Source organism: Pseudomonas sp. Irchel s3h17 (assembly GCF_900187505.1).
GTDB lineage: Bacteria > Pseudomonadota > Gammaproteobacteria > Pseudomonadales > Pseudomonadaceae > Aquipseudomonas.
This window is the reverse complement of the sequence record NZ_FYDL01000021.1, coordinates 1-57150: the sequence shown is the minus strand read 5'-3', so window position 1 is coordinate 57150 and position 57150 is coordinate 1. Positions and strand designations below refer to the sequence as shown.

Below are 57150 nucleotides of genomic sequence, written 5' to 3'. Positions count from 1 at the left end.
GCTCATCGAGCGTATCCGGCACCCACAACGCCAGCAGCCCGGGCATGGGCCTGTCGAAGTCTTCGCGCAGCACCCGGTACTGGCCTTTTTCGCTGCGCCGCCGCGCCTCGGTGATCAGCCGGCACAGGGCCTGATAGCCCTCGAGGTTTTCCACCAGCAGCACCAGTTTCGGGCCATTTTCGACACGTATTTCACTGCCGATGATCAGTGGCAACGACTGCGCCCTGGCCGCTTGCCAGGCGCGAACAATGCCGGCCAGGGTGCACTCGTCGGTAATCGCCAGGGCCTGGTAACCCTGCTGCCTGGCCCGCTCGAACAACTCGCGGGCGCTCGAGGCGCCGCGCTGGAAACTGAAATTCGACAGGCAGTGCAACTCGGCATAGTCGAACATCATGCAAACCAGCCTTGCAGCCACAGCGGCCCGGCTTCGCCCACCGTACGATACGCCCAGGCCTGCTGGCCGGAACGGGTTTCGATCAGGTAGTAATCGCGGCGCACGTCGGCGCCATCCCACCAGCCGGACTCGATGCGCTCCGGTCCCATGAGGATGCGCGCCGCGCCTTCCTGCACCGGCAATGGCTCGGCCAGCAACCAACCGGGACGCTGCACATCAGGCAGCACCGGGGTGGCCTGAGGCTGCGCCATCGGCTGCCAGGCGCACTCCGGGCGGTGATCGGCCGCAAACCCCAGGCCCTGCACCGCCTCGTCCCCCAACCTGGCACGCAGGCGTTCGCGCAGTTGCTCCCAGGGCAAGGATTGCTGCAGGCGCTCATCGAACAGCTCGCGGCGCTGGGGGACGAAGCCTGGCAGGTCCTGCGCCGACAAACGAAAAGCGCGCACCGGGGCCTCGACCTGCACCTGCTCCAGGCGCCCGCGGGCCAGTTCAAACAGCATCGCCGGATCTCGTTCGGCGCTCAGCAGCCCGACCTTGACCAGGGTGTCCGGCAGGCCGGCGTGCTCCAGATGCAGGTCAAAGCGCTGCACACCGCTGTCCCGGCCACACAGGAACGCCGCAAGGTCGCCGGTCAGGCGGCGCAGCGGGAACAGCAGGGCCTGATGGGAGTGCACATCGAAATTCAGCTCGATGCGCACATCGAAACGGTCCGGCGGCAAGTAAAACGCCAGGGCCAGCGGCCGCTCGCCCAGCAAGGTGTCCAGGTGCTTGAGTACCTGGGCCTCGAAGCGCCGGGCCAGGGTCTGGCGTGGCAGCGCCTGGACCTGGCTCAAGGTGCGCAGGCCCATGCGCGACAGTGCGGTGGCGACCGTTGGCGCAAGGCCGATGCGCTCGACCGGCATCTGCCCGAGCAGGGGCCGCAGGGTTGCCAGGTCCGGCACCGCCAGGCCGTCGTAGGCATTGGCCAGGATCCGTGCGGCCAGCGGATTGGGGGCCGCCACCAGGCGATGACGAAACCCCAGCGCCGTGAGCTCCGCACGCAACCGCGCCTCGAACTGCGGCCAGGGTCCGAACAGGCCCAGGCTCGACTCGATTTCGAACAGCACGGCGCGCGGGAAATGCACGCTGACCTGGGAACTGAAGCGGTAGGCCCAGGCCGCGAGAAACTGCTGCCAGTGTTCGACCTCGGCCAGGTCATAGTCCACGCTGGCAAAGGCCTTGCTCAGCGCCTGGGCGGCGGTCATCGACTGGCCCGGGCGCAACCCCAGCGCCCGCGCCGACTCATTGACCGCCTGCAACACGCGGCGCTGGGCCGGACCGCTCAGCAGCGCCAGCGGTGCGTCAGGGTCGCTGCGCTGACGCAATACCGCGTCCAGCGCCAGTTGCGGGAACAGGATACAGACCCAGCGCATGCCAACCTCACTGCCCCGTGGCAAAGGCAATCGGCGCGGTACGGGCCAGCCCGCCCCGGCACTTGAGCACCCTTAACTGCGCAGGGCGCGAATCGATGGCAATGCGCAGGGCGGCCGGCGAAGGATTGAGCGCGTCCTTGAGCGAGCGGTAGGCGAATGCCAGACTCTGCCCGGTTTCGGCGGCCACCTGCAAACGGCGCAAGGCGCGGTCATCGGCCTGTTTCGGCCAGCACAGCACCGCGGCGCAACTGCCCGAGCGCAAGCATTGCTCCGCCGCCCACAGCGCCTCGCGGTCACTGGCCCGGATGATCGACAACTGCCGCAGGTCCACCCCGGCACTCAGCCACGCCTGGGGATACGGCACATACGGCGGCGCCACCAGCACCACCCGCTCACCGGCAGTGGTCAGCCGCGCCAGGGCCGGCCAGACCAGTTGCAACTCACCGACGCCCTGCCCGGCAATGAGGATTTCGCTCAGCGCCGCTTCCGGCCAGCCCCCCGTGGGCAATGCCGCATCCAGGGCCGCATGCCCGGTAGGTTGCGGACTGCCACTGGGGGCCGCCGGCCGGCCTTTCCAGACCTGGCCGCGATTGAACAGCGTGTCCAGCGCAACCACGGCGCCCATCACCCTTGCCTCACCAAGCCGCAGAACACCCCTTCAATCGCCAGGTCCTGGTCGGCGTTGACCACGATGGGGCTGTAGGCCGGATTGCGCGGCAGCAAGCGCACATGGTCCCCGGCCCGCTCAAAACGCTTGATGGTGACCTCGCCTTCCAGGCGTGCGACGACGATCTGGCCGTTCTGTACGTCGACACTGCGGCGCACGCCCACCAGGTCACCGTCGAGGATGCCATCGCCGATCATCGAGTCACCCTGAACCCGCAAGAGGTAGTCGGGTGTGCGCGAGAACATCGACGGATCCAGCCAGAGGCGGCTGTGCACCTCGGCGTCGACGCCCATCGGCGCGCCAGCGGCCACCCGTCCGAGGACCGGGATGTCCAGCAACTCGGGACGGCGGGGTTGATTGAGCAGGCGAATACCCCGGGCCTGATGCGGGTTGACCTCGATAAAGCCGGCCTCGGTCAGCGCCAGCACATGTTTGCGCGCCACGCTGCGCGAGGCAAAGCCAAAGGCCTCGCTGATTTCAGCGAGACTCGGAGGCTGGCCCTGTTGCGCGATACGGTCGCTAATGAAGGTCAGGATGGCGGCACGGCGGGGAGTTAAAGTGGTCATGGAGTACATTTGTACTCCTGTCGGATTTTTCTGACAAGGCCTTGCTCGCGATGAACGCAAGAGCGGCGCGTTTATCCGACAAAATGGAGGGGCGCACTCACCCCGGTGGTAGACCCACAAGGGATGGATGCTGCGTGAGTCTGTGTGTGCCGCCTGGACAGGCGGCGCCGGGTCAGAGGCTGTCGCGCTTGAGGATGCAGTCCATCACCCAGTCGGTTTTCAACGCCTGGTCCGCGGTCGCTGGGTGCTGCGATTGGCCGCGAATGTGTGCATTCATGCCGAGCACGTGATGCCACTGGATGTGTTCGTGGTGGGCAATGTGCAGGCTCTGGGGGTGTTCACCGTGCAATTGCACCGGGTGCTCATCAAACACCGAGAAGCTGATGCGACCCAGGCTGCCGATCAGCTCGACACGGTCTTCACGACGATCGGCGACGAAGTTCCAGCAACCCATGCCGGTGGCGCCCGAAGCAAAGCGCCAGCTGGCGGTCACGGCATCCTCGGCGGCGTACAACCCGGCCTGCCGCGCAGTAAACCCGGCGACCTCGACAATGTCGCCCAGCAGGTACTGGAACAGGTCGAGGCCGTGGCTGGCCAGGTCGACAAAATAACCGCCACCGGCAATCCGCGGGTCGGTGCGCCAGTTGGCGCTGCCGTCCCGATCCGCTGGCGAAGGCACCTTGGTCAGGGTCCAGGTCAGGTGCCGGACCTCGCCAATGCGTCCGTCCTGCAACCATTGACGCACCTGCTGAAAACGCGGCAACGAACGCCGGTAGTAGGACACGAACAGGTGCAGGCCCGCGTCGGCAAAGGCCTGTTGCATCGCCTGGCTTTGCCGGAGGTGCAACGCCATGGGCTTTTCGACACAGCAATGCTTGCCGGCCGCCGCCACCATGAGGCTGTAGGCGTGGTGGCTGTCAGGGGGCGTGGCGATATACACCGCGTCCACCTCGGGGTCGGCAATCAGTGCCCGGGCGTCGGTGTACACCCGCTCGATGCCATGGCGCGCGGCATAATCGCGGACCGCGTCATGCCGGCGCCCCATCACCGCCACCAGTGCCGACCCCGGCGCCTTGTAGAACGCCGGGCCACTCTTGCGCTCGGCGACGCTGCCGCAGCCGATCATTGCCCAGCGCACCACGCTCATCCGCCTCTCCCTGCCCCGGTGCCCGGCGCTTAACCGATGTTCAGGGTGCGCAGGTCCAGATGCCCGTCCTTGAGCGGCGGGCACCAGTAGTAGCCACCGGTGATCGGCCGGCTGATGCGGTACAGGGCGTCCGTGATGCCGTCTTCCAGGCCGCTCATGCGGCGCAGCTGGGCTTCGAAAGCATTGAAGGAGTGACCGAAGGCCAGGAACATCAGGCCCGCGCGATCACCTTCGATCCACGGCATCGAACGGCGCACGATGAAGGCCTCGGGACTGAAGCTTTCCTGCGCGGTGCGTTTGACGTGGGCACAAACCGGCGCGTCGTCGAGCTCTTCGTTGTCGCTCTTGCGACGGCCCATGATGTTGTCCTGCTCATGGGACGCCAGCCCATGGAAACCGCTCAGGTCATGCTGCCACTGCTGGATCGCGGCAAAGCTGCCACCGACCATGCCGTCGTCGCCCTCGGCCACCAGCGCGGCGGCAACGGCCGCTTCGTCATGGGGGTTTTCAGTGCCGTCTTCGTATCCGGTCAGGTCGTGGCCGTCCATGTGGCGGAAGGTTTCGTTCATCTGCACCAGGCGCAGCGCCGGAGCCAGCGCCGCTTCGAACGCGTGGCTGCGATTGAGCAGCTCGCCACGGTCTTCACCGTGCAACCAGAGCCACAGCGCGTGCTGGGTCGAAGGGTTATCAACGCCCACACCGATCATCGCCGGAAATGGCCGTAGCCCTGCCACTTTCGCCCCCAGGGCATTGACCAGCGACTTGCCAAAACCGACCACCGCCGACTTGCCGTCCACCTGTTGCATCAGTTTCTCGAGTACCGCCGGCAGAGCCTCGGCGGATTCGAGTGCAAAAAACAGATGACGTGCCTGAGACGGAACAGGGGTGGCAAGAATGCCCGGCTGGTAGTAAGTCATGAGAACTCCTCTGGAAAGCTGCGCAGTTTACCCGGCACACCCGGGTTTGTGTCGGTTGAACGGTATAACAGCGGTGCACGGGCGAACTGTGCTGTTGCCGGACTCTGCCCCTGGAAAACCGCCGTGCAGGGTTTTACCAGCGCGGCGCCCACGTGCGCACCGAGTCGATGAGCGGTGGTGCTCTTCGAAAAAATAAATTTCATCGGTCCCGGTGAAATGAATCACTTATGGCTCAACAAGATAGCTGCCGGTTGTTAGCCATTGGCCGCTACCGATGGGCGACCGGGGTCGTTTTCCGCCGCTGGCGCGGGTCGCCGGATCAATTCCTTTGCTAACATCCTGTGACAACACACAAGGAGGTGGCAGTTGGTTATCACCGCCTTCCCTTTATCGACATCCGCATCCTCTCGGGAGGGCATGGGCATGGTCGTGCAGGAACTGCTCCAGAAAAGCCAGACGAAAATTCGCCAGAACGGCTTGTTCAACACCCTGCTCCAGGTGCTGTTGAAACTGATCAACACCTTCACCCTGTTCAAGATCCTGCGTGGCTTGACCCTGCAAAAAGTCGACCCCAGGTTCCTCGACTACCCGCCACACTTCACGCCGATGTTTCTCAGCGAACAGCTGCTCCGCCACTACGCCCTCGATCCCGTGAACGAGCTGCCCGGCCCCTTCATCGATCAAGCCATGGCCAGGGGCGACCAGTGCTTTGGCATCTTCGATGGGGAGAAACTGGCCTCCTACGGCTGGTACTCGCGACAACCTACGCCTATCGACCCACCGGAACTGCTCCTGCATTTCAGCTCGTCCTTCGTCTACATGTACAAGGGCTTTACCCATCACGATTATCGAGGCCAGCGCCTGCACGCGATCGGCATGAACCTTGCCCTCAAGCACTACCTGGAGCAAGGGTATCAAGGGCTGGTCTCGTACGTTGAGTCAGGCAACTTCGACTCGTTGAAGTCCTGCTACCGCCTGGGCTACCTGAACATTGGCTCGATCTATCTGTTCCGGTTGTTCGGCCGCTACCGAAGCGTCGCCAGCCGGGACTGTGAACCCTACCAACTGGGTTTGAAGCCCCTCGCCTGAACCCTTGGTTCGTCAACCCCGGCGCCCTTCGAGGTGCCGGGGATCACTCGTTGCAATGGCTCTCGCCCCGATACGCACTCGGGCTCTGCCCGGTCCAGCGCCGGAAGGCTCGGCGAAAGCTGCGCACGTCGCTGTAACCGACTTCCTCGGTAATACGCTCGATGGACATCTCGGGGTTGGCCAGCAGGCTCATGGTCCGCGCCTGGCGCACTTGCTCGAGCAGGACTTCAAAGGTCAGGGCGTGCTCGGTCAGACGACGGCGCAAGGTACGGCCGCTCATGTTCAGGTCGCCGGCAATTTTCTCGAGATGGCTGCCCTGGGCCAGGTCGCGTGCAATGGCCCGCTCCACGGCCTGGATCAGGTCGATTTTCTGATGAACCTGGGCGCCTTCCAGCTCCAGCAGCGTGACCGCCTGGCGCAACGCCAGCGAGTGGTGATTGGGCAACCGCACATCGAGCCAGCGGGCCTCCAGCACCAGGCGGTTGTGCAGGCAGCCAAAGCGTACGTCAGGTCCCACCAGGCGGTGATACTCGGCCACGTACTCGGGGGCCGCGTGCATGAACTCCACCCGTACACAGTCGAAATCGCCGCCGACCAATGCACGGCCGTACACCAGCAGGCTGGCAAAAAATTCTTCGACGGCAAACCGCTGCACATCGGCAAACGGCAGGCGACATTCCGCGTCGACAAACACCTGGCCGGCCACCTCCCGGACACTGGACACCACAATCCCGCCCGAGGTGTGCTGATGACGCATGCCCAGTTCGAACGCATCGCGCAGGGTCTTGCACAACGACAGCACATGCCCCAGCAACCCCAGGGTACCCAACACATTCTGGCTGCCCACCCAGAGCCCAAGGCCCTGATTGGGAATCACCCTGAGCGCGCGCTGGATCATCGCCACGGCCTGACGATAGGAAATGCGCTGCGCGGGATCCTGCAGGTCATCGAGGCTGAAACCCAGGCCACGGCACAGGCTCTGGGGGTCGATCCCTTTTTCCCCCGCCACCTCGGCCAGGGTCTGCAGCAGAAAAGGTGAAACCAGCGCCAGTTCGTAGTGGGGATCGATGACTTTGATTGGCATGGACGACAGGTTCCGGATCAGGTTCAGTTCTTATTTTTGTAACCGATTATGTCGCAGAACGTTAACACGCCTGGGCGCGTCACTGCCAACCCGGCGCGCATGGCATCGATCGCGGCATCCCGCGCCTTGCCTCGCCCACGTTGGCCCAGCAACGCGGCTCGCCACCAAACGTCAACAGACCCTAGGACACAGGCTGGCCGCAGAAGTCCGCTCTGTGTCCGCCAATACCCTGCCCTGCCGGGGGCTGACAGCTTATTTCTAGGGTCCGGCCCGCGTGATGGCCGGCGGCGCGTCCGCTAACAATAATAACGAGCAGAAAAATGAATCCGACCCGTGCGTTCTCTCCCCTGCGACTGGCTGCAAGCGTTGCCCTGCTGTCGAGTGTGTGCGTATCGGTACACGCCACAGAATCGGGGGTCGACAACATCGGCCCTGGCACCGATGGCTTCTTCATGTTGCCGCTGGACGTCAACAACCTTCCGGACCACATGGTCGCGTTCAACCTCTACTACAACTTCTACAAGGCCACCGAGCTGAACATCAGCTCGCTGGGCGGCAAGGTCCCGGACGTCGAAATCAAGTCCGAGGCGGTCGTTCCACGCCTGGACTACCTCAGCCCGCTGCGCATTGCCGGCGGTCGCCTGGGCTTCTACGCGGCGCGACCCTGGATCAAGCAGCAGGTGTCGGCCTTTGGCCTGGAAGATGACCGCGAAAGCATGGGCGACACCACCGTGGCACCGATCATTCTGTGGGACATGGGGAAAAACCTGACACTGGGCGCCGCGCTGGAGATCACCATTCCCACCGGCGAGTACGACGCCACTCGCCTGGCCAACACCAGCAACAATTTCTACACCTACAAGCCGCTGTTTTCCTTCACCTGGCTACCGACGGAAAAAACCGAGCTGTCAGTCAAGACCACCTACAGCTTCAACCAGGAAAACCACGACACTGACTACCGTTCCGGGCAGATTTTCCACTTCGACTACTCCGCCAGCTACGAGGTGACCGACAACCTGAACCTCGGTTTGAACGGCTACTACCTCAAGCAAACCACCGACGACAAACAGTACGGCCACACCGTGCAGTTCAATGGCCAGGACGTGGACGACGGCGTGCGTGGCGAGGTGTTCGCCATCGGTCCTGCGATGTTCGTAACCTTCCTCAAGTACGCCAGCGCCGAGTTGCGCTGGGCCAAGGAATTCGACGTGGAGAACCGCCCCGAAGGCCAGATGCTCTGGGCCAAGGTCACGATCCCGTACGCCTTCTGAGCACCCGCCAGGGCCGCGTCAGGCGCGCCGCGCCACGGCCAGGGGGGCCCGTGGTTCGCCCAACGCCTGAAGCAGGCAATGCATCGCCTCTTCACGGCTGCGCTCGAAGCGATAGCGCGACTCGATGTACAGCGCCAGTTGCAACTGGACCGGCTCGTCCAGCGGCAGCGGCGCCTGCTGCATGCCCAGCGCGCAGGCGACCCGGCTCGGCAGGCTCAGGCCAAACGGCTGGCGGTCGGCGATCATCTTCGCGGCCAGGGTACTTTGGGTGCTCACGGCAATCGTGCGGCGCAGGCTCTTCAACCCCAGGTGCAGGTCCACCGGGCTCAACCCATCGCGGCGGCTTGAAACCTGGATCTGCGGTTGCGCCAGATAGGCTTGCAGGGTGCGCGGCGGCTCCTTGAGCGCATCGCCATACGCGAACACATAGTGATCGGCCGGCAAGACCTGCTTGTGCAAGCCGGCCAACCCCGCCAGCGGTTGATCCAGGTCGATCAGGATGTCCAGCTTTCCCGAGGCCAGCTCCTGCAAGGCATCGCGCCGCCGAGGCTGGAAGTAACGCACTTGCCAATCGGCATGGGGCGCCAGGAGCAAGGCATCGAGCAGCACCGGTTGCAGGCAGTCCAGGCAACTGATGCGCAGCAACGGCGTGCTCTGGCGCGCGGCGGGAATCATTTTCAAACCGTCACGCAGGCTCTCCAGGGCATTACGCACGTAGTCGGCCAGGCGGTGCGCCACCAGGGTCGGGGTAACGCCCAGGCGACTCTTGATGAACAACGGATCGCCACACAGGTCACGCAGCCGACGCAGCGCGTTGCTCATCGCCGGTTGCGACAGGCACATGACTTCGGCGGCGCGGGTGACACTGCGTTGCTGGTAGATGGCATCGAAGGCGAGCAGCAGGTTGAGGTCGAGCTGGCGTAAATCAAGCATGGTCTTGCTCCGGCAAATCGCTTAACGTCGGGCAGCCTAACCAGTGAACCGGAACATGCTGTGAGCCCTAAATGACAAAAAGCGATCAGCCGACACCCAACGCGTTCTACGCCCCCAGCCTGCTGCCGGCCATTGAAGAACTGCTGGCCCGCGGGATTGCGCGCGAACAGATCGAGGCGTTGTTTCACCGCAGCCTGTTTGAATTGCGCACCCCGTTCATGCGCGTTCCGCTGTTTCTCTCTCGACGTTTCTGGGCCTTTGCCCAGGCCAGTACCGATGATCCGCTGGTGGGTCTGGCGGCGGGCCGGCGCTTCGTGTCCACCTCGACCAATGGCTTGACCTACCTGTTTGATGTCGCCGCGTCGCTGGAAAGTGCCTGTGCCTATTTCGTCAGGTTCTTCCCGTTCTTCAACGGGCATTTCCAGGCGCGGATCGTGCGCGGCGAAGGCTCGGTGCAGTTGCACCTGCGCGACTGCGGCAGCCTGCGCGCCACCGCACCGTTGACCGACTACATCCTGGTCAGCGTGTGCAGCATGTTGCGGCGCAAGCTGCTCGCCAGCGGCCTGGGGGCAGACCCGATTCTCGCTGTCGACCTGCCCCACCCTGCCCCGGCCACTACGCAACCCCATGAACAGGCCTTTCGCGTCCCCGTGCGTTGGTGCCAGGCCAACCCGGTGATTCACCTTGAGCCTGGGTTGTTCGCGCAGCCGCTGACACCGGGCAACCATCAGTTGGAGGACACCCTGGTCGAGTTGCTGGAACATACCCGGCGCAACAGCGAGTCGACGTTGCTGGAGTTGGTCAGCGACCACTTGATCGGCGATCTGCCAGGCGCCCACTGGCAGGATTTCTGTACGTCCCAGCACCTGCTCGAACGCACCGCCGCCCGCCGCCTGAAGGCCCTGGGCTGGAGTTTTTCCGAGTTGCTCGACGAATACCGGCGTTACCGCGCCGAAGACCTGCTGCTGCAACCCGCCGTTGAACTGGTGCAGATTTCCGACCAGCTCGGTTACAGCGATGTGCAGAGTTTCAATCGCGCCTGCCTGCGCTGGTTCGACTGTGCGCCAGGGCATTACCGTTCACGGCACACCCCCCGTAGCATTATGTGATGGCAGTCATTCAATACCGGTCGTTTTTTGACAACGTTACAGCGCATGAAAAACGTAATAAATGTCATTTGATCGACAAAACGTCAAAAAAAAGTTGGTTCATTTCTGACACACATCCTTCTCCCCACCCCTTGTAATACAAGGCATGCGACCGTTTATCGCATTCTTGATTCGCCGTCTGAATGCTCAAAAACTGACCAAAGCCAGTGCTTTGAGGCACTTGATAGCAGATCGCCCGAATACTGACCGTTTTTCAACATGAACAGCGTGTCAGTTTGCTGGCACGGTTTCCCCGCACTCGTCTATACCCCTTCTAACAGTCTCATTTGAGTTACATCCACCGTTTCATGAGGCACGCCAGTATGGACGTGAGCGTATTTGGTACGGGTTACGTCGGCCTGATTCAAGCGGCTGCACTGGCGGATGTCGGTCATCGGGTGTTATGCGTCGACATAGACCCGGGCAAGATCCGTCAACTGCAACAAGCTGTCCCACCCATCAGCGAACCGGGCCTGGGCTCGGCGCTGGAGGAAAACATCAAGGCCGGACGCCTGCTGTTCAGCACCCAGGCCAGCGATGCCGTCGAGCATGGCGAACTGATCTTTATTGCGGTGGGCACCCCTGCCGATGAAGACGGATCCGCTGACATCAGCCATGTACTGAGCGTCGCCCGGCAGATTGCCAACGCCATGGAAGCCAATCGCACCCTGATCATCAAGTCCACCGTTCCGGTCGGCACTGCCGACAAGGTCATGGCCTGTGCCGAGGAAGAACTGGCGCGGCGCGGCAAGCCATACTTGAGCGTGCGAGTGGTCTCGAACCCGGAATTTCTCAAGGAAGGCAGCGCCCTGGCCGATTGCATGCGCCCGGACCGGATCATCATCGGCACGGCTGACGAAGAAGCCCGCGCCCAGTTGACCGAACTCTATGCGCCGTTCTGCCGCAACCGGGAAAAACTGATGTTCATGGACAGCCGCAGCGCCGAGCTGACCAAATACGCGGCCAATGCCATGCTCGCCACGCGCATCAGTTTCATGAACGAACTGGCCAACCTCACCGAACAGTTGGGCGCCGACATCGAGGCCGTGCGCCGGGGCATCGGCTCGGATCCACGTATCGGCTATCACTTCATTTACCCTGGCTGCGGTTTTGGCGGCTCATGCCTGCCCAAGGACCTGCGCGCCCTGCTGCACACCGCCGAGCACAACGGCATGCCGCTGCGCCTGTTGCGCAGCGTTACCGAGGTCAACGACGACCAGCGCCACATCCTCTTGCGCAAGCTCAAGCCTTACTTTCCGGCAGGGCTGGCCGGAAAAAAGATCGCCCTCTGGGGCCTGGCCTTCAAACCCAACACCGACGACATGCGCGAAGCGCCCAGCCGCTACCTGATGGAGTCACTGTGGCAAGAAGGCGCCACGGTGCATGCGTTTGACCCGGAGTCGATGTCCGAATGCCGGCGCCTCTATGGGTATCGCGATGACCTGCACCTGTGTGCCACCCGCGACGACACCCTGGAAGACGCCGACGCCCTGGTGATTTGCACCGAGTGGAAGAATTTCCGCGTGGTCGACTTCGAAATGCTCGCCAGCAAACTGCGCGCAAAAGTCGTGATCGACGGGCGCAACCTCTACAACCCGCAGCAAGCCGCGGATGCAGGCCTGCACTATCGCGGCATCGGCCTGCGGCATGTCATGCCCGAAGGCCCGGCCGTATGAAAATCCTGGTCACCGGTGCAGCCGGCTTCATTGGCGCTCATTGTGTGTTGCGGCTGTTGCGCGACGGCCATGAAGTCATCGGCCTGGACAACTTCAACGACTACTACGACCCGGCGCTCAAGCACGCCCGGGTACGCTGGGTTCATCAACAGGTGGGGGACTTCGCCTTGCTGCGGGCCGACCTGACGGACAGCGATGCCCTGGCCGCACTGTTCACCCGCGAGCAACCCAGGGTCGTGATTCACCTGGCCGCCCAGGCCGGGGTGCGTTACTCCCTGGATAATCCAAAAGCCTACCTGGACAGCAACCTCAGCGGCTTCCTGAACATTCTCGAGAACTGCCGGCACCATCCGGTGAAGCACCTGATCTACGCCTCCTCCAGTTCGGTCTACGGGGCCAACCAGCACACGCCCTATTCCACCCATGACAGCGTCAACCACCCGCTGTCCCTGTATGCGGCCACGAAAAAAGCCAACGAGCTGATGGCCCACAGTTACAGCCACCTGTTTGGCATTCCCTGCACCGGGTTGCGCTTCTTTACCGTGTACGGCCCCTGGGGACGTCCGGACATGTCGCCCATCCGCTTTGCCCAGGCGATCGTCCAGGGGCGGCCGCTGAAGCTATTCAACCATGGCCGGCACCAGCGCGATTTCACCTACATCGACGACATTGTCGAGAGCATTGCGCGCCTGCTGGAGCGTGCCCCCCGGGTGGCCATCGACTGGGACCGTGAGCACCCGGACCCTTCGAGCAGCATGGCGCCCTGGAAAATCTATAACGTCGGCGGCGAGCGCCCGGTCGAGCTCAAGGACTATCTGGCGCTGCTGGAAAAACACCTGGGATGCCAGGCCAACGTCGACCTGCTGCCCCTGCAACCCGGTGATGTCCTGAACACCTTTGCCGATGTCGGTGAACTGGAACACGACATCGACTTTCACCCGCAGATCACACTCGATGAAGGGCTCAGGCGTTTCGTGGCCTGGTTCCGTGAGTATTACGTGCTGCCCGTCATCCCAACGTCGCTCGCTGGCAATGCTTCATGCCCGGACGAGCCCTCGCCAATACGGAGGCGTTTATGACGGGGCATGAACAAGACGTGCCGGTACAAACGATGCGTCGTGACAAGCGCCTCGATCCCGCGCAGCGCATGCGCCTGGATTCAGCGATCCACATGCAGGGTCGTGGCTGGATGACCGGCCGTGACGGCGGGCGCCCCTGGACCCTGTCGCGAACCAACCGGGTCGTCGCCGCACTGGGCGCGCTGGTCCTGCTGGTGCTGCTGTCGCCGCTGTTGCTGGCCCTGGCCCTGGCCATCCGGTTGAGCAGCCCGGGGCCGGTGCTGTTTGTCCAGAAACGCACCGGCTACCGCGGGCGCCTGTTCGGCATGTACAAGTTCCGCACCATGGTCGCCAACGCCGAGGACCTCAAGGAGTCGCTGCGCCACCTGAACAAGCACGGTGCCGATGCCATCGACTTCAAGATCGACAAGGACCCGAGGATCACCGCAATTGGCAGGTTTCTCAGACGCAGCAGCCTCGACGAGTTGCCCAACCTGATCAATGTACTCAAGGGCGACATGCGCCTGGTCGGCCCCAGGCCTACCTCGTTCAACGCCTATCGCTACAAGGACAGTCACCTCGCGCGCCTGAGCATTTACCCTGGCATGACCGGCCTGTGGCAGATCTCCGGACGCAGCAACATCGATTTCGATCAACGGGTCGAACTCGACCTGAGCTACATCGCCAACCAGAGTCTGCTGCTGGATCTGAAGATCCTGCTCAAGACACCCTTCAAAGTTTTCAGTGGCCACGGAGCAAGTTGAGATGGACGGTTCAACCAAAAGCTTGACCATCGCCAATCCGAGCGAATCCAACCTGACCTCGACCGTACTCGACCAGGACCTGCGCGTCCTGTTCCTGACGGCCGCCAACAGCGGCGACGGAACCAGCAGCAGTGCCCTAGTGCTGGCCCGGCAACTGGCGGAAATGAGCAGCGGCCAAGTGCTGCTGGTCGATGCCAGCCAGTCCGCCAACAACCTGAGCCAGCAGTTGGGGCTGCACAAGGAGCGAGGTTTTCGCGACCTGGTGTTCAACCACGACAGCGCGCCACCGCTGCACGATTGCGTCACGCAGTTGACGGGTCTGCCGTTCCTGGTGCTGCCCAACGGCCACCATCGACGCGGTGCCGAGCACCTCACACCCGAGCAGCTACGCCCCCTGCTCAAGCAACTGGCCGAGCAGTACCGGTTTGTGGTGATCGACGGCGACCCGGTGTATTCGGCCACCGACACCCTGGTCATCAGCACCCTGGTGGACGGCGTGGTGCTGGTGGTGCGTGCCGAGGACACCCGCTGGGAAGTCGCACAAGCGGCCGGCCAGCGCCTGACCCAGGCCGGGGCAAAGCTGGTCGGCAGCATCTTCAACGGCCGCAAGTACTACATGCCCAAATGGCTCTACAACAACCTGTAAAGACAGCAGCCAAAGGATGACCTCATGAACGCGAAATGGCTTGCCCTGCTGTTGCTGCCTCTAGCAGGTTGCTCCAGCCACACCGAAACCCAGAGCATGCCGGTGCAGATCCTCACCGCCGCACCGGCCAACGCCCAGGCCACCGATATGCCCAAGGTCGAACAGACCCTGCGCCCGGGCGACAAACTGGACGTGATCTTCCACGTCAGCACCTCAGGCTCATCGGCCTACCGTATTCAATCCGGTGACCAGATCGGCCTGAATTTCACCGCCGCCAGCCAGCTCAACGGCAGCCAACTGGTATTGCCGGACGGCACCATTGCGCTGCCGGGCGCCAACACCTCGGTGAAAATCGAGGGGCTGACCAGCGAGCAGGCACGCGATGAAATCCAGCGTGCCTATCAACGCAAGATGCTGTTCCAGCCCAACCGCAACCAGTTGACCGTGCAGGTGATCAGCCCGCTGAGCAACGAGAACAACCTCAAAAGCACGCTGAACCACCCGGTCACCGGTATGAGCCGGGAAATCATCGTGGGCAACGACGGTTACGCGAGCTTTCCGGAAGTCGGTGCCGTGCCCCTGCAAGGGATGAGCGTCAGCCAGCTGGAAACCTTCCTGAACACGCGCTATGCGCAGTTGCCGGGACGGATGACCGTCGACGTGATGCTCAAGTCCACCCAGGGCAACGAAGTGTTCGTGCTCGGTGAAGTCGGCCAACCGGGTGCCTACCCGGTCCGGCGGCCGATCTCGGTGCTCGAGGCCCTGACCCTGGCGCGTGGCGCCAACGCCAAGGCCCGTCTGGATTCGGTGGTGATCATGCGGCGCAACGGCAATCAGGTCGAAGCCCGCCACTATGACGTCGACGCGGCCCTGTCCGGCGACGCCACGCAGATCGCCTACCTGCAACCGGACGACATGCTCTTCGTGCCCAAGACCAAACTGGCCAGCGCCGGTGAACTGGCGCGGCAACTGGCGGATGTCGTGCTCTTCCAGGGCGTGGGCATGAGCTTCAGTTATCGCTTGGACGACAAAGACAGTGACAGTGACTAACGCTCAGGTGACCGGCCATGAATCCAAAAGAAAACTACCTGCATGAGTTCTTCAGGATCTTTTTCGCCAACAAACAGTTGGTCAAACGAGTCTTCCTGATCTTTGCAGTGATCGCCCTGCTACTGCCGCTGGTGCTCAAACAGAGCTTCGATATCACCGCGCAAGTGATCGTGCAGTCCAAGAAACTGTCCCAGGGGGATGCCACCACCTCCCTGACCCAGGAAAATGCGACCTTCGTCCCGCCGACCCTGTCGGACATGGAAACCGAGGCCAACATCCTGCGTTCACCCGCGCTGATTCGCCAGACCATCAGCCAGCTGCGCGACAAGGGTGAGTACAACCCGACCCCGGGCCTGCTCGCCAGAGTGGTGACCGACCCGCTGCGCAACCTGCTGATCAACCCGCTGCGCGAGTACGTGATCAACCCGGCGCGCCAGCTGTTCGGGCTGGAAGTCGACCCGGTGCGCGATACGACCCTGGACGGGCTGACGCAAGAGGCCATCGACAAGCTGAAGGTCGAAACCCTGCCTGGCTCCAATGTGATCTCGATCATCTACAGTTTTGGCGACCCCAAGCAGGGCACCGACTTCGTGGCGCAACTGCTGCAGAACTACCTGCAAAACCGTCAGGAACTGCAATCGATCGACTTGCCACAAACGTTCTATGAAACCAAGAAACTGCAATACCAGACCCGCCTCGACGGCCTGGAAGGTACGCGGCTGGGGCTGCTGGAGCGCGTCGGTTCGTCCGATCCCAAGGAGGAAATCACCTTCCGCCTGAATGCCATCAACACGGAAGAACAGGCACTGAACCTGTACCGCGACCGCCTGCTGGAAAACCAACGCTGGCTCGACTACCTGAAGGCCAACCTGGGTAACGCCGGCAACGCCAGGTTCAGCGATTACACCTTCCCCTACACCTTCACCACCACCGTGGACAAGGTGGCGTTCGAGGACCGGGAAATCAAACAGCTCGGCGAACAGCTGACGATTCTGGTCACGCGCTACAACAACGACCTGGCAGTGTTCCAGCCTGGCAGTGAACCGATGCTGCTGACCCGCGAACAAATTACCCGCGGCCGCCAGCAGTTCCTGAAAGTGGTCGGCAACCGGATTCAGGAGCGGACCAACGACCTGGCGGTCATCAGTTCGGTGATCGACCAGAAAATCGCGCGCATTGCCGAGTACAAGGAGCGTATCCACCAGTTGCAGGAAACCCAGAGCAAGCTGCGGCAGATGGACACCGAAATCAACGCCCTGCATACCGCGTTCTCCACCTACGCCCAGCGCTTTGCCGAAAGCAGTACCGCGCGCCTGCTCGACAACGACCTGTCGAACGCACGGGTCCTGAGCCCACCGTTCGAACCCACCGAGGCGGCATTTCCAAAACCGTTGCTGATTATTCCGTTCGGCCTGTTCACCGGGCTGCTGCTGGCGATCGCCCTGGTCTATGTCCGTGAGTTCTTCGACCATCGCTTCAAACACCCGGCGCAAATCAGCCGCGAACTGGGCTTGCCGGTTCTGCTGGTGATCAACGACCAGAAAGCGTTGCCGAACAATCCGCACCCGAACTGGACCGTCCCCAGCTTCCTGCACTGGATGCGCAATTGAACGGGCAGACCGCTCCTGCGCTGCCGATCATTCATCTGCTCGGCAGCGGCGGGTTCTACGGTGCCGAGCGGATGTTGCTGGACCATTGCCTGGCAACGCCCGGCCAGCACCAGGTGCTGTTCCTCGATGCGCCGCCCGAACTCATCGCCCGGTTTCGCGCCGCCGGGGTCGATTGCCGTGCCTGCGCGGGACTGGGTGAATTGATCCGGCACCTGCGCCAACGGCGCGACGAACGTCCGCTGATCAACACCCACAACTTCAAGGGCCTGGTGTTGGGCTGGGTCGCCGCGACCTTGCTGCGCCTGCCGCTGGTGACTACCCAGCACGGCTTCACCCCGCGCAGCCGCAAACAGAAGTTCTACACCTGGCTCAGCCTGCAACTGTGCCGCACGGCGTCGGTGGACCGGGTGGTCTGCGTGGCCGAGAGCATTGCGGTGCTGTGCCGGCATGCCAGTGTCCGGGCGGACAAGCTCCAGGTGATTCCCAACGGTTTGCCGGCGGCCAATGCCCTGCCCCAACGCAGCGCCGATCAACAGCGCTGGCTGGCCGGCTACGTCGGACGCTTGAGCTACGAGAAAGGCCCGGACCTGTTCCTCGATGCCTTGATCCCGCTGTGCCAGCAGTATCCGCAGTTGCATGCGGTGATGCTCGGTGACGGCCCGGAACGACCCGCCCTGGTGGCACGCATCGACGCTGCCGGCTTGCGGGAACGCATTACGCTGCCGGGCTACCAGACCGAGATGGGCCCCTGGTGGACGCAGTTCGATGCACTGGTCATCAGCTCGCGCACCGAAGGCACACCCATGATTCTGCTGGAGGCCATGCAGGCCGGAGTACCGGTGGTAGCGTTCGGGGTCGGTGGCATTCCCGATGTGCTCGAAGACCGGCACAACGGGTTGCTCGCCGCACCTGCCGACAGCCCGGCGCTGGCGCGACAATTGGAAACCCTGCTCAACGAACCGCTATTGGCTCGCGCGCTGACGGAAAACGCCCGCCGCACCCAACTCGACCGCTACGACCTGCGGGCCCTCGCCGAGCGCTGGTCGCAGTTGTATATCCGCACTGCACAGGAGGCTCGCGCATGATCATCCCTCTGTCGCTGGTCAGCCTTTTGGGGCTGGCCTCTCTGGTGCTGCTGGCCAGTCCCTGGCCGTACCTGGCCCCCGGCGCCGTGCTGGGTATCGTTGGCGTGGCGGTGTTGTATCGCCGGCCGGCCTGGGGCTTGCTGGGGATCGTGGCAATGGTTCCGCTTGAAGGTCTGTTCAAGGACAGCACCCCGACCGGGGCAAAACTCCTGGGCGCATCCCTGGCGCTGGTCCTGTGCCTGCAACTGGCGGTGCACCAGATTCCGTCCGAGCGCTTGCGCAGCAACCTGTGGCGCTTTCTGATCGGGTTCATGGTGCTGTACTTCCTGAGCATGCTGCTGACCGATAACCTGGACCTGTCCCTGATGAACCTGCGTGAAATCAGCGTCGGCCTGGTGCTGTTCGTGATCACCCTGCTGATCGGCCGCGAGATGAACATGATGATGTTTTGTCGACTGGCGACCCTCAGCGTGTCGCTGACGTGCGCCCTGGCGATGTTCTCCATCAAGTATCAGGCACAGGGGCGCGCCGCTGGCCTGCTGGTCGACCCGAACACCTTTGCCCTGCTGATCGCTTTCGCCGTCCCCTTGGCGTCGTTGTTGCTGCTCAAGAGTCCCGGCCTGTGGCAACGCTTGCTCTGGGGCGGTTGCTGCCTGTTGTTGTTGGGCGGCATGACCAAGACCGAGTCCCGTTCCGGGTTTGTGGTGTTGCTCATCACCCTGCTCATCGGCCTGTACCACTACCGTGCCCAGTTACCACGCATTCGTCCGCGTCACCTGGGGTTTGCCATGCTCGGCGCGGCGATCGTGATTCCGCTGGCCATCTACGCCATGCCGGCCGGATACCTGGCGCGCATCCAGTCGCTGAGCATTCTGAGCTCCGGTGCCAGTACCCACCGTGACGAGTCGTTGGGGCGTCGCGCTTCGTACATTGTGGTCGGCAGCAAGATGATCCAGGAAAACCCGTTGCTGGGCTCGGGCCCGGGTACCTTCCCGCTGCACTACTCGGTCACCGGCTACGCCAAGGCATTCTCGATCAAGGGCAGCGCCGACGAGTTGTACCGTCGTGCCCACAACACCTACCTGGAAACGTTCAGTGAGCTGGGTATTCCGGCCGGGTTGCTGTTTGTCGGTCTGCTCGGCACGGGCCTGTTCAACCTGCAGCGCGCCCGCGCAGCCTGGCTCAAGCGCCATGAGTGGGAACAGGCCGACCTGGTCACGCACCTGGCCATGAGCCTGTTGTCGCTGATGCTGTTTTTGCTGTTCCTCAGCGCCGCGAACCAGAAATACCTGTGGATCATGCTGGCGATGTCCTGGGTGCTGCGCCTGAAGGCCGAACAAAGCCCCTTGCCGGAGCGCCAGGCATGAGCCGCATCAGCATTGTCATTCCGATGTTCAACGAGGCGCGACACATTGCGCGGACCTTGCAGTCGGCCCGTTTGGCGGCGAAATCGGCGGGGCTTGAGTGCGAGCTGATTGTGGTCGACAACGGCTCCCATGATCAGGGACCGCAGATCGCCCGTAACCTGGGTGCTCACGTGTCGAGCCATCCCGGCCTGCACATCGGCGCCTTGCGCAATCGCGGCGCAGCGCTGGCCAGCGGCGAATGGCTGGCGTTTATCGATGCCGACATCGAAATGCCGACCAACTGGCTGACCTTGCTGACGGGGCTGGAACTGGCCGGGCAGGCCGACGTGCTGGCACTGGATCTGCACACCCCACTCCAGGCGCCGTGGTTTGCCCACGCCTGGCAACGCCGCACCCTGCGCCCGACCACCCAGGCGATGCACCCGGTGCAATGGCTGCCCTCGGCCAACCTGCTGATGCGCCGCGAACGCTTTGTGGCCATCGGCGGCTTCAACGAAAGCCTGCGTACCGGAGAGGACAAGGACCTGACCTTGCGCCTGAGCGGAACGGGGGCGCGACTGTTGTCGGTCAATGAAAGTGTCGCCCTGCATTGGGGCTACGAAGGCAGTTGGCGCGAATGGATGGGCAAGGAACTGTGGCGCCAGGGCAGTCACCTGCAACTGCTGCGCAGCCAGGGCGTGAGCTTGCGCCTGCTGCGTTTCCCACTGCTGTCGCTCGTCGCCTGGGCGCTGGACTTCATGGCCCTTTCGGCCTTGTTCAAGGGCCTGCCCCACCTGGCGTTGCTGCTGCTGTTTGTCACCAGCCTGCCCGCGCTGCTACTGAGCCTGCGGCAAAGCCTGAAACACCGCGACCCGAGGTTGACCCTGCAACTGTGGGGGCTGCACTGGGTACGCTTGCACCTGGCCGGCGCGGCCTGTGTGCTCAGCCTGTGTCATTGGAGCGCCAGGAGGCCGGCCCGTGGCTGAATTCCTGTTCTGGTTGTGCCTGTTGCTGCCGGTCTACGCCTACCTCGGCTACCCGCTGCTGTTGACCGTGCTCTCGCCGCTGTTCGCCCCTCGGCACCATGGCAACGCCGAGCCGCTGAATGTCAGTGTGATCATTGCCGCCCACAACGAAGCCCGGCACATCGAAGCGAAACTGCGCAGCGTGCTGGCCCAGGATTATCAGGCGCTGACGCTGCAGGTCATTCTCGCCAGCGACGGCTCGACCGACGACACCGTGGCTTGTGCGCAACGGGTGAACGACCCGCGCCTGCGCGTGCTCGACCTGCCCCGCCAGGGCAAGGCCGCGACCCTGAACAGCGCCGTCGCCCACAGTGCAGGGGACATCCTGGTCTTCACCGATGCCGACAACCAATGGTCCCATGACACCCTCGGGCATCTGCTGGCGGCGCTGAGCGACCCGGATGTCGGGGCCTGTGCCGGGCACATGATCATCCCTAACCCCGGCAAGGGCCTGAGCCTGGGCGACAGCCTGTATCGGCATTACGAAGGCTGGTTGCGGCGGGTGGAAAACCGCACCGGCTGCATGGTCTCCGCCGATGGTGCGTTGCTGGCGCTGCGCCGCGCACTGTTCCAGCCCATACCGGCCGAGGTCAATGACGACTTCTTTGTCAGCACCTGCGCCCCCGTGGCCTTCAAACGGATTATCTACGTGCCCGAAGCGGTGGTGCTCGACCAGGGCGTGGACGAGGCCGACAAGCAGTTTCGCCGCCGGCAACGGGTAACGGTCGGCGGCCTGCAAAGCCTGGCCCAGCGCCGCGAGTTGCTCAATCCCCTGACCCACGGCCTGTATGCCCTGGCGTTGATCAGCCACAAACTGATTCGCCGGCTGGCACCGATCCTGCTGCTGCCGCTGCTGCTGAGTAACTTCTGGCTGTGGGACGAACACCCCTTCTATCGCCTGACACTGATCACCCAACTCCTCGGCTACAGCGTGGCGGTCGCCGGCTTGCTGGATGTGCACCACCGTTTGCCCAGGCCCTTTCGCCTCGCAGCCTTCGTGCTGGTGACCCTGGCCGGGATGAGCCTCGGTGTGTGGCAGTTCCTGCGTGGCCAGCGGTATCGCCAATGGAACCCCGGGCAAAATCGCTGAGAGAGTACCCCCATGCCCATCAAGCAACTGATCAAGCGTACCGGTGGCTGGCTGTACCTCAACTCGCCCCTGGGCCGTCGGCAACTGCGCGGTGCCGGCGTCATCCTGATGCTGCACCGGGTACTGGCCGACGACGCGGCGGCGACACTGCCGCACCGCAATGAGTTGTGTGTCGGCCCCCAGGCCTTCGATCACCTGCTCGGTTGGCTCAAGCGGCACTTCGACTGCGTGCCGCTGATGTCGCTGCTGCAGCCCGACGCCGGCCTGCGCCGGTCAGCCCGGCCACGGGTGGCGCTGACCTTTGACGACGGCTGGCGTGACAACGCGCTCAATGCCTTCCCAGTGCTGCAACAGCATCAGGTACCGGCGAGCATTTTCCTGTCCACGGACTTTATCGGCAGTCGCCAGCGCTTCTGGTGGGAAAGCCTGGGGGAAACCCTGTGGGGCAGTCACGGTGACGTTGCGCGCCAGGACTTGATCGATCACCTGCAACTGTCGGGTCATACGGTGCCCGAAAACCTGCTCGGCGAGGCCGACGAACAGCGCCGTAGCCTGGCCCTGGCGCATTACCTGCAAACGCTCAAGCGCTTGTCGCCGGACACCCTCAGCCAGCTTGCCGGGACCTGCCCCGAGGATGCATTGCCCCAGGCGCTGGATTGGCATCAGGTGCGCACCCTGGAGAACTCCGGACTGATCAGCTTTGGTCCCCACGGTGCCAGCCATGCCATCCTCACCGGGCTGGACGACCAGCGCCTGGAACTGGAACTGCGGCGCAGCCGCGACGCCCTGGACAACGGCTGCCTGCAGCCGCTGCCGGTGTACTGCTACCCCAACGGCGACCACGACCAGCGGGTGCGCCAGCAGTTGGCGGCGCACCGTTACCCCTTTGCACTGGGCACCGGTGCCGGCCTTTACCGGGGCACTGGCGACCCCCTGGCCCTGCCGCGATTCGGCGTCAGCCAGCGCAACGCCAGCCGTCCGGAACTGCTGGCCTGGCGTATCAGCCAAGGGGCCCGCGCATGACCCTGAACCAGTACCTCAAGCACCTGGCGCTGAGCACGGGCACCACGCTGTTGATGATCGCCCTGCGCTTGCTGCGCAACGTGCTGCTGGCGCGCATCCTCGGTCCCAGCGAACGGGGCCTGTTCGCCTTGCTCAGTACCCTGCCCGACCTGATCAGCGCCGCCACCAGCGGCGGCCTGAATTCGGCCGTCGGGTTTCAGGCGGCAAAACAACGCCCCATGGGGTTGCTGCTCAGCCAGGTGCTGGTGTTCGGCTGCCTGCTGGCAACGATGCTGACCCTGCTGGTGGTGGCGCTGACACGCGAATTCGGCACTGAACTGGACATCACCCGCCAACTGGGCCTGCTGGCCTGGTTGTTGCTGATGGTCGTGCCGTTGTCCGTGCTCAAGAGCGGCTTGCTGACCCTGCACAATGCCTCCGGCGGCGTGGTCGCCTTCAACGTCTTGCGGCTGATCGAGTCCCTGACCCCGTTGCTGCTGTTTCTTGCCTTGTTCTGGATGTGGAAGAGCGCGGCGCTGGAGGCGGCACTGATCAGTTGGCTCGCGGGCATCTGCCTGGTGGTCGCCGTGGGCTGGTACTGGCTCAAGCGCGATCACCCGCTGCGCCTGCAATGGGATCGCGCGGGGCAGAATGAACTGCTGCGCTACAGCGCCAGAAGCCATCCCGACCTGCTGTTTCAGCAGGTGATCCTGCGCTCCGATTACCTGCTGATCGGCGCTTTGCTGGGTAGCACCGCGCTGGGTGAATACGCCATGGCCACCGCCGCTGGCGAACTGCTGTTTATCGTACCGGAAGCGGTGACCACACCGTTGATGAAGCGCCTGTTGCAGCAGGAAGAAGGTATCGAGCGCCTGACCCCCCTGGCCTTGCGCCTGACCGCCACGGTGATGATCGCCGCCTGCGTGAGCATGGCACTGGTCGGCGAATGGCTGATCGTCACTCTGTTCGGAGAGGCCTACCAGCCGGCGTACCCGGCGCTGCTGGCCTTGCTGCCAGGCCTGCTTGGACTGTGTTACGTGAGCATCCTGCGCCTGGATCTGCTGGGCAAGAACCGGCCCGGCAGCATTTCGCTGGTGATGGGCCTCTGCGCCCTGTTCAACCTGGCGCTGAACCTGCTGCTGATTCCCGTCTATGGCATCGTCGGCGCCGCCGCGGCGTCCTCCGTTGCTTACCTGTCAGTGACCGTCGCCCTGCTGTGTCTGTACTGTCGCCTCAGCGGCGTGCCGGTGTGGCAAACCCTGATCATCCTGCCCAGCGATCTGGGACCGATGCGTCAACTGCTGATGCGTAAACCGGCATGAAGCACCTACTGCTAGTGTTCAGCCTCGGCCTGGGCCTGAGCGCGCAGGCCGCGCCCATGCGCTGGGGCGACATTCGTGACGCCAGCCTGTACCTGCAGGCCGGGCAGCCTGACACCCTGATCGTGAGTTGGGTCCCGGCCTGGCAAGCGGACGCCAACGAAGAGCAGCTGTACCTGCTTGACGGCCAGGGCAACCTCGCGGGCGAACGGCACATCAAGGCCAGTGAAACCCGGGGCAGCCAGCGCTGGGCCCTGGCGCCGAGTGCCTCCAGCTATCGACTGGAGATTCCCGGCTACAGCTTTCGCAACTACCGGATCGAGCATGATGAACACACCGTCGCGCTGCTGGCCCCGGCCAAGGTTCACTTCAGCGCCGAAACCCGGGATGGCGACGAGCTGTATTTCAAGGTCGCGCCCGGCGAACGGGCGATCCTGGCCGGCAAATTCCATGGCGGTGTCAGGGCACTGCAAGCAGAGCGACTGGGCGATGGCAAAACGCTGAGCCTGGCGCTCAAGCCCTATCGCGACTATTGGCAATTCGATCAGGTGGCGCTGCCAGTCGCCAGTGCCGAACAGGTCTGGCGGTTGCGCCTGCAAGGCAGTGGCAAAGCCGCATTCTGGCTCGACGGCACCACCAATCTGTTCGCGCAAGACCCGCAGCAACTCCAGCCCGTGCGTGAAGACGCCGGCCAGACCCGGCTCACCCTGCATGCCGGGACCGTCGGTCGAACCCCGGACCTGGGCCTCGCCCTGCCCTACGCTCTGCCGCCACCGGACAGCCACCCGTTGTTCGATGCGCTCAGGCCGCGCGCTGGCAGCTACTACAGCCTTGTCGACCTGACCGCAAAAAGGCCGCAGTACGAGGATCCATTCCGCCGCTTTTACCAGGAGCGCCTGGGCATTACCCACGACATCACCCTGCTTGCCGGCACACAACGGGTCGCCGACCTGCGCGCCGATGCGGTCAGCAACGCCGGCCTTGACGCCTGGCTCGCCGGGACACGCGCCTTGGGGGGCAAAGGCCTGCACTACATCGCCTTTGCCGATGAGCCGAACCTTAACTACCCGGACTTTGCCCACTATCAAGCGGTCTTCGACAGCATGGCGCGTCAGGTGCAAAGCAACCCCGCCAACTTCCAGGCCGGCGTGCGCATCGCCATGCCGGCCAGTTCGCGGCTGATCAACGGCCCCTTTGCCGACAATGCCGCCGAACGCCGTGGCATTGACTGGGCGCGGCGCCTGCTGCAGGCCTCAGGCGAGCGGATCGACGCCCTGGCCTGGCACGAATGGATGATCCGCGACCTGCTGGCCACCCGTGTCTACCGCGACGGCGTGCGACGCGCCGCCGAACTCGTGGGCCTCGATCAACAAGGCCGGCCCCGCAAGGCGCTGCTGCTGGACCAGACCAACATGTCCAGCGGTTCGAGCTTGAGCCCCTACGACCAGGAGACCCATTTCGCTTCGCTGTGGTGGGCCTCGGTGGCCATCAATTCGGCCCAGGACGGCCTGCTCGACATGCTCAACTGGTTCCAGATCGATGACGAAGGCGACCACCGCAAGGGCATGTTGCGCGTGCTGGAGGGCAATCGCTTCGAGCTCAAGCCGGTGGGCTACGCCCAGCAATTCATCGCGCGCTACTGGCTCAAGGACGTGGTGCGCCTGGACAATGACGCGTTCGAGGTTGACGTGCTGGCCATGGCCAGCGATCGACAACGCAGCGTGCTGGGCGTCAACAAGACCACACGCCTGCAGCACGTCACCTTGCAGGGCATCGCCGCCTCATGCCCGTTGCAGCCTGGCGCACTGGTGTATTTTGGCGCCGACAGCCAGAGCCGGCCCGCCACGTTCAGCTGCGAGGACGGCCAGGTGAGGTTCGAGCTGCCCGGCGAAACGCTGTTTGCCTTGAGCTGGAACGCCTCATGAGCCCCTCCATCGAACCGGTTGCCGCCGCGCAACCTCGCCATCGCAGCACAGGGAGTTCAACCGTTATGGCGGTGCGATTGCAATGGTGCATGTCACTGTGCGCCCCTGACTTTCCGGAAGCCGCGTACGAAGCGCTACGCCAGCGCGTGCCGGACGCGACCCCCTTCAATACCCTGGCCTGGTTGCGCGCGGCCGAACACGCCCTGCAAGGCGGTACGACGTTGCAGGTCCTGCTGGGCTGGCAGGACGACCAACTGTGCCTGTGCCTGCCGCTGATCGCCTGCCGTGAACGTTTTGCCGGGTTGCCGTTTCGCGTCGTTCGCCACCTGGGTTACCCGCTGGCCGACCGGATCGCCCTGCTCGCCTGCCTGGACAGCGACAGCCTGCAACAGGGGCTAAGGGCGATCCGCCAGCATCTGCCCCACGCCGTGTTGCAACTCAATGAGTTGCCGCAGGCCCCGGATCAGCCTGGCACACTGACACCCTGGATGCCGCTAAGCTCTACCGGCGAATGGCGCCTCAGTTGTCGAGTGCCGGTGCACCTGATCAGCGACAGTGACCGTCAGGAAGTCTCGGGCGATCAGCGCTACAAACTGCGTCGGGCGCGCAAACGCATCGCGGCCTGCGGTGCGCAGATCAAACGCCTGGCCCCGGACGCGCTGACCATCGGCCCCTTGCTGCAAGCGATCAGCGAGGTCGAGGCGGTCAGCTGGAAAGGTGACGAAGGCGTCGGAATATTTTCCGGTGCGCACCATCGACAATGGATGAACGAAGCGTTCACCCGCCTCGCCGCCCTTGGCCTGGTCCGGGTCGTGGTACTGGAACTCGACGGGCGTTGCATCAGCTACCGTCTCGGGCTGCTGGAACAAGGCCGGCTGTATGACTACAACCTGGCGTTCCTGCCACAACATGCGGACCTGGGCAGTGGCCGAGTACTGCTTGAGGAATGGATTCGCTGGGGTCTGGACGAAGGCTGGCAGTGGATCGATGCCTCGCGCGTGAGCCTGACCAACTCCGGGCATCAACTGCATGAACGCATGACCGGGCAACTCGAACACTGGCGCTGGAGTTTCTATTCGTGGCGCCCCAGTGGTCTATTCCTGGGCCTGGGCCTGCGGCTTTGGCAACACCTCAAACCGCGCCTGCACGCCTGGCGCGCCTGGCGGGCGGCTACCGGCAAGCCGGGCGGCGCGAAAAACCCTGTGGTCGGTACACACCCCAAGGAGGGCGAACATGCCTCGTCAAGTCATCGTCAACGCTGACGATTTCGGCCTCAGCCCGAACGAGAATGCGATCATCCTGCAGGCCTTCCAGGCCGGGGTGATCAGCTCCGCCACCGCCATGGCCAACATGCCCGCGTTCCACGCCGCTTGCCAGCTGGCGCAACAACCGCTGCTCAAGGGCCGCGTCGGCCTGCACTTCAACCTCACCTATGGCCGTCCCTTGAGCGAGGCGATCGCCCGCCAGCCAACCTTCTGCAGCGCCGCTGGCGAGTTCGACCTGAACCTTGCACGCCACCGCTTGTGGCTCGGCCGCAAACAGCGTGAAGCGGTGTTGCAGGAGCTTGAGGCCCAGTGGCAACACTGCCTGGACAACGACCTGCAACCCAGCCATCTGGATTCCCATCAACACGTTCACAACATCTGGCCGATCGGCGAGATCGTCGCGCGATTTGCCGCCCGCCAAGGGGTCCCGGTTCGGCTGGCGCGCAATCTGGGGCATAACCTCAGCCTGCCCAAACGGGTGTTCAAACATCTGCTCAACCAACGCTTGCGCCGCCTCGCCAACGCGACGGCGGACTATGTGTGTACCCCGGTGGACCTACGCAACGCAGCGCCCCCCACGGACGGACTGCTGGAGATCATCGCCCACCCCACCCAGCTCGACAGCGACTTTGGCGACGCCTACCTGCGTGCGGACGAGTCGTTGAGCCGGCTACTGGACCTTCGACTGCCAGGTATCCCGCGCGTGGCCTACAGCGTACTGCTACACCGCCCATCCTCTGCGGCGACCGCCCTGGAATGACCCAGACAGCACACTGCCCCTGGCGGTTGACCAAGGGCAGTGGGCAAAACGCAATGGATTCAGGGCTTCAGTGGCCGTTCCTCGTCGAGGTCCGACAGGCTTTTTCCATCATCCGGGTGTTTCCAGGTTTGCGGTGGCGGATTCTCTTGCGGGGCGGCCTCATCCGGCCGCTCCTCGTCGCCATCGTCGTCATGTTCATGCTGCTTTTCAGTGGCCATGGACCCTCCTCCTGAGTGGAATGTGTTCCTTTGAGAATAGAACAAGGTCCGTGCATCGCCGGGGACTTGCCGACTGATGACCATGGCAGCATGCAGGAAATGGGTCGCCCCCGATATTTGTTGGTCTTCATGAGCAAAATGACGGTACGTGCCGATGCAAGGGCCTGTCACCCTCGGGAATATCTGGGAACGCTATGTGTTCTTCCACTGGGAACTGCTGTGGATGGAGCATGACCTGGCCACCGACAACCACATCGGGCATATGTACCTGGATTCAGATCGGGAGAGGATCATGCGCCGACGAGTCCGGGCACAGGAAAAGTGAAATGCCAGAAACAAAAAACCCCGATCTTTCGACCAGGGTCTTTGCTATCGACTCGAAGTAGACACTGGCGTTACCAGCGGCTTTCTTCGTAGCTCCAAGGCGTTCAGTGGGCCTTGAGGCAGATATGGCGCAGCGGACGGGACTCGAACCCGCGACCCCCGGCGTGACAGGCCGGTATTCTAACCGACTGAACTACCGCTGCGTATCGCTTTGGACTTGCGTCCAGTTAAACCGTCTGATTGCAAAGCCTTGAGGCTTTTCAATCTCGAACCAGGAAAACCTGATCCGGAAAATATGGCGCAGCGGACGGGACTCGAACCCGCGACCCCCGGCGTGACAGGCCGGTATTCTAACCGACTGAACTACCGCTGCGCGTCGGTGGAGGCTTTTCAGCTTCCCTCCTGCTTTCGCAGGAGTCTCAAGAAGTGGTGGGTGATGACGGGATCGAACCGCCGACATTCTGCTTGTAAGGCAGACGCTCTCCCAGCTGAGCTAATCACCCGTTTGCTTCTCCGAGGCCGCGAAATTTACGCAGATACCGAAGCTAAGTCAATAGCAGGATTGAAGTTTTTTTAAAAACAACTGAAAGAGGCAGGTAACAAGCCGCCAGTGAAAAGCCGTGACGCGCCAGCGGATACTGCACTGACCTGCTTTTACTGGCAGCTTGTCGCTATATGCAGCCTCTCACTGCTCGTAAATCATCTTCTTGGTCATGCCACCGTCGACCACAAACTCCTGGCCCGTGACGAACCCGGCATTCCTGGACAGCAACCAGGCCACCATCGCCGCAACGTCTTCGACCGTCCCTACCCTGCCCGCCGGATGCTGGGCGTGATCGGCGTCACTCAGCGGCTCGGCACGCCGGGCAGCAGGGTCACGGGCATCGATCCAGCCCGGACTGACCGCATTGACCCGAATCTCCGGCCCCAGGCTGATGGCCAGCGCGTGAGTCAGGGCCAGCAAGCCACCCTTGCTCGCCGCGTAGGCTTCGGTGTCCGGCTCCGACTGCCCCGCGCGGGTCGAGGCCAGGTTGACGATGGAACCGCCGTGAGCCCGCAGATAGGGCGCACAGTGCTTGGCCAGCAGCATCGGCCCACTGAGGTTGACCGCCAGCACCCGGTTCCAGTACCCCAGGTCAAGGCTTTCCAGGGTGATGTTGCGAGGGTCGGCGACCGCCGCGTTGCACACCAGTGCATCGAGACGACCGAATTGCCCAAGCACCTCGGCAACGCCCAGGGTCACTTGCTGCTCATCGGACACATCCATGGCGATGAACCACGCGTGTTCACCCAGCACCTTGGCCACCCTGGAGCCCCGCTCACGATCGAGATCGCTCAGCACCACCTGCCAGCCTTCGCTGATCAACCAGGCGGCAATCCCCAGGCCGATACCCCGTGCCGCACCCGTGACCAGGGCGACCCGGCCGTTGGTAGCACCGCCAGACGTGGACAACTCGATCACAAGGCAGCCAGCCCGCGCGCCAGATCCGCTTGCAGGTCGGCCACGTCTTCCAGGCCGACCGCGATCCGGATCAAGCTGTCGCGAATACCGGCAGCCTCACGCTCCTGCGGCGCCAGGCGCCCATGGGAGGTGGTGCTCGGGTGGGTGATGGTGGTCTTGCTGTCACCCAGGTTGGCAGTGATGGAAATCAGCCGGGTCGCATCGATAAAGCGCCAGGCGCCCTCTTTGCCACCCTTGACTTCAAAACTCACCACCGCCCCAAAGCCTTTTTGCTGGCGCAGCGCCAGTTCGTGCTGTGGATGACTCTTGAGGCCGGCGTAGTGAACCTTCTCGATGCCGTCCTGCTGCTCCAGCCACTCAGCCAGTTGCTGGGCATTGGCACAATGCGCCTTCATGCGCAGGCTCAGGGTTTCCAGGCCCTTGAGGAAGATCCAGGCGTTGAACGGGCTCAGGGTCGGGCCCGCGGTACGCAGGAAGCCGACGATTTCTTTCATCTGCTCGCTCCGACCCGCCACCACGCCACCCATGCAACGGCCCTGACCGTCGATGAACTTGGTGGCCGAATGCACCACCACGTCCGCGCCGAGCTTCAGGGGTTGCTGCAAGGCAGGCGTACAGAAGCAGTTGTCGACCACCAGCATCGCGCCCTTGCCATGGGCCACTTCAGACAGCGCGGCGATATCCACCAACTCGGCCAACGGGTTGGACGGCGACTCGACGAACAGCAATTTGGTGTTGGCCTTGATCGCGGCATCCCAGCCGGACAGGTCCGCCAGCGGCACGTAATCGACTTCGATGCCAAAACGCTTGAAGTACTTTTCGAACAGGCTGATGGTCGAGCCAAATACGCTGCGCGACACCAGTACATGGTCGCCGGCACTGCACAGGCTCATCACCACGGCGAGGATCGCCGCCATGCCGGTGGCCGTCGCCACGGCCTGCTCCGCGCCTTCCAGAGCAGCAATGCGCTCTTCGAACGCGCGCACGGTCGGGTTGGTGTAGCGCGAGTAAACGTTGCCTGGCACTTCGCCCGCGAAACGCGCCGCCGCATCGGCCGCGGTACGGAACACATAGCTTGAAGTGAAGAACATCGGATCACCGTGTTCGCCTTCGGGCGTGCGGTGCTGGCCGGCGCGTACGGCCAGGGTATCGAACGCTACGCCATCGAGGTCGCTGTCCAGCCGACCGGCATCCCAATCCTGACTCATGCTGTCACTCCTTGCCCCGTTCTTGATAGATAAACAGTCTTTGATAGATACAAAACCGGCCCCTCAGGGCCGGTGGAAACTCAATTGTTGTACAGATCGATGATCGCACTGACAGCCTGCGTCTTGACCTTGGAGGCATCGTTACGTGCCTGCTCGATCTTGTTCAGGTAAGCCTCGTCAACGTCGCCGGTGACGTACTTGCCGTCGAACACGGCGCAATCGAAGTGCTCGATCTTGATCTTGCCACCACCGACCGCTTCGATCAGGTCAGGCAGGTCCTGATAGATCAGCCAGTCGGCGCCGATCAGGTCAGCCACGTCCTGGGTCGAACGATTGTGGGCGATCAGCTCATGGGCGCTCGGCATGTCGATGCCGTAAACGTTCGGGTAACGCACGGCAGGGGCTGCGGAGCAGAAGTAGACGTTCTTGGCGCCGGCTTCGCGCGCCATCTGGATGATCTGCTTGCAGGTCGTACCGCGCACGATCGAGTCGTCCACCAGCATGACGTTCTTGCCGCGGAATTCCAGCTCGATGGCATTGAGTTTCTGGCGTACGGATTTTTTCCGTGCGGCCTGGCCCGGCATGATGAAGGTCCGGCCGATGTAGCGGTTCTTGACGAAACCTTCGCGGAACTTCACGCCCAGGTGGTTGGCCAGTTCCAGTGCCGCGGTACGGCTGGTATCGGGAATCGGGATAACCACGTCGATGTCGTGATCCGGACGCTCGCGCAGGATCTTCTCGGCCAGTTTCTCACCCATGCGCAGGCGAGCCTTGTAGACCGATACGCCGTCGATGATCGAGTCCGGACGCGCCAGGTAAACGTGCTCGAAGATGCACGGGGTCAGGGACGGATTGGTCGCACACTGACGGGTGTGCAGCTTGCCGTCTTCAGTGATGTAGACCGCTTCGCCCGGGGCCAGGTCGCGAATCAGGGTGAAGCCCAGCACGTCCAGGGACACGCTTTCGGAGGCGATCATGTACTCCACGCCTTCGTCGGTGTGACGCTGGCCGAAGACAATCGGGCGGATGCCGTGCGGGTCGCGGAAACCGACGATGCCGTAGCCGGTGACCATCGCCACGACGGCATAACCACCGACGCAACGGTTGTGCACGTCGGTAACGGCGGCGAATACGTCTTCTTCGGTCGGCTGCAACTTGCCACGCTGGGCCAGTTCGTGAGCGAACACGTTAAGCAGCACTTCCGAGTCGGAGTTGGTGTTGACGTGGCGCAGGTCAGATTCGTAAATCTCCTTGGCCAGCTGTTCAACGTTGGTCAGGTTACCGTTGTGCGCCAGGGTGATGCCGTAAGGCGAGTTGACGTAAAACGGTTGAGCTTCGGCCGAAGTCGAGCTGCCAGCGGTCGGATAGCGCACATGGCCAATGCCCATGTGGCCGACGAGGCGCTGCATATGACGCTGATGAAACACGTCACGTACCAGGCCATTGTCCTTGCGCAGGAATAACCGGCCATCATGGCTGGTCACGATACCGGCAGCGTCCTGGCCGCGGTGCTGGAGGACGGTTAGCGCGTCATACAGCGCCTGATTGACGTTCGACTTACCGACGATACCGACGATGCCACACATGCGACGCAACCCCTACTTAATGAAACTGAACTGAACACGACTCACTGCGGCGTTTTGGCCGTCGGCAAGAGGTGCTCCTTGAACGGTATGTCAGCGGGTACGCTGATACCGCTGGCCAGCCACTGACTGCTCCACCCTAATATGAGGTTTTTGGACCAGTCTGCAACCAATAGAAATTGTGGCACGAGCCTCGACTCCTGCCACCATGAATCCTGCTGTACCGGCCCCAGGCTCAACAGCCCGACGGCGGTGACCACCAGCAATGCGCCACGCGCCGCGCCGAAGGCCATGCCCAGGAAGCGATCGGTCCCGGAGAGGCCGGTGACGCGAATCAGTTCGCCGATAAGATAATTGACCATGGCGCCAACCACCAGGGTGGCGACAAACAGAATGGCGCAGCCCGCGATCACGCGGGCCGACGGTGTTTCGATATAACCGACGAGGTACTCGGACAGTGAGCCACCAAACATCCAGGCTACGGCTCCTGCGATGATCCAGGTCACCAGCGACAGTGCTTCTTTTACGAAGCCGCGGCTCAGACTGATCAAAGCGGAGATGGCGATTGTTGCAACGATCGCCCAGTCAACCCAGGTAAATGGCACAGTGCAGCCTACAGACGGATAAGGCGGCGCATTTTAGCAGAGCCCATGGCTGCCGGTAAGCTGCGATTTTCAGTGGATTTCAAATTGAGGCGATCGCCTTAGCCGCGCTCAGGCTGGAAACGCACCACAAACCCCTTGAGATTATGCTGGCGACCCAGCAGGTCACGCAGGCGATCGGCTTCAGCGCGCTCGACCAACGGCCCGACAAACACCCGATTCTTGCCGTCAGCCGTACGGATGTACGCGTTGTAGCCCTGGCTACGCAGGGTTTTCTGCAAGCTTTCGGCGCTCTCACGACTCGACAGGCTGGCCAGTTGTACCGACCAGCTGACCGACAGGCCATTGGCATCGACCCGAGGCTGGGTCGCGGCAGGCTTGCTTGCCGTCGCGGTGACAGGCGCAGGAGCCGACTTGGGCGCAGGCGCTACCGGCTTGGCGGCAACGGGGGGTGGCGCAATCGGCGCACTGGGCACCGGCGCCGTCGTCGGCGTGGCAGGTGCTTGCTCCATGGCTATTTCAGCATCGCTCGGCACCGGCTCCTGGGGCAGCGCCTGCGGCTCCGGAACCACCACCGGCTCGACCTGGACCTGTGGCAGGGTAGGTGCCTGTGGCGCAGCCGGGGCCTCTACCACCACCTGACGCTGCTCGTCCTCCCGGGAAAACAGCATCGGCAGGAAAATCACTGCCAGGGCCACCAGCACCAGGGCCCCGACCATCCGCTGCTTGTACGCGTTATCCAGCAAAGCCATCTGCAGCCTCCTCCGTGGAGCGCCGGGCCAGCCACTCGAGGGCCTCGGCAACACAATAAAATGATCCGAACAGCAGGATTTCGTCTTCTGCCGTCGCTTGCGCGCTTTGCCCCTCCAGGGCATCCGCCACGCTGGCATAGGATGTTACCGCAGCCCCGAGGTTCTGCAACGCAACCTGCAAATCCGCAACCGGACGCGCGCGAGGCGAATCTAGAGGGGCCACCGCCCAATGCTGGACACTAGCACTCAATTGGCCAACCACACCATCGAGATCCTTGTCGGCCAGCAACCCGAAGACGGCCAGGCGTCGACCCGCCACCGGACGAGCGGCCAGGCGCTGCGCCAGGTACTCGGCCGCATGGGGGTTATGCCCTACGTCCAGCATCAGGTTCAGACGCTTGCCATGCCAGCTGAACTGGCGACGATCCAGGCGCCCGACGACTGTCGTGGCCTGCAACGCCGCGACTATTTGCCCGGGAACCCAAGGCAAGCCCGACAGCGCACAAGCCTGCAACGCCAGCGCGGCGTTTTCCATGGGCAGGTCGAGCAAGGGCAGGTCGTGCAACTCGATCTCCCGACCTTGCCCGTCGACACCCCGCCACTGCCAGCCGTGATCGGTCACGCCCAGGTCGAATTCACGACCACGCAGCAAGAACCGGCAATTAAGCTCGCGCGCCTTGTCCAGCAAGGGTTGGGGAGGATTGAGATCGCCACACAGCGCCGGTGCGCCCTGACGGAAGATCCCGGCCTTTTCGAAGGCCACGGATTCGCGGGTATTGCCCAGGTAATCCGCATGGTCGACGCCGATACTGGTGACCAGCGCGATGTCGGCATCCACCAGGTTGACCGTATCCAGGCGCCCGCCAAGACCGACCTCAAGCACCACCGCATCCAGGCCCGACTGCTGGAACAGCCAGAACGCCGCCAGGGTACCCATTTCGAAATAGGTCAGGGATATCTCGCCGCGACCGGCCTCGACCGCCACGAAGGCTTCGCACAGCTGTTCGTCAGTGGCCTGGACGCCATTGATCTGCACCCGCTCGTTGTAATGCAGCAGGTGCGGGGAGTTGTAGACACCAACGCTCAAGCCCTGCGCGCGCAGCAATGACGCGACGAACGCACAGGTAGAACCCTTGCCGTTGGTGCCGGTGACCGTGATCACCCGAGGCGCTGGCTTGCCCAATCCCATCCGGGACGCTACCTCTTGCGAGCGCGCAAGCCCCATGTCGATGGCTGACGGATGCAACTGCTCAAGGTAGGCGAGCCACTCGCCAAGGGTACGCTCGGTCATAGGTTGGCAGGCACCGGCGGAACCACCACGGTCTCGACAGGCGCCGCCACGAACTCAGGCGTCGGCAGTCCCATCAGTTGTGCCAGCAGGTTACCCAGGCGCGGACGCAGTTCGTGGCGCGCGATGATCATGTCGATCGCACCATGCTCCAGCAGGAATTCGCTGCGCTGGAAGCCTTCCGGCAGTTTTTCACGCACGGTCTGCTCGATAACACGCGGACCGGCGAAGCCGATCAGGGCCTTTGGCTCACCGACAATCACGTCGCCGAGCATCGCCAGGCTGGCGGAAACACCGCCGTAGACCGGGTCGGTCAGCACCGAGATGAACGGAATGCCTTCTTCGCGCAAACGCGCCAGCACCGCGGAGGTCTTGGCCATCTGCATCAGGGAGATCAGCGCTTCCTGCATCCGCGCACCGCCGGAAGCGGCGAAGCAGATCATCGGGCAACGGTTTTCCAGGGCGTAGTTGGCCGCACGTACGAAACGCTCGCCAACGATGGCGCCCATCGAACCACCCATGAAGGAAAACTCGAACGCCGACACCACCACCGGCATGCCCAGCAGGGTGCCGCTCATGGAAATCAGGGCGTCCTTTTCACCGGTCTGCTTCTGGGCAGCGGTCAGGCGGTCCTTGTACTTCTTGCCGTCACGGAATTTCAGACGGTCAACCGGCTCCAGGTCGGCACCCAGTTCGGCACGGCCTTCGGCGTCGAGGAAGATGTCGATCCGCGCACGTGCGCCGATGCGCATGTGGTGGTTGCACTTGGGGCAAACGTCCAGGGTCTTTTCCAGCTCCGGACGATACAGCACCGCCTCGCAGGACGGGCACTTGTGCCACAGACCTTCAGGCACCGAGCTCTTCTTGACCTCGGAACGCATGATCGAAGGGATCAGTTTGTCTACCAACCAGTTGCTCATGCTTTCTTTCTCCAGTACCGGCGGCCCGAACGCTTTGGTTCGCGGCCCCGCGTATGCCCTTGAGCTAAATTCATGTGTGCGGCGATGATCGGTTCGCTGCCGCGGTCGGCACAGGGCCAGGACCTGCCTGCAACGCTTCCATCCTCAGCCATCCCGACAACCTGCGCGGGGCGGTTGTCACTTCGGTTCTGGTCCACCCGGAGGTGGTACCTGCCTGCTTTCGTGCAGCGCATGTTTTGTACCATGCAGTGGACGGCGGCAGACTGCCAGCCGTCACATCGACGACGCGCTACTGCGCACTGCCTGCACAAAGGCGCGAATCCTTGCGTGATCCTTGATGCCCTTGCCCTTTTCTACCCCGCCGCTGACGTCCACCGCATAGGGACGGACCCGGGCAATGGCCCCGGCAACGTTATCCGGCGTCAGCCCACCGGCCAGGATAATCGGCTTGCTCAAGCCCTGCGGTATCAAGGACCAGTCGAAGGCTTCGCCGGTTCCGCCGGGAACCCCTTCGACATAGGTGTCCAGCAGAATCCCGCTGGCACTCGGATACGCGTGGCAGGCAGCGGCGATATCGTCCCCGGCCTTGACCCGCACGGCCTTGATGTACGGCCGGTGCCAGCCTTCGCAATCGGCCAGGGTTTCATCACCGTGGAACTGCAACAGGTCCAGCGGCACTGCATCGAGTATTTCACCGAGCTCGCAACGACTGGCATTGACGAACAGGCCCACGGTGGTCACGAACGGTGGCAACGCCGCGATGATCGCCCGCGCCTGCTGGACCGTCACCGCCCGCGGGCTTTTGGCATAGAACACAAAGCCAAGCGCATCGGCCCCGGCCTCGACGGCCGCCAACGCATCTTCAATGCGGGTAATCCCACAGATTTTGCTGCGAACGGCTGGCATGTCGTTGGAACCTCAGGGCAGATCCGGGAAAGTCCCGGATGGTAGCAAATGCGTTCGAGGGCGTCAGCCGTCAAGTTCCGAGAAACCGGTCAGGAAGTGCGGCCCGACGTAACGCTCCGGCAGCTGGAACTCATCGCGATACTCGACCTGCACCAGGTACAGCCCGAACGGGTGGGCCGTGACACCGCCGGCACGCCGGGCCCGGCTTTCCAGCACCTCCCTGGCCCACTCCGCCGGACGCTCACCGGCACCGATGGTCATCAGCACGCCGGCAATATTGCGCACCATGTGGTGCAGGAATGCGCTGGCACGGATATCCAGCACGATCATCTTGCCGTGCTGGGTGACCCGCAGGTGATGGATTTCCTTGATCGGCGACTTGGCCTGGCACTGCCCCGCGCGAAAGGCGCTGAAGTCGTGAGTGCCGAGCAGATGCTGCGCCGCCTCGGCCATGCGCTGCACATCCAGCGGACGGTGGTTCCAGGTCACCTCTTCGTTGAGGTGCGCCGGACGAATCTGGTCGTTGTAGATCACGTACCGGTAACGCCGGGCGATGGCCTTGAAGCGCGCATGAAAGTGCGCTGGCATGACCTTGGCCCAACTGACGCTGATATCGTGGGGCAAGTTGATGTTGGCGCCCATGACCCAGGCCTTCAACGACCGGTCGACCTGGGTGTCGAAATGCACCACCTGGCCGCAGGCATGCACGCCCGCATCGGTGCGCCCCGCGCAATGCACGGAAACGGGCGAATCCGCAACCTTGGACAGGGCCGCTTCAAGGGTTTGCTGCACGGTGGCCACGCCGGAGGCCTGACGCTGCCAGCCGCGGTACCGCGAACCCTTGTATTCAACGCCCAACGCGATCCGGAAAAAGCCCTCGGCCGCCATTTCGGCGGCCGGATTATCTATATTTGCCAAGGAGTGACAGCCTGCTGATATACGCAAAGGCGGGCATTATAAGGCCCCGCGCCCGGGACGCCATGTTCGCGGTATTTTTTGTTCAACCCGGTGCCGCTTGCTGGAGTATCCGCTGGCGTGGCGAGGGAGCTTGTTCCCGTTCGACTGCCGCGCAGTCGCGAAGCCCTACGACGCGCAATGCCTGGAAGCATCCAATCGCAGGTTTTGGGGGGGGGCTTCGCAACCCAGCGCGAGCATGCTCCCTCGCCACGGGTTATGCGACCAGGGCATTGCCTAGCCCTGAAACAGGTGTAAACCTTATTCAGGACGGGACACATGAAACAAAAACGGCAGCCATCATGGGCTGCCGTTTTTGTCATGCGTGGTCAATCAAGCCAGGCGAGCGAGCATTTCCCTGGCTTCGCTCTTCTGGCCGTCGTTGCCCTCGCTGATTACCTCGCCGAGGATATCCCGCGCACCATCGGTATCTCCCATGTCGATATACGCCTGGGCCAGATCGAGCTTGGTGGCAACTTCATCGGTGCCCGAGAGAAAATCGAGCTCCGACTCATCGCTATCCGCCGCCAGCGCCGCATCTTCGGCGGTGAAGGTGGGCTCAACGATGGGTGGATGCTCCAGCTCTTGGGAAAAGCGATCCAGCTCGGCGTGCACATCGTCCAGGTCAGCGATGAAGTCATCCGGTTTGGCGGACGAATCCATTTCCTCGGCCAGGGACAGGTCGAAATCGGCCGGCAACTCCAGGTCATCCAGCGTCACGTCGACCACCTCAGGCGCCTGCTGTGCCGGCGGCTCATCGTCGAGGCTGAGCAGGAACTCATCCTCGGACAAGGTCGACTCCGGCAGATCCGCACCCAGGTCGAGATCGAAGTCCGCCAGATCGTCCAGCCCCTCCGGCTCTTGAGCCTGCTGCATTACCGGCTCAAAACTCAGGTCATCGTCCAGCGGGAATGCTTCCAGCTCGGCGACAGGCTCGGCGGCGACCTGTTCAGGCGATACCGCCTCCAGCTCATCCAGACTGAGGTCGAATGCGCTATCGAAATCTTCTTCTGACGCAGCAACCTCGGGTGCTGGAGCTGGAACCTCAGGCTCATCCAGCAGCAACTCCTTGACGTACTGGGCATCCAGCTCGGCCGCCGCTGCAGCGGCGGCAATGCCACCCACTGCCGCGATGGCCAGCATGGCCGGGAAGCGACTCTTGAGCTGTTCGACCTCTGCGTAGTTCTTGCCATTGGCAACCAACTGGCGCTCTTGCGCGACAAACGCATCGCGATCGCCCTGCTGAGCGTAGACTTCCATCAACTTGAGGCGCAGCTCGCTGCGTTGCGGCTCTTGCTTGATGCCTTCTTCCAGCAGGTTGACCGCCTGGTTCAGACGCCCGGCATCGATGTGCGACTGCGCGTGCATCAGCACATCGTCCGAGCGTTCGGCGGCAGGCGACACCAGCGGCGCAGCAATTGGCGTGGTCATCACGACCGGCGCCACCACCACCGGCTCAGCCGCTGGAGCTGGAGCTGGAGCTGGAGCTGGAGCCAGCTTGACGGCGGGCGACGCAACTTCAAGGCCTTCGAAGCTGCTTTCCGGCAGATCGAGGTCCTCGGAGAAATCCGACTCTTCAGCCAACGCCTTCGCCATCCGCCGGTGCTTTTCGGATTCCTGCTGAGCCTTGCGACGACGCGCCAGCAGCAACAGCAGCAAGGCCAGCACGACCGCCCCGCCACCGACCAATCCCATCAGCGCCGGACTGGCCAGTAGCTCGTCGTACTTCTGTTCATCGTTGACCGCAGGCGCGGCGGCCGGGTCTGCCGGTGGCGTCGCAGCAGCCGTCTCTGGAGATTCTGTAGCCGAGGTCGCGGCAGGCTCAACCAGCTCGGCCGGCATCGTCTCTGAAGACAGGGTCGCGCCAGCATGCCCCGCTTCTGCCTGCAGCTTGGCCAACTGATTGTTTTTCAGCTCGATCAGGCGCTGAAGCTTGTCCAGCTGGCTTTGCAAATCGGTCATGCGGCTGTTCAGCTCGGCGTTGTCACGACGGGCCGTGTCGAGGCTTTCCTGTGCTACTGCCAGCTTGTTGCCGATGGCCTGGCTATCGCCGGCCGGGCCCTTGCCACGGTTTTTACCGGACTCGGCCGAGACCAGGCTCAGGTTATCCTTGGCAGCACCCTGGGCCAGCGCGGTATTACGCCCGCGACCGCTGGCGTCCAGTTGCTGTGCCTGGGTCCGCGGCACGTAGCGTCGCCCCTGGCGCCAGGCGGCGTTCTGCGCGGCCACTTCAGCGATGGCTTGCGCTTGCGGCAGGCTAGTGCTTTGCCCAGCGTCCGGCAGGCGCAAGACCTGACCGGTTTTCAAGCGGTTGATGTTGCCATCGATAAAGGCATCGGGGTTCAACGCCTGGATCGCCAGCATGGTTTGCTGGATCGAAGCACCATTGCGCGCCTTCGCGGCGATCTCCCACAGGGTGTCGCGCGGCGCCGTGGTGTGTTGCGCCGTCGCCCCGGTAACCGGCGCGTTGACCGCTGGCGCCGTTTGCGCCGCGGCATCAGCCGTTTGCGGCGAGAACTTGGAAGGGTCGAGCAGTACGCTGTAGTCACGCAGCAAGCGGCCATTCGGCCACATCACCTGAACCAGGAATTTCACCATGGGTTCGGACAGCGGCTGGCTGGACGTTACCCGCAGGATGCTTTTACCGCCAGGGTTGAGCACAGTGGTGAATGTCAGGTCATTGAGGAGCGCCTGACGGTCCACGCCGGCCTTGGCGAAGTCGTCGGCCGAGGCCAGGCTTGGTACCACTTCGGCCACCGTGAGGTCCTTGACATCGAGCAACTCGATCTCGGCCACCAACGGCTGGTTCAGGGTCGACTTCAGGGTCAGTTCCCCAAGCCCAAGGGCATGCGCCATACCGGAGGACAGCGCCGAGGCGGCCGCTATTGCTAACACCAGTTTGCGAACTTGAACCATAGCCTCATCCTTTGTTTGAACATTCCTCGGCCAGCGAGAAGGTGTTTAATGCTGCTGCCGTAAGGCATGGCGCACAGGCCTCGGAGGAGTCTGCGCGCGATTATTTCACTCACGCCCTTGCAGGCCCCGCATGGCGGCCCGCCTCATAGCATAGCGTTCAGCTAGAATCATTCTGCAAATTGTTGCCAAGTATCTTTTACACAAGGTCTTTTATCAACAACTCGGCCACCTGCACTGCGTTGAGTGCGGTACCTTTGCGTACGTTATCTGACGTCAGCCACAGATTAAGTTCCGCCGGATCGTCGACGCCGCCGCGAACCCGACCAACGTAAACCACGTCCTGGCCGACCGCATCACCGACCGGCGTCGGGTAGTCACCCGCCTCCACCAGCTCGATACCCGGCGCCGACTCCAGTGCAGCGTTCACTGCAACCAGGTCGACCGCCTTGGCCGAAACCAGGGTCACGGTATAGCTATCGCCAAAAAACACCGGAGCTTGAACGCAGGTCGCGGAAATCTTCAAGGCAGGCTGCGCCATGACTTCACGCAACTCTCGAACCAGGCGTTTTTCCAGCAGCGTATGGCCTTGGGCATCCGGCGTGCCGACCTGTGCCAGCAGGTTGAACGCCATCTGCCGATCGAAGAAGCGCGGCTCCAGCGGGCGGGCGTTCAGCAGCTCGGCGGTCTGCCGGGCCAGTTCGGTCACCGCCTCGCGGCCCTGGGCTGAAACAGCCAGGCTGGCGGTCACGGCGATGCGCTGCACATCGAGTTGATCGCGCAACGCTGCCAGGACCACGGCCAGGGTGGTCGCCGAGGCGCTTGGGCTGCTGACCTGAAACGGCTTTTTCAGCCCGACCAGCACCTGGGCATTGGCTTCCGGCACCACCTGTGGTGCCTGGTCGGCCGGCAAGGCACCGGACAAGTCGATCAGCGCGCACCCCGCGGCCGTCGCTCGCGGGGCAAAGCTCAGGGTGACCGCCGGCCCGGCGGCAAAGAACACCAGTTGCACCTTGCTGAAATCGAACTCGTCGACCTCCCGCACCCGCACGTTCTTGCTGCGGAACATCACCGAATGCCCGGCCGACTCGCTGCTCGCCAGCAGGTGCAGGTTGGCAACCGGAAAATCGCGCTCCTCGAGAACCTGAACGAGGGTTTCGCCAACAGTACCGGTGGCGCCGACAACGGCGATATCAAAGGACTGGCTCATGGTTCTACCTCAGGCGAAACGGGGGGGAGCGGCACTTTACCGGGTGGTTGGCGCACAGGCAATTATGCGGTGTCTGTACCCCCCATCGCGGGCGAGCCCGCTCCCACAGGGTTCAGCGCAATCCTTGTGGGAGCGGGCTTGCCCGCGATGACGGAATATCAGGCAACCAAGCCTCCTCAGAATGCCTGGAATAAAAAACCCGCGCCTCTTTCAAGGCACGGGTTCTTTCACGGCATCAACCGATCAACGTTCCAGCAGGATCCGCAGCATGCGACGCAGTGGCTCGGCCGCGCCCCACAGCAGTTGGTCGCCGACGGTGAAGGCACCGAGGTACTGGGTCCCCATGTTCAGCTTGCGCAGACGGCCAACCGGTACATTCAGGGTGCCGGTGACCTTGGTCGGGCTCAGCTCCTGCATGCTGATGTCGCGGCTGTTCGGCACCAGCTTGACCCAAGGGTTGTGCTGGCTGATCAGGCCTTCGATATCGGCGATCGGCACGTCTTTGTTCAGCTTGATGGTCAGCGCCTGGCTGTGGCAGCGCATGGCGCCGATACGCACACAGATGCCATCCACCGGGATCGGGCTCTTGAAGCGCCCGAGAATCTTGTTGGTCTCGGCCTGGGCCTTCCACTCTTCGCGGCTCTGGCCGTTCGGCAGTTCCTTGTCGATCCAGGGGATCAGGCTGCCCGCCAGCGGTACGCCGAAGTTTTCGGTCGGGTAGGCGTCGCTGCGCATGGCTTCGGCAACACGACGGTCGATGTCGAGGATGGCGCTGGCCGGGTCGGCCAGTTGATCGGCGACAGCGGCATGGGTCGCGCCCATCTGCTTGATCAGCTCACGCATGTTCTGCGCACCGGCACCCGAGGCTGCCTGATAGGTCATGGCGCTCATCCACTCCACCAGACCGGCTTCGAACAGGCCGCCCAGGCCCATCAGCATCAGGCTGACGGTGCAGTTGCCGCCGATGTAGTTCTTGGTGCCCGCGTCCAGCTGCTGGTCGATGACCTTGCGGTTGACCGGGTCCAGCACGATGACCGCGTCATCCAGCATGCGCAGGCTGGACGCGGCATCGATCCAGTAACCCTGCCAGCCGGCTTCGCGCAGCTTGGGGAACACTTCACTGGTGTAGTCGCCGCCCTGGCAGGTCAGAATCACGTCGAGGGTCTTGAGCTCGTCAATGCTGTAAGCGTCTTTGAGCGGAGCAATGTCCTTGCCCACGGACGGACCTTGGCCACCGACATTGGAAGTGGTGAAAAACACCGGCTCAATGAGATCGAAATCCTGCTCTTCCAGCATCCGCTGCATGAGCACGGAACCGACCATACCGCGCCAACCGATCAGACCTACACGTTTCATCGCAACTACACCTTTTACAAAAAGTGGGCTCGCTTGCCGGCATCAGCAACAAGCGGGGCCCGAGAGATTACAGATTCCGCAGCGCGGCGACTACTGCGTCGCCCATTTCCTGCGTTCCGACTTTAGTGCAACCGGCCGACCAGATGTCACCGGTGCGCAGGCCTTGATCCAGGACCACGCTCACGGCTTGCTCGATGGCGTCAGCGGCGGCCTGCTGGTTGAAGCTGTAACGCAGCATCATCGATACCGACAGAATGGTCGCCAGCGGGTTGGCAATACCCAGGCCTGCAATGTCCGGCGCCGAACCATGGCACGGCTCGTACATGCCTTTATTGTGGGTATCCAGCGAGGCCGACGGCAGCATGCCGATGGAGCCGGTGAGCATCGACGCCTGGTCGGACAGGATGTCGCCGAACATGTTGTCGGTGACGATCACGTCGAATTGCTTCGGCGCGCGCACCAGTTGCATGGCGGCGTTGTCGACGTACATGTGGCTCAGCTCGACCTCGGGATAATCCTTGGCCACTTGCTCGACCACTTCGCGCCACAGCTGGCTGGAGGCCAGGACGTTGGCCTTGTCCACCGAGCACAGCTTCTTGCCGCGCACCATGGCCATGTCGAAGCCAACCCGGGCGATGCGGCGGATTTCGCTTTCGCTGTACGGCAGTGTGTCGTACGACTGGCGCTCGCCGTTTTCCAGGGTGCGGGTGCCGCGTGGCGCGCCGAAGTAGATACCGCCGGTCAGTTCACGGACGATCAGGATGTCCAGGCCGGCGACGATTTCCGGCTTCAGGCTGGAAGCCTCGGCCAGTTGCGGGTACAGGATCGCCGGACGCAGGTTGCCGAACAGCCCCAGTTGCGCACGAATTTTCAGCAGGCCACGCTCAGGACGGATATCGCGCTCGATGGCGTCCCATTTCGGGCCGCCCACGGCGCCCAGCAACACCGCGTCGGCCGCACGGGCACGCTCCAGGGTCTCGTCGGCCAATGGCACGCCATGCCGGTCGATGGCGGCGCCACCGATGACGTCGTGGCTCAGTTCGAAGTCCAGGGCGAACTTGTCATTGGCCAGTTCCAGCACCTTGACCGCCTCGGCCATGATTTCCGGGCCAATACCGTCACCTGGGAGAATCAGAATCTGCTTGCTCATGCGTTCCTCATGTCATCAGTCGGCGCACCCGCGGGTGCACCCGGAAAAATTCTAGCGTTCGGCCCACAGTACCAGCACATCGGTACTGAACGAACCATCAGCCTCAATCTCAAAATATTCACGTACTTCGTTGCCCATCGACTGCTGCAACTCACGGATCGCCGCGCGCATCACCGCTGGCGTGCGCATGCGCTCGACCCAGCTGTTGTACTCCAGGCGCAACCGCTGGCGCGTGGTACTGCGGGTCTGCAACCCCGCCTCGCTGACCTGGCGCAACCACTCGCCGGCGGAATAATCACGCACGTGGCTGGTGTCGCGCAGTACCTCGACGCTTTGCAGGTAAGTGTCAAACAACGGGCTACCCGGTGACAACACGTCGATGAACGCGGCGACGCCGCCCGGCTTCAACACCCGACGCACTTCGCGCAGGGCCAGGCCAAGATCACTCCAATGGTGCGCCGAGTAACGACTGAAGACGAAATCGAACTCGCCATCGCCGAATGGCAGGCGCTCGGCGGCACCGTTGACCGTGGACACATTATTCAAACCACGGTCGACAGCGGCAGCGGCCACCACGTCGAGCATCTGCTGCGACAGATCGTAAGCCACCACTTCCTTGACCAGCGACGCCACATGAAAACTCACGTGACCGGCACCGCAACCCAGGTCCAGCACACGGGCATCGCCCTGCCCCGCCAGTTCGGCCTGTAGCAGTGCGAACTCGGTGCCTTGAGCGTGTACAGCGCTGCTCAGATAGGCCGCGGCCTGTTCACCGAATTGCTTTTGTACGACTTGGGTATGGGCGGTGTTTGTCATGATGACTTCCCTGATTGGACAGTCTGGTGATTATCTGTAGGAGCGAGCTTGCTCGCGAAGGTCGTCAACGATGACGCTGGCATCCTGAAGAAACGCGGCGTCCTTGAGTTTTTCGCGAGCAAGCTCGCTCCTACAGTGAGTTACACGTCCGATTAATTAAGCGTCGCGAAACAACCAAGGCTGGCTCGCACGGTGTTTGGCCTCAAACGTCGCAATCGCCTCGCCGTCCTGCAAGGTCAGGCCGATATCGTCCAGACCGTTGAGCAGGCAGTGTTTGCGGAACGCATCAATCTCGAAGCTCAACACCTTGCCGTCAGGACGAGTCACGGTCTGGGCCTGCAAATCGACCTGCAACTGGTAACCAGGAGTCGCCTCCACTTGCCGGAACAGTTCGTCGACTTCCGCGTCGCTGAGAATGATCGGCAGCAAGCCGTTCTTGAAGCTGTTGTTGAAGAAGATGTCGGCATAGCTCGGCGCGATGATGCTGCGGAAACCGTATTCTTCCAGGGCCCACGGCGCGTGCTCACGGCTGGAACCGCAACCGAAGTTCTCGCGAGCCAGCAACACGCTGGCACCCTGGTAACGCTCGGCATTGAGCACGAAATCCTTGTTCAGCGGACGCTTGGAGTTGTCCTGATATGGCTGCCCCACATCCAGGTAGCGCCATTCGTCGAACAGGTTCGGGCCAAAACCGGTGCGCTTGATCGATTTGAGGAACTGCTTGGGGATGATCTGGTCGGTGTCGACGTTGGCACGATCCAAAGGCGCGACAAGACCTGTGTGCTGGGTAAAGGCTCTCATGGTTACTGCGCTCCCTGGATCAATTCACGGACATCGATGAAGCGACCGTTGACGGCTGCGGCGGCTGCCATGGCCGGGCTGACGAGGTGGGTACGTCCACCGGCGCCCTGACGGCCTTCAAAGTTACGGTTGGAGGTCGAGGCGCAATGCTCGCCGGACTCCAAACGGTCCGGGTTCATCGCCAGGCACATCGAGCAGCCTGGTTCGCGCCATTCAAAACCGGCCTCGAGGAAAATCTTGTCCAGGCCTTCCGATTCCGCCTGCGCCTTCACCAGGCCCGAGCCTGGCACCACAATGGCCTGCTTGATGGTCGATGCCACTTTGCGGCCCTTGGCGATCACGGCGGCAGCGCGCAAATCTTCGATTCGCGAGTTGGTGCAGGAGCCGATGAACACGCGGTCCAGTTGAATGTCGGTGATCGCCTGATTGGCGGTCAAACCCATGTATTTCAAGGCGCGGACGATGGAGTCGCGCTTGACCAGATCCATCTCTTTAGCCGGGTCCGGCACGTTCTGATCGACGGCGAGGACCATTTCCGGGGAAGTGCCCCAGCTGACTTGCGGCTTGATCTGTGCAGCATCGAGTTCAACGACAGTGTCGAACTTCGCGTCCGCATCGGACACCAGGTCTTTCCAGGCCTCGACGGCCAGGTCCCACTCTGCGCCTTTCGGGGCGAACGGACGGCCCTTGACGTAGGCCACGGTCTTCTCGTCCGCCGCGACCAGACCCACACGGGCACCGGCTTCAATGGACATGTTGCAGATGGTCATGCGGCCTTCGACCGACAGGTCACGAATGGCGCTACCGGCGAACTCGATCGCATGACCATTGCCACCGGCGGTGCCGATCTTGCCGATCACGGCGAGGACGATGTCCTTGGCGGTCACGCCGAACGGCAGCTTGCCCTCGACTTCTACCCGCATGTTCTTCATTTTCTTGGCGACCAGGCACTGGGTGGCGAGCACGTGCTCGACCTCGGAGGTGCCGATACCGTGGGCCAGGGCACCAAATGCACCGTGGGTCGAGGTATGGGAGTCACCGCAGACCACGGTCATGCCCGGCAAGGTTGCACCCTGCTCCGGGCCGATGACATGGACGATCCCCTGGCGCACGTCGTTCATCTTGAATTCGACGATGCCGTATTCGTCGCAGTTGTCATCGAGGGTCTGAACCTGCAGGCGCGAGACCTGGTCGACGATGGCGTTGATGCCACCCTTGCGCTCCGGCGTCGTCGGTACGTTGTGGTCCGGGGTCGCGATGTTGGCATCGATGCGCCAAGGCTTGCGCCCGGCCAGGCGCAGGCCTTCAAAGGCTTGCGGCGAGGTCACTTCGTGAATGATGTGACGATCGATATAGATCAGCGCCGAACCATCGTCGCGCTGCTTGACCAAATGCGAATCCCAGAGCTTGTCGTAGAGCGTTTTGCCGGCCATCAGACGTTTCCTCATCAGCTTGTTTCTATGCCGGGGAGGCCTGCGTGGCAAGTGCCGCTGGAGCACTTCGCCGTACAGGCCCCTGGGGTTGAAGTGACTCAATAACCCCGTGGCTTGTGAGGTCGATCCTATGGGGTTACATTAAATAACTCAAATTCATATTTTTCATGCTTTGGATAACCAACTGGAATACAAGAAATGGACCTGGCCAACCTCAATGCTTTTATCGCCATTGCCGAGACGGGCAGCTTCTCGGGCGCCGGTGAGCGCCTGCATCTGACCCAGCCGGCCATCAGCAAGCGGATCGCCGGGCTGGAACAACAACTCAACGTCCGCCTGTTCGATCGGCTGGGTCGCGAAGTCAGCCTGACCGAGGCCGGACGCGCCTTGCTGCCGCGCGCCTACCAGATACTCAACGTGCTGGACGACACCCGCCGGGCGCTGACCAACCTGACCGGCGAGGTCAGCGGGCGCCTGACACTGGCCACCAGCCATCATATCGGCCTGCACCGCCTGCCACCTTTATTAAGGGCGTTCACCCGCCTCTACCCCGAGGTGGCACTGGACATTCAGTTCCTCGACTCGGAAGTGGCCTATGAGGAAATTCTTCATGGTCGCGCCGAGCTGGCGGTCATTACCCTGGCGCCAGAGCCTCATTCGCTGGTCAAGGCCACGCCCGTGTGGGACGACCCCCTGGACTTCGTGGCGGCCCCCGAACACTCGTTGATCAGCAATGGCCCGGTCACGCTGGCCGATATCGCGCGCCACCCTGCGGTATTTCCCGGTGGCAACACCTTTACCCATCACATCGTCCAGCGCCTGTTCGAAACCCAGGGCCTCACGCCAAACATCGCCATGAGCACCAACTACCTGGAAACCATCAAGATGATGGTCTCCATCGGCCTTGCCTGGAGCGTCTTGCCGCGCACCATGCTCGACGATCAGGTGGCGCGCATACCTTTACCGGGCATACAGCTCAGTCGCGAGCTAGGCTATATCGTGCACACCGAACGGACGCTATCGAATGCGGCACGGGCTTTCATGGCCTTGCTGGACGCACAAATCGATTTGCCAGGGACTCACGGCTGACTTGTGCTAATCCTGTAAGGCTGCAAACCCCACTGCCGAATGCCCAATTCAGCCCAAGGCCTGTAGCCAATGCCCAAATCTGTTGACCGCCCACGCCCACACACACCGCCGATGCCGCGTATACAGGCGCTGGACCCTCACACCTCGGAGCAGAGCTGGGAAAGCGCACCGCAGTTGCTGGCCGCCCTCAACGGCGCCCGCCTGGGCGCCTGGTACTGGGACATCGAGCGCGGGCAGATCAGTTGGTCCCGGGGCACCCAGGCGCTGTTCGGTTTCGATCCACGGCAACCACTGCCCACGGACCTGGAATACCTGGACCTGCTCCCTCCCGAGGATCGGGCAAAAGCCCTGCGTGCCTTCCATGCGGTAATCGCGGGCGCCCCGCTGGAACAGGCGATGCACCATCGCATCCGCTGGCCGGACGGCAGCCTGCACTGGCTGGAGATCAACGGCAGCCTGCTGCCGGACAAGCACGGCCGGCCACGCATGATCGGCGTGATCCGCGAAATCACCCACCAGCGCCAGCGCGAACAGGCCCTGAGCAGCTCGGAAAAGCGCTTCGCCACGCTGTTTCATCTGTGCCCCAACATGGTGCTGCTGACCCGCCAGGAAGACGGCCTGATCACCGAAGCCAACCAGTATTTCGAAAGCCTGTTCGGCTGGCCGGTCCAGGACGCCATTGGCCGCACGACCCTTGAACTGGGCCTGTGGGTACACCCCGAGCAACGGACAAAACTGGTCAAGGCCACCAAGGCCAAGGGCGAACTGGTCAGCATGGAGGTGCAGTTTCGTGCCAGCAATGGCCAGGTCCATGACGGCATCCTCAGCGCACAGAAGGTCGAACTCGAAGGCCAGCCCTTCCTGCTCAGTACCTTTCTCGACACCACGGAACGAAAAGTCGCCGAACAGGCGCTCAAAGACAGCCAGGAACGCCTGGACCTGGCCCTGGACTCGGCCCAACTGGGCACCTGGGACTGGCACATCCCCAGCGGCATGCTCTATGGCTCGGCGCGGGCGGCCCAGTTGCACGGGCTGGACGCCACGCCGTTCCATGAGTCCTTCGACGAGTTTTTCGAGGGTGTGCCCGGCGAAGAGCGCGACAGCATGCGCGACGCCTACCGCAGCCTGCGTGAGGGGCCGGCGGGCAGTTACCAACTGACCTATCGCGTGCAATTGGCGGACGGCAGTTCGCGCTACCTGGAGAGCCGCGCCCGACTGTACCGAGACGAGAGCGGCGTCCCGCTGCGCATGGCCGGCACGCTGCTGGACATCACCGACCAGGTCGAGCGTGAACAACGACTGGTGGCCTCCGAAGAAAAATTCGCCACCCTGTTCCAGGTCAGCCCCGACCCGATCTGTGTCACCCGCAAGGACAGTGGCCAGTTCATCGAAATCAACTCCAGCTTCACCCAGACCTTCGGCTGGAGTGCCGCCGAGGTGATTGGTCGCAGCGGCGACGACCTTGGCCTGTGGGATGCGTCATCGAAAAGCCTGCAACGGATCGAGCAGGTGATCCGCGAGCAGGGCCTGAACAATGTCGCGGTCATCGTCCGCCACAAGGACGGGCAGGCCCTGACCTGCGTGATCTCCAGCCGCCAGATCAGCGTCGGCGACCAACCCTGCATCGTCACCACCCTGCGCGACATCTCCCAGCAGCAACGCTCGGAAGCCGCGCTCAAGGCCAGCGAAGAGAAGTTCGCCAAAGCGTTTCACTCAAGCCCCGACGCCATCACCATCACCGAGCGCGACACCGGGCGCTATCTGGAGGTCAACGACGGGTTCTGCCGCCTGACCGGCTATCGCGCCGAGGAAGTGGTAGGCAAAACCATGTATCAGGTGGGCATCTGGGCCGAAGAGAAGCAGCGCTCTGCCCTGCTGGCCGAATTGCAGCTCAAGGGCCGGGTTCACCATCAGGAAATGCTCGGGCGCAACAAACGCGGCGAACTGCTGACGGTGGAAGTCTCGGTGGAGCCGATCACCCTCAACGAAACCGCCTGCCTGCTGCTGACCGCCCGGGACGTCAGCCTGCTGAAGAACGCCGAAGCGCAGATCCGCCACCTGGCCTATCACGACCCCCTGACGAACCTGCCCAACCGGGCGCTGCTGATGGACCGCCTGAGCCAGCAGATCGCCCTGCTCAAGCGCCACAACCTGCGCGGCGCCCTGCTGTTTCTCGATCTGGACCACTTCAAGCACATCAATGACTCCCTGGGCCATCCCGTGGGCGATACCGTGCTGAAGATCATCACCGCACGCCTTGAAGCCAGCGTGCGCATGGAAGATACCGTGGCGCGGCTGGGCGGGGATGAATTCGTGGTCCTGCTCAGCGGCCTGGAAGGTTCGCGCAGCGAAGTCAGCGATCAGGTCCGGGAACTGGCCGACACCTTGCGCGAACTGCTGTCGGAACCGATGTTCCTCGACGGCCAGCGCCTGCAAGTCACACCGAGCATTGGCATAGCGTTGATTCCCGACCACGGCTCCACGCCCACCGACCTGCTCAAGCGTGCGGACATTGCCCTCTACCGCGCCAAGGATTCGGGGCGCAACACCACGCAGATGTACCACAACACCATGCAGAAGGCGGCCAGCGAACGGCTGCGCATGGAAACCGACCTGCGCCTGGCGCTGTCCCGGGGCGAGTTTCGCGTGCACTACCAATCCCAGGTCGACGCCCGCGACGGGCGCATCGTCGGCGCCGAGGCGCTGGTACGCTGGAACCACCCGCAACTGGGCGCGCAGTCACCCAACGAGTTCATCAAAGTCCTGGAGGACAGCGGGTTGATTCTCGAGGTCGGCACCTGGATCCTCGATGAAGCGTGCCTGGCCTTCAAACAGCTGATCGCCAACGGCAAGATCGACCCGCTGAACTTCAGCCTCTGCGTCAACATCAGCCCGCGACAGTTCCGCCAGAACGACTTCGTCGAGCGCATCGAACAAAGCCTGGCCAGCCACGACCTGCCCTGCTCATTGCTGAAGCTGGAAATCACCGAAGGCATCGTGATCCAGAACCTGGAAGACACCATCATCAAGATGCGTCGCCTGAAAAAGCTCGGCGTCAGCTTTGCGATGGACGATTTCGGCACCGGGTACTCGTCACTGACCTACCTCAAGCGCCTGCCTGTCGACACCCTGAAAATCGACCAGTCGTTCATCCGCGACGCCACCAGCGACCCCAACGACGCCGAAATCATCCGCGCCATCGTTGCCATGGCCCGCAGCCTGGAGCTGGAAGTGATCGCCGAAGGCGTGGAAACGCCAGAGCAGCTTGAGTTTTTGCAGGGGCTCGACTGCCATTTGTATCAAGGGTACCTGCACAGTCGGCCATTGCCGCTGGAGGAGTTTCAACAACTGCTGAAATGACGGGCACAAAAAAGGGCGCCGATGGCGCCCTTCTTCACTGCGGTGACCTTAGTGTTGCAAAGCCGCGTGTTGCGTCCCGTTGATCGGGATGCGCTTGGCTTTCGCCTCTTCCGGCACCACGCGCAGCAGATCGATGCTCAGCAGGCCGTTACGCAGGTCAGCGGCCTTGATCTCGATGTGATCGGCCAGCCGGAACGACAGCTTGAACGCACGCTGGGCGATGCCTTGATGCAGATAGGTCACGCCTTCGTTGGCGTCACGTTTGCCGCCACTGATGGTCAACACGCCTTTTTCGACTTGCAGGTCCAGGTCTTCTTCCTGGAAGCCCGCGGCCGCGACGACGATGCGGTATTGGTCGTCGCCGTGTTTTTCGACGTTGTAAGGTGGGTAGCTGCTGCCGGGCTCATTGCGCAGCGCAGACTCGAACAGATCGTTGAAACGATCGAAACCAACCGAAGAACGGAACAGTGGAGCCAGGGAAAATGCGGTACTCATGATTAAAATCTCCTGAAAACAATCAGCAAGGTTTTTTGTCTCCGCGACCCGAATTCGGCATCGCGTAACCCTTAGATAGGGACCGCTGATTGCATTTCAAGAGATTTTTTGCTGTTTTTTTATAAAAAAGTTCAGGCCGCTTCAGCGACCTGCAAACCGAGCAAACGCGAAACCTGGTCCAGCTCAGTCTCACGACGCATGAGCGTAAACAGCTCCACCGCCTCGGGATAATTGCGGGTCAGCATCGCCAGCCACTGCTTCAAGCGACCCGGCGATTGCCGTGGCGTCATCTGCGCCTTGGCCTGTAGCCAGAACGCCTGGATCAGCGGCAGCAACTCGGCCCAGGTCATCTCAACCACCTCCTCACCGGCCCGCGCAGCCGCGATTTGCCGGGCCAGGTCGGGGCGCGACACCAGGCCGCGACCAAGCATGATGTCTTCCACTCCGCTGATTTCCCGGCAGCGACGCCAGTCGTCCACGCTCCAGATATCGCCGTTGGCGAACACCGGCACCTTGACCACGTCCTGCACCCGCGGGATCCACTCCCAGTGCGCCGGCGGCTTGTAGCCATCCGTCTTGGTCCGGGCATGCACCACGATGTGCTCGGCGCCGCCTTCGGCCAGGGCTGTGGCACACACCAGCGAACCGTCCGGACTGTCAAAGCCCAGGCGCATCTTGGCGGTCACCGGAATGTGCGCGGGGACCGCGCGGCGAACGTGCTCGACGATCCGGTTGAGCAACTCCGGCTCCTTGAGCAACACCGCACCGCCACGGGACTTGTTCACGGTCTTGGCCGGGCAACCGAAGTTCAGGTCGATCACCTCGGACCCCAGCTCACACGCCAGCGCCGCGTTTTCCGCCAGGCACACCGGGTCGGAACCCAGCAGCTGCACGCGCAACGGCACGCCGGCAGCGGTCTTGGCACCGTGCAACAGTTCAGGGCCGAACTTGTGGAAATAGGCTGGCGTCAGCAGCTGATCGTTGATCCGGATGAACTCGGTCACGCACCAATCGATACCGCCAACACGGGTCAGCACGTCCCGCAGGATGTTGTCGACCAACCCCTCCATGGGCGCCAAAGCAATTTGCATGGAAAACACTCAACGAAAAACGTGCGGCAGTTTACCGGGTTTCATCGATCGGGGCATGTCGTACCGGTGGACGGTTGCTTCAGGCATCTGAATACAGAGCAACCCTACACCACTCAAGGAAACGTCTGATTTATCTCCCTGCACCGCCTCGCCTAGCGTGCTCGTCCCTACCGATCACACAAGGACTTGTCTGGCATGAGGCGCTATCACATCACCGTCGGAGCCAAAACCACCGTCAACGGCACCGTGCTTACCGGCTACGCATACAGCACCATCAATGGCCAGGCCATGGCCCGCGAAGGCGATGAAGTCGATTGCCCGGAATGCGACAGCACCGGGGTCATTGTCTGCGACGGACCGCACCTGGTGGACTTGCTGGATGGCCGCCCCGCCGCCCTCGACGGCGACCTCTGCCGTTGCAAGTGCGACCCGCCGCCGCGACTGATTGCCAACCAGAATCTCAGGTGCCAGTTGTTCGACAACGTCGCGCCACGCCCCCGAGCCACTGCTCAACCCGCCGCGCCAACCGCACGCCACCCGGTAGCCGAACCGCGCCCTTCCAGCTTCACCCCTGCACCGAACCGTCCCACGTCGACCTTCGCGCCGCTGCCCGGACAGGTCTGCGAGAACCTCTGGCGCGAGTACCAGCAAAGAGCCGAAGCCATCGTGGCGCCAGGCGGCACCCTGATCGCCGATCCCAAGGCTCGTAACCGCGCAATCAATGCCGCCTACGCCCAGCTCTGGCTACACGATCCGCGCTTGCAGTGGGCCGGGCTCGCCGCCTTCGCCTCGAAACAGGTGGGCTGCGGCCTGCTGCACGCCGCCGACTCGATCGACAAGATCCAGGCCGAACATGAAGCCGCGCAGCAGCTCAAGCGTAGCGCCAGGACAGGGCTCTTTGGCTTGTTCAGCAGCAGTGAAGATGAGCGGCAGGCGAAGCTGGGGGACTACGAGCAGGCACAACGGGACTACGAGCACGCCATCGGCAACAACCCGCTGCCGAGCATCGACCTCAGGCGCGAAGGTGAACCGTTGTCGATGGCGCAGCAGCTGTACCAGTATGTGTATGAGATGCTGGCCATGGGCAATACCACGCTGTTCCTGGACGTTTATCCGCTGCATGTTTTCTACAAGGAGCGGGGGTTGGGGGCGCTCGAAACCTGCCTGAAGTTGCGCCAAAACATCTATGGGCATGACCAATACCCAGTACTATGGCCGGTCGGGCAGGAGGCGCTAAAGTTCGGTCATAATTACAAGGAAATCCTGCCAGCTTTTGAGGCCATTGAGGCCGGTAACATTGCCGAAAGTGTCATGTTTCTTGCAACGCATGAACAGGTCAATATTTTACAACCGTCGATGTACAGCGACCCGAAACTAATCGCTCTGCTGCGCGGTAATCACTTCTCTTATGTCACGAACTTTCCATCCGGCGTCGCTCAAGCTATCGAACTGACCCTGGCCAGCCAATGCCGGCCTGTCGATGATCGACGCACCATTGGCTTCAGCAACAACCCCGTAGCCGACCTGTCCGACATCCATCAGCGCATGCCTTTTGTGCTCAAGGCCGCGGCACAGTTTGACGAGCTGTTGCATGACGGCAACCGCTATCAGATCGAACAGGCGCTTCGGGATATCGCCACAGGTGGGGGCGTGCGATGAGCCTGACGCAACGTGTCGGTTGGCGACGCGGTGTGTTTGCACTCGCGGTCGCGGCCTGCATTACATGGGCGGCGATTGCAGCGCAATCGGAAAAGGAAATCGTGCTGATGATAGGTGAACCTTACGAGGCCATGCGCCAGCGCTCCAGTGCGGCCATTGGTCCAGCCATTCCCGGGCAAGTGTCGTTCAACATTCCCCAGTCGGATGCTCGTCTGCTTTTCACAGACCCTCAATATGGGTTTGTGACCCCATTGGCCCGCTTCTTCACCGTTATCTACCGAAATGAGTTGATCTACAGTGTACGGATGTCCCCGCAAATCGAACCGCTACTGCTCGACGATACGCTCAAGATCGTGCTGGATTTACAGGAGCAATGGCGCAACGGCGGCTGGACGCCGAACTGGGTCAAAGACTTTCCATCGCTCGCCGACACCCCCCAATGGCGCGCCCGATTGCGAGATGTGAACAAGGGCGGTACCGCTTACTGGCGAGCAGGCGACCAGTACCAAGTGATGCTGGCGGTCAATCGCTTCAGGGATTATAAACGCCCCACTGAGGAGCGTTACCTTATCACTCTACAGCTTGCCACACCGTGGGGGAGACCTTGACCCTGTGCCCTGATGATGGACACGCCATTGGCTTGGACAACAACCTCATGACCAACCTGTCCGACATCCATCAGCGCATGACTTTTGTGCTCAAGGCCGCGGCCCAGTTTGACGAGCTGTTGCATGACGGCAACCGCTATCAGATCGAACAGGCGCTTCGGGATATCGCCACAGGTGGGGGCGTGCGATGAGCCTGACGCAACGTGTCGGTTGGCGACGCGGTGTGTTTGCACTCGCGGTCGCGGCCTGCATTACATGGGCGGCGATTGAAGTGCAATCAGTAAAGGAAATCGCGCTGATGATCGGCGAGCCTTGGGAGGACATGCGCCAGCGCTCCAGTGCGGAGATTGACCCGGCTATTGCCGGGCGCTTTTGGGGGCGATTGCCGAAATCGGATGCCCGCCTGCGCTTCATTGACCCTATGTATGGGTTCGTGACACCACTGGCTCGGTTTTTCACGGTTACTTTTGATGATGAGTTAGTCAACAGTGTCAGCATGTCCCCGCAAATCGAGCCGCTACTGCTCGACGATACGCTCAAGGTCGTGCTGGAGCTGCAGGAGCAATGGCGCAAAGGCGGCTGGATACCGACCCGGGCCAATGACTTTCCACCGTTCGCCGACACCCCGCAATGGCGAGCTCAATTGCGAGACGTAAGTAAAGGGGGAACAACCTACTGGCAAGCGGGAAATCAGTACCAAGTG

General features: G+C 62.6%; 51 protein-coding genes, 3 tRNA genes and 1 pseudogene (1 of these 55 only partly in view). 25 read left to right on the top strand and 30 right to left on the bottom strand.

Annotated features, from left to right (window positions below; translation table 11 throughout):
• The 6 genes and pseudogenes from CKW25_RS23665 to CKW25_RS23640 all read right to left on the bottom strand — a co-directional run.
• Window positions 1-415 (bottom strand): annotated as a pseudogene (locus CKW25_RS23665) (PHP domain-containing protein); its annotated part reaches 1454 nt to the left of the window's first position; the annotation flags it as partial.
• Window positions 391-1806, bottom strand: a complete 1416-nt coding sequence (locus CKW25_RS23660) for a DNA polymerase Y family protein (protein WP_095083092.1) — start codon at window positions 1804-1806, stop codon at window positions 391-393. The gene CKW25_RS23660 and the pseudogene CKW25_RS23665, both read right to left, overlap by 25 nt.
• A 7-nt stretch (window positions 1807-1813) precedes the next feature.
• The gene (imuA, locus tag CKW25_RS23655) at window positions 1814-2431 is read right to left on the bottom strand and encodes a translesion DNA synthesis-associated protein ImuA (protein WP_095083089.1); all 618 of its coding nucleotides are present in this window, start codon (window positions 2429-2431) and stop codon (window positions 1814-1816) included.
• Complete coding sequence (gene lexA / locus CKW25_RS23650; RefSeq protein WP_095083086.1) at window positions 2431-3048, bottom strand: transcriptional repressor LexA; 618 nt, start codon at window positions 3046-3048, stop codon at window positions 2431-2433. The genes imuA and lexA overlap by 1 nt, the downstream gene beginning before the upstream one ends.
• A gap of 163 nt (window positions 3049-3211) precedes the next feature.
• The gene (locus CKW25_RS23645; protein WP_095083084.1) at window positions 3212-4186 is read right to left on the bottom strand and encodes a Gfo/Idh/MocA family protein; all 975 of its coding nucleotides are present in this window, start codon (window positions 4184-4186) and stop codon (window positions 3212-3214) included.
• Window positions 4187-4215: 29 nt separating this feature from the next.
• Window positions 4216-5103 (bottom strand): Dyp-type peroxidase, encoded by an 888-nt coding sequence (locus CKW25_RS23640; RefSeq protein ID WP_095083082.1) that lies wholly within the window; start codon window positions 5101-5103, stop codon window positions 4216-4218.
• A 423-nt stretch (window positions 5104-5526) separates the two neighbouring features.
• Here CKW25_RS23640 and CKW25_RS23635 point away from each other — a divergent pair, with 423 nt between their 5' ends.
• Window positions 5527-6192, top strand: coding sequence for a GNAT family N-acetyltransferase (locus tag CKW25_RS23635; RefSeq protein WP_095083081.1), 666 nt, complete (start codon window positions 5527-5529; stop codon window positions 6190-6192).
• A 43-nt stretch (window positions 6193-6235) separates the two neighbouring features.
• Here the strand turns inward: CKW25_RS23635 and CKW25_RS23630 are convergent, their stop codons facing one another.
• Window positions 6236-7276 (bottom strand): AraC family transcriptional regulator, encoded by a 1041-nt coding sequence (locus CKW25_RS23630; protein WP_095083079.1) that lies wholly within the window; start codon window positions 7274-7276, stop codon window positions 6236-6238.
• 320 nt (window positions 7277-7596) lie between these two features.
• Here CKW25_RS23630 and CKW25_RS23625 point away from each other — a divergent pair, with 320 nt between their 5' ends.
• Window positions 7597-8547: a transporter gene (locus CKW25_RS23625; RefSeq protein WP_095083077.1), complete on the top strand. Its 951-nt coding sequence runs from the start codon at window positions 7597-7599 to the stop codon at window positions 8545-8547.
• A gap of 18 nt (window positions 8548-8565) precedes the next feature.
• On the opposite strand, the gene CKW25_RS23620 is transcribed toward CKW25_RS23625, so the two are convergent.
• Window positions 8566-9480 (bottom strand): LysR family transcriptional regulator, encoded by a 915-nt coding sequence (locus tag CKW25_RS23620; protein WP_095083075.1) that lies wholly within the window; start codon window positions 9478-9480, stop codon window positions 8566-8568.
• 71 nt (window positions 9481-9551) lie between these two features.
• Here CKW25_RS23620 and CKW25_RS23615 point away from each other — a divergent pair, with 71 nt between their 5' ends.
• The 16 genes from CKW25_RS23615 to CKW25_RS23540 all read left to right on the top strand — a co-directional run bounded on the left by CKW25_RS23615 (window position 9552) and on the right by CKW25_RS23540 (window position 28249).
• The gene (locus CKW25_RS23615; protein ID WP_095083073.1) at window positions 9552-10589 is read left to right on the top strand and encodes an AraC family transcriptional regulator ligand-binding domain-containing protein; all 1038 of its coding nucleotides are present in this window, start codon (window positions 9552-9554) and stop codon (window positions 10587-10589) included.
• A 362-nt stretch (window positions 10590-10951) separates the two neighbouring features.
• Window positions 10952-12304, top strand: coding sequence for a UDP-glucose/GDP-mannose dehydrogenase family protein (locus CKW25_RS23610; RefSeq protein ID WP_095083071.1), 1353 nt, complete (start codon window positions 10952-10954; stop codon window positions 12302-12304).
• A complete protein-coding gene (locus tag CKW25_RS23605) occupies window positions 12301-13383 on the top strand; it encodes an NAD-dependent epimerase (protein ID WP_095083069.1) in 1083 nt (360 codons plus the stop codon). Before CKW25_RS23610 ends, CKW25_RS23605 begins: the two co-directional genes overlap by 4 nt.
• On the top strand, window positions 13380-14126 hold the full coding sequence (locus CKW25_RS23600; protein WP_095083067.1) for a sugar transferase: 747 nt from the start codon (window positions 13380-13382) through the stop codon (window positions 14124-14126). The genes CKW25_RS23605 and CKW25_RS23600 overlap by 4 nt, the downstream gene beginning before the upstream one ends.
• A 1-nt stretch (window position 14127) precedes the next feature.
• Complete coding sequence (locus tag CKW25_RS23595; protein ID WP_095083065.1) at window positions 14128-14772, top strand: CpsD/CapB family tyrosine-protein kinase; 645 nt, start codon at window positions 14128-14130, stop codon at window positions 14770-14772.
• A gap of 24 nt (window positions 14773-14796) precedes the next feature.
• Complete coding sequence (locus CKW25_RS23590) at window positions 14797-15822, top strand: polysaccharide biosynthesis/export family protein (RefSeq protein WP_095083063.1); 1026 nt, start codon at window positions 14797-14799, stop codon at window positions 15820-15822.
• Window positions 15823-15839: 17 nt separating this feature from the next.
• Entirely contained in the window at window positions 15840-17432 is a 1593-nt protein-coding gene (locus tag CKW25_RS23585; RefSeq protein ID WP_095083062.1) for a Wzz/FepE/Etk N-terminal domain-containing protein, read from the top strand.
• Window positions 17429-18517, top strand: coding sequence for a glycosyltransferase family 4 protein (locus tag CKW25_RS23580; RefSeq protein ID WP_172736622.1), 1089 nt, complete (start codon window positions 17429-17431; stop codon window positions 18515-18517). Before CKW25_RS23585 ends, CKW25_RS23580 begins: the two co-directional genes overlap by 4 nt.
• Window positions 18514-19884 (top strand): O-antigen ligase, encoded by a 1371-nt coding sequence (locus CKW25_RS23575; protein WP_095083060.1) that lies wholly within the window; start codon window positions 18514-18516, stop codon window positions 19882-19884. Before CKW25_RS23580 ends, CKW25_RS23575 begins: the two co-directional genes overlap by 4 nt.
• Window positions 19881-20849: a glycosyltransferase family 2 protein gene (locus tag CKW25_RS23570; RefSeq protein WP_095083058.1), complete on the top strand. Its 969-nt coding sequence runs from the start codon at window positions 19881-19883 to the stop codon at window positions 20847-20849. Before CKW25_RS23575 ends, CKW25_RS23570 begins: the two co-directional genes overlap by 4 nt.
• Window positions 20842-21978 (top strand): glycosyltransferase family 2 protein, encoded by a 1137-nt coding sequence (locus CKW25_RS23565; RefSeq protein WP_095083055.1) that lies wholly within the window; start codon window positions 20842-20844, stop codon window positions 21976-21978. The genes CKW25_RS23570 and CKW25_RS23565 overlap by 8 nt, the downstream gene beginning before the upstream one ends.
• Before the next feature lie 12 nt (window positions 21979-21990).
• Window positions 21991-23001, top strand: coding sequence for a polysaccharide deacetylase family protein (locus tag CKW25_RS23560; RefSeq protein ID WP_095083053.1), 1011 nt, complete (start codon window positions 21991-21993; stop codon window positions 22999-23001).
• The gene (locus CKW25_RS23555) at window positions 22998-24302 is read left to right on the top strand and encodes a lipopolysaccharide biosynthesis protein (protein WP_095083051.1); all 1305 of its coding nucleotides are present in this window, start codon (window positions 22998-23000) and stop codon (window positions 24300-24302) included. Before CKW25_RS23560 ends, CKW25_RS23555 begins: the two co-directional genes overlap by 4 nt.
• On the top strand, window positions 24299-26224 hold the full coding sequence (locus tag CKW25_RS23550; protein WP_095083049.1) for a hypothetical protein: 1926 nt from the start codon (window positions 24299-24301) through the stop codon (window positions 26222-26224). The genes CKW25_RS23555 and CKW25_RS23550 overlap by 4 nt, the downstream gene beginning before the upstream one ends.
• A gap of 65 nt (window positions 26225-26289) precedes the next feature.
• On the top strand, window positions 26290-27486 hold the full coding sequence (locus CKW25_RS23545; RefSeq protein ID WP_095083046.1) for a GNAT family N-acetyltransferase: 1197 nt from the start codon (window positions 26290-26292) through the stop codon (window positions 27484-27486).
• Window positions 27458-28249: a carbohydrate deacetylase gene (locus tag CKW25_RS23540; protein WP_095083044.1), complete on the top strand. Its 792-nt coding sequence runs from the start codon at window positions 27458-27460 to the stop codon at window positions 28247-28249. Before CKW25_RS23545 ends, CKW25_RS23540 begins: the two co-directional genes overlap by 29 nt.
• A gap of 59 nt (window positions 28250-28308) precedes the next feature.
• On the opposite strand, the gene CKW25_RS26720 is transcribed toward CKW25_RS23540, so the two are convergent.
• Window positions 28309-28467, bottom strand: a complete 159-nt coding sequence (locus CKW25_RS26720) for a hypothetical protein (protein WP_172736620.1) — start codon at window positions 28465-28467, stop codon at window positions 28309-28311.
• A 154-nt stretch (window positions 28468-28621) separates the two neighbouring features.
• Between CKW25_RS26720 and CKW25_RS26715 the strand changes: the two genes are divergently transcribed.
• Window positions 28622-28792: a hypothetical protein gene (locus CKW25_RS26715; protein WP_172736616.1), complete on the top strand. Its 171-nt coding sequence runs from the start codon at window positions 28622-28624 to the stop codon at window positions 28790-28792.
• A 125-nt stretch (window positions 28793-28917) separates the two neighbouring features.
• Here the strand turns inward: CKW25_RS26715 and CKW25_RS23535 are convergent.
• The 19 genes from CKW25_RS23535 to leuC all read right to left on the bottom strand — a co-directional run bounded on the left by CKW25_RS23535 (window position 28918) and on the right by leuC (window position 48145).
• Window positions 28918-28994 (bottom strand) — tRNA-Asp (locus CKW25_RS23535).
• Between the two features lie 93 nt (window positions 28995-29087).
• A tRNA-Asp gene (locus CKW25_RS23530) sits at window positions 29088-29164 on the bottom strand.
• A gap of 54 nt (window positions 29165-29218) precedes the next feature.
• Window positions 29219-29294, bottom strand: a tRNA-Val gene (locus tag CKW25_RS23525).
• A 182-nt stretch (window positions 29295-29476) separates the two neighbouring features.
• Complete coding sequence (locus CKW25_RS23520; RefSeq protein WP_095083042.1) at window positions 29477-30253, bottom strand: SDR family oxidoreductase; 777 nt, start codon at window positions 30251-30253, stop codon at window positions 29477-29479.
• Complete coding sequence (locus tag CKW25_RS23515; RefSeq protein WP_095083040.1) at window positions 30250-31461, bottom strand: O-succinylhomoserine sulfhydrylase; 1212 nt, start codon at window positions 31459-31461, stop codon at window positions 30250-30252. Before CKW25_RS23515 ends, CKW25_RS23520 begins: the two co-directional genes overlap by 4 nt.
• Before the next feature lie 80 nt (window positions 31462-31541).
• Window positions 31542-33047 (bottom strand): amidophosphoribosyltransferase, encoded by a 1506-nt coding sequence (gene purF, locus CKW25_RS23510; RefSeq protein ID WP_095083038.1) that lies wholly within the window; start codon window positions 33045-33047, stop codon window positions 31542-31544.
• 41 nt (window positions 33048-33088) lie between these two features.
• Window positions 33089-33649 carry a CvpA family protein gene (locus tag CKW25_RS23505; RefSeq protein WP_095083036.1) on the bottom strand — a complete coding sequence of 187 codons (561 nt, stop codon included), beginning with the start codon at window positions 33647-33649 and terminating at the stop codon, window positions 33089-33091.
• Between the two features lie 98 nt (window positions 33650-33747).
• Window positions 33748-34398, bottom strand: coding sequence for an SPOR domain-containing protein (locus CKW25_RS23500; protein ID WP_095083035.1), 651 nt, complete (start codon window positions 34396-34398; stop codon window positions 33748-33750).
• Complete coding sequence (folC, locus tag CKW25_RS23495) at window positions 34382-35689, bottom strand: bifunctional tetrahydrofolate synthase/dihydrofolate synthase (protein WP_095083033.1); 1308 nt, start codon at window positions 35687-35689, stop codon at window positions 34382-34384. Before folC ends, CKW25_RS23500 begins: the two co-directional genes overlap by 17 nt.
• On the bottom strand, window positions 35686-36606 hold the full coding sequence (gene accD / locus CKW25_RS23490; protein WP_095083030.1) for an acetyl-CoA carboxylase, carboxyltransferase subunit beta: 921 nt from the start codon (window positions 36604-36606) through the stop codon (window positions 35686-35688). The genes folC and accD overlap by 4 nt, the downstream gene beginning before the upstream one ends.
• A gap of 273 nt (window positions 36607-36879) precedes the next feature.
• Window positions 36880-37512: a phosphoribosylanthranilate isomerase gene (locus CKW25_RS23485; RefSeq protein ID WP_095083028.1), complete on the bottom strand. Its 633-nt coding sequence runs from the start codon at window positions 37510-37512 to the stop codon at window positions 36880-36882.
• Between the two features lie 63 nt (window positions 37513-37575).
• The gene (gene truA, locus CKW25_RS23480) at window positions 37576-38400 is read right to left on the bottom strand and encodes a tRNA pseudouridine(38-40) synthase TruA (RefSeq protein WP_095083026.1); all 825 of its coding nucleotides are present in this window, start codon (window positions 38398-38400) and stop codon (window positions 37576-37578) included.
• Window positions 38401-38799: 399 nt separating this feature from the next.
• Window positions 38800-41382 (bottom strand): FimV/HubP family polar landmark protein, encoded by a 2583-nt coding sequence (locus CKW25_RS23475; RefSeq protein WP_095083024.1) that lies wholly within the window; start codon window positions 41380-41382, stop codon window positions 38800-38802.
• Window positions 41383-41578: 196 nt separating this feature from the next.
• A complete protein-coding gene (locus CKW25_RS23470) occupies window positions 41579-42589 on the bottom strand; it encodes an aspartate-semialdehyde dehydrogenase (protein ID WP_095083022.1) in 1011 nt (336 codons plus the stop codon).
• Window positions 42590-42832: 243 nt separating this feature from the next.
• On the bottom strand, window positions 42833-43945 hold the full coding sequence (gene asd / locus CKW25_RS23465; RefSeq protein WP_095083020.1) for an aspartate-semialdehyde dehydrogenase: 1113 nt from the start codon (window positions 43943-43945) through the stop codon (window positions 42833-42835).
• 67 nt (window positions 43946-44012) lie between these two features.
• On the bottom strand, window positions 44013-45095 hold the full coding sequence (gene leuB / locus CKW25_RS23460; protein WP_095083018.1) for a 3-isopropylmalate dehydrogenase: 1083 nt from the start codon (window positions 45093-45095) through the stop codon (window positions 44013-44015).
• Between the two features lie 51 nt (window positions 45096-45146).
• Window positions 45147-45911 (bottom strand): class I SAM-dependent methyltransferase, encoded by a 765-nt coding sequence (locus tag CKW25_RS23455; RefSeq protein WP_095083016.1) that lies wholly within the window; start codon window positions 45909-45911, stop codon window positions 45147-45149.
• A 156-nt stretch (window positions 45912-46067) separates the two neighbouring features.
• Window positions 46068-46712 (bottom strand): 3-isopropylmalate dehydratase small subunit, encoded by a 645-nt coding sequence (leuD, locus tag CKW25_RS23450; protein ID WP_095083014.1) that lies wholly within the window; start codon window positions 46710-46712, stop codon window positions 46068-46070.
• 2 nt (window positions 46713-46714) lie between these two features.
• Window positions 46715-48145 (bottom strand): 3-isopropylmalate dehydratase large subunit, encoded by a 1431-nt coding sequence (leuC, locus tag CKW25_RS23445; RefSeq protein ID WP_095083012.1) that lies wholly within the window; start codon window positions 48143-48145, stop codon window positions 46715-46717.
• A gap of 198 nt (window positions 48146-48343) precedes the next feature.
• On the opposite strand from leuC, the gene CKW25_RS23440 reads away from it, so the two are divergent.
• Window positions 48344-49234, top strand: coding sequence for a LysR family transcriptional regulator (locus CKW25_RS23440; protein WP_095083010.1), 891 nt, complete (start codon window positions 48344-48346; stop codon window positions 49232-49234).
• A gap of 69 nt (window positions 49235-49303) precedes the next feature.
• Window positions 49304-52594, top strand: a complete 3291-nt coding sequence (locus CKW25_RS23435) for a PAS domain S-box protein (protein WP_095083008.1) — start codon at window positions 49304-49306, stop codon at window positions 52592-52594.
• Window positions 52595-52642: 48 nt separating this feature from the next.
• Here the strand turns inward: CKW25_RS23435 and CKW25_RS23430 are convergent, their stop codons facing one another.
• The gene (locus tag CKW25_RS23430; protein ID WP_095083006.1) at window positions 52643-53089 is read right to left on the bottom strand and encodes an Hsp20 family protein; all 447 of its coding nucleotides are present in this window, start codon (window positions 53087-53089) and stop codon (window positions 52643-52645) included.
• A 131-nt stretch (window positions 53090-53220) separates the two neighbouring features.
• Window positions 53221-54180: a tRNA-dihydrouridine synthase gene (locus tag CKW25_RS23425; RefSeq protein WP_095083004.1), complete on the bottom strand. Its 960-nt coding sequence runs from the start codon at window positions 54178-54180 to the stop codon at window positions 53221-53223.
• A 195-nt stretch (window positions 54181-54375) separates the two neighbouring features.
• Between CKW25_RS23425 and CKW25_RS23420 the strand changes: the two genes are divergently transcribed.
• The 4 genes from CKW25_RS23420 to CKW25_RS23405 all read left to right on the top strand — a co-directional run.
• Window positions 54376-55839, top strand: coding sequence for a PAAR domain-containing protein (locus tag CKW25_RS23420; protein ID WP_095083002.1), 1464 nt, complete (start codon window positions 54376-54378; stop codon window positions 55837-55839).
• Entirely contained in the window at window positions 55836-56447 is a 612-nt protein-coding gene (locus CKW25_RS23415; RefSeq protein ID WP_095083000.1) for a hypothetical protein, read from the top strand. The genes CKW25_RS23420 and CKW25_RS23415 overlap by 4 nt, the downstream gene beginning before the upstream one ends.
• Window positions 56448-56494: 47 nt before the next feature.
• Window positions 56495-56638: a hypothetical protein gene (locus CKW25_RS26710; protein ID WP_172736618.1), complete on the top strand. Its 144-nt coding sequence runs from the start codon at window positions 56495-56497 to the stop codon at window positions 56636-56638.
• Window positions 56635-57150: hypothetical protein (locus CKW25_RS23405; protein WP_095082996.1), on the top strand; the 516-nt coding region annotated here is incomplete at its 3' end. The genes CKW25_RS26710 and CKW25_RS23405, both read left to right, overlap by 4 nt.

Coding starts and splice junctions, on each gene's coding strand:
- CKW25_RS23660 (WP_095083092.1), bottom strand. CDS start 1,806: ATGCGCTGGGTCTGTATCCTGTTCCCGCAACTGGCGCTGGACGCGGTA.
- CKW25_RS23615 (WP_095083073.1), top strand. CDS start 9,552: ATGACAAAAAGCGATCAGCCGACACCCAACGCGTTCTACGCCCCCAGC.
- CKW25_RS23455 (WP_095083016.1), bottom strand. CDS start 45,911: ATGACAAACACCGCCCATACCCAAGTCGTACAAAAGCAATTCGGTGAA.
- CKW25_RS23585 (WP_095083062.1), top strand. CDS start 15,840: ATGAATCCAAAAGAAAACTACCTGCATGAGTTCTTCAGGATCTTTTTC.
- CKW25_RS26710 (WP_172736618.1), top strand. CDS start 56,495: ATGACCAACCTGTCCGACATCCATCAGCGCATGACTTTTGTGCTCAAG.
- CKW25_RS23500 (WP_095083035.1), bottom strand. CDS start 34,398: ATGGCTTTGCTGGATAACGCGTACAAGCAGCGGATGGTCGGGGCCCTG.
- CKW25_RS23560 (WP_095083053.1), top strand. CDS start 21,991: ATGCCCATCAAGCAACTGATCAAGCGTACCGGTGGCTGGCTGTACCTC.
- CKW25_RS23420 (WP_095083002.1), top strand. CDS start 54,376: ATGAGGCGCTATCACATCACCGTCGGAGCCAAAACCACCGTCAACGGC.
- CKW25_RS23545 (WP_095083046.1), top strand. CDS start 26,290: ATGGCGGTGCGATTGCAATGGTGCATGTCACTGTGCGCCCCTGACTTT.
- truA (WP_095083026.1), bottom strand. CDS start 38,400: ATGGCGGCCGAGGGCTTTTTCCGGATCGCGTTGGGCGTTGAATACAAG.
- CKW25_RS23590 (WP_095083063.1), top strand. CDS start 14,797: ATGAACGCGAAATGGCTTGCCCTGCTGTTGCTGCCTCTAGCAGGTTGC.
- asd (WP_095083020.1), bottom strand. CDS start 43,945: ATGAAACGTGTAGGTCTGATCGGTTGGCGCGGTATGGTCGGTTCCGTG.
- CKW25_RS23640 (WP_095083082.1), bottom strand. CDS start 5,103: ATGACTTACTACCAGCCGGGCATTCTTGCCACCCCTGTTCCGTCTCAG.
- CKW25_RS23620 (WP_095083075.1), bottom strand. CDS start 9,480: ATGCTTGATTTACGCCAGCTCGACCTCAACCTGCTGCTCGCCTTCGAT.
- CKW25_RS23595 (WP_095083065.1), top strand. CDS start 14,128: ATGGACGGTTCAACCAAAAGCTTGACCATCGCCAATCCGAGCGAATCC.
- accD (WP_095083030.1), bottom strand. CDS start 36,606: ATGAGCAACTGGTTGGTAGACAAACTGATCCCTTCGATCATGCGTTCC.
- CKW25_RS23485 (WP_095083028.1), bottom strand. CDS start 37,512: ATGCCAGCCGTTCGCAGCAAAATCTGTGGGATTACCCGCATTGAAGAT.
- CKW25_RS23435 (WP_095083008.1), top strand. CDS start 49,304: ATGCCCAAATCTGTTGACCGCCCACGCCCACACACACCGCCGATGCCG.
- leuD (WP_095083014.1), bottom strand. CDS start 46,712: ATGAGAGCCTTTACCCAGCACACAGGTCTTGTCGCGCCTTTGGATCGT.
- CKW25_RS23635 (WP_095083081.1), top strand. CDS start 5,527: ATGGTCGTGCAGGAACTGCTCCAGAAAAGCCAGACGAAAATTCGCCAG.
- CKW25_RS26715 (WP_172736616.1), top strand. CDS start 28,622: ATGCAAGGGCCTGTCACCCTCGGGAATATCTGGGAACGCTATGTGTTC.
- CKW25_RS23440 (WP_095083010.1), top strand. CDS start 48,344: ATGGACCTGGCCAACCTCAATGCTTTTATCGCCATTGCCGAGACGGGC.
- leuC (WP_095083012.1), bottom strand. CDS start 48,145: ATGGCCGGCAAAACGCTCTACGACAAGCTCTGGGATTCGCATTTGGTC.
- leuB (WP_095083018.1), bottom strand. CDS start 45,095: ATGAGCAAGCAGATTCTGATTCTCCCAGGTGACGGTATTGGCCCGGAA.
- CKW25_RS23600 (WP_095083067.1), top strand. CDS start 13,380: ATGACGGGGCATGAACAAGACGTGCCGGTACAAACGATGCGTCGTGAC.
- CKW25_RS23430 (WP_095083006.1), bottom strand. CDS start 53,089: ATGAGTACCGCATTTTCCCTGGCTCCACTGTTCCGTTCTTCGGTTGGT.
- CKW25_RS23625 (WP_095083077.1), top strand. CDS start 7,597: ATGAATCCGACCCGTGCGTTCTCTCCCCTGCGACTGGCTGCAAGCGTT.
- purF (WP_095083038.1), bottom strand. CDS start 33,047: ATGTGTGGCATCGTCGGTATCGTCGGTAAGTCGAACGTCAATCAGGCG.
- CKW25_RS23610 (WP_095083071.1), top strand. CDS start 10,952: ATGGACGTGAGCGTATTTGGTACGGGTTACGTCGGCCTGATTCAAGCG.
- CKW25_RS23540 (WP_095083044.1), top strand. CDS start 27,458: ATGCCTCGTCAAGTCATCGTCAACGCTGACGATTTCGGCCTCAGCCCG.
- CKW25_RS23470 (WP_095083022.1), bottom strand. CDS start 42,589: ATGAGCCAGTCCTTTGATATCGCCGTTGTCGGCGCCACCGGTACTGTT.
- CKW25_RS23630 (WP_095083079.1), bottom strand. CDS start 7,276: ATGCCAATCAAAGTCATCGATCCCCACTACGAACTGGCGCTGGTTTCA.
- CKW25_RS23575 (WP_095083060.1), top strand. CDS start 18,514: ATGATCATCCCTCTGTCGCTGGTCAGCCTTTTGGGGCTGGCCTCTCTG.
- CKW25_RS23555 (WP_095083051.1), top strand. CDS start 22,998: ATGACCCTGAACCAGTACCTCAAGCACCTGGCGCTGAGCACGGGCACC.
- CKW25_RS23425 (WP_095083004.1), bottom strand. CDS start 54,180: ATGCAAATTGCTTTGGCGCCCATGGAGGGGTTGGTCGACAACATCCTG.
- CKW25_RS23570 (WP_095083058.1), top strand. CDS start 19,881: ATGAGCCGCATCAGCATTGTCATTCCGATGTTCAACGAGGCGCGACAC.
- CKW25_RS23515 (WP_095083040.1), bottom strand. CDS start 31,461: ATGAGTCAGGATTGGGATGCCGGTCGGCTGGACAGCGACCTCGATGGC.
- CKW25_RS23605 (WP_095083069.1), top strand. CDS start 12,301: ATGAAAATCCTGGTCACCGGTGCAGCCGGCTTCATTGGCGCTCATTGT.
- lexA (WP_095083086.1), bottom strand. CDS start 3,048: ATGTACTCCATGACCACTTTAACTCCCCGCCGTGCCGCCATCCTGACC.
- CKW25_RS23475 (WP_095083024.1), bottom strand. CDS start 41,382: ATGGTTCAAGTTCGCAAACTGGTGTTAGCAATAGCGGCCGCCTCGGCG.
- imuA (WP_095083089.1), bottom strand. CDS start 2,431: ATGGGCGCCGTGGTTGCGCTGGACACGCTGTTCAATCGCGGCCAGGTC.
- folC (WP_095083033.1), bottom strand. CDS start 35,689: ATGACCGAGCGTACCCTTGGCGAGTGGCTCGCCTACCTTGAGCAGTTG.
- CKW25_RS23550 (WP_095083049.1), top strand. CDS start 24,299: ATGAAGCACCTACTGCTAGTGTTCAGCCTCGGCCTGGGCCTGAGCGCG.
- CKW25_RS23645 (WP_095083084.1), bottom strand. CDS start 4,186: ATGAGCGTGGTGCGCTGGGCAATGATCGGCTGCGGCAGCGTCGCCGAG.
- CKW25_RS26720 (WP_172736620.1), bottom strand. CDS start 28,467: ATGGCCACTGAAAAGCAGCATGAACATGACGACGATGGCGACGAGGAG.
- CKW25_RS23415 (WP_095083000.1), top strand. CDS start 55,836: ATGAGCCTGACGCAACGTGTCGGTTGGCGACGCGGTGTGTTTGCACTC.